Here is a 55,922-nt window from a genome sequence, read left to right as displayed (position 1 = left end):
CATCTGCACCATCTGTGATTTAAACCTATTCGTCGGTCCTCCGTCAAACTGGCCATGACGACGACGACGAACACAACCGCGCAACGACAGCTCCAGCACCTGTACTGGCGGGCAGGTTTCGGCCCGACGCCGGAGCAGCTGGCGGCCGGCCTGAGCCCCCGGCAGGCGCTGCAGAAGCTGCTGCAGGACTCCCGCCGGTTCGAGCCGCTCGACAGCCCGGCCATGCGCTACACCGAGCCGCTGCCCACGCCTTCGGGCGAGATGATGCGGGCGGCCGGCGCGCCCCAAGCAGCCATGGTGACCACGCCCGACCAGACCGCCCGGCCTGCCGGCGCAGCTCCGGGCAAACTAACGCCTGAGCAGCGTAAACAGCAGAACCGGAATCTTCGGAGTGCTTTTTATGCTATGAACACCGGCTGGCTGACGCGCATGGCCACGTCGGAGGCGCAGTTGCGCGAGAAGCTCACGTTTTTCTGGCACGGCCACTTTGCCTGCCGGGTGCGCCGGCCCGATGCGGCGTTGCAGCTCAACAACACCATCCGGCGGCTGGCGCTGGGCAAATTCCCGGAGCTGCTGCTGGCCGTGAGCCGCGAGCCAGCTATGCTGCAGTTTCTCAACAACCAGCAAAACCGCAAGCAGCGCCCCAACGAGAACTTCGCCCGCGAGGTAATGGAGCTGTTCACGCTGGGCCGCGGCAACTACTCGGAAGCCGATGTGAAGGAAGCGGCCCGGGCCTTTACCGGCTGGGGCTACAATGCCCAGAACAAGTTCGTGTTCCGCGACAAGCAGCACGACGACGGCCCGAAAACCCTGCTGGGCCGCACCGGCAACTTCGGGGGCGAAGAGGTGCTGCGCATCATCCTGGAGCAGCCCGCCTGCGCCGAGTTCATTACCACCAAGCTCTACTGCTTCTTCGTGAACGAGGTGCCCAACCCGGCGCATATCAAGCCGCTGGCCCAGGCGTTTTTCAAGAACGGCTATGATATTTCGGTGCTGCTGGAGCAGCTGTTTTCGGCCGACTGGTTTTACGCCGCCGCCAACGTGGGCACCCGCATCAAGTCGCCCATCGAGCTGCTGGCGGGCATGAAGCGCACCCTGGGGCTGGAGCTGGCCAACGAGCGGCCGCTTATTGTGTTTCAGAAGGCCTTGGGGCAGACGTTGTTTGAGCCGCCGAACGTGGCCGGCTGGCCCGGCGGCCGCGCCTGGATCGACTCTTCGTCGCTGCTCTACCGGCTGCAGCTGCCGGCCGTGCTGCTGCGCAACGCCGCCTTCGACGTGCAGCTCAAGCAGGACGAAAACGACCTCGACCCCAACCTGCCCCGCGCCGCCCGCACCTTCGACCAGGCCGTGAAAACTACCGTACGGCTGGCCCCGCTGCAGCGGCTGCTGGCCGCCACGCCCGCCGCCCAGCAGCCCGCCCGCCTCAGCGAAATCCTGCTGCAAGTACCCATCCGCCCCGAAAACCTACCGCTGGTGCGCGGCGAGCTGCGCGACATGACCACCGCCCTGCTGAGCCTGCCTGAGTATCAACTCATGTAGCTAACTCGAGGTATGAGCACGACGTAGGGGCGGGGCTTGTCCCCGCCCGCCATTGCAACGGGCTGTGCGGTAAATAGGATAGCCGTTCGATATGTTGTTCTGACAGCGGTCGGGGACAAGCCCCGCCCCTACATCGTGCTCACACCTGGAGTTAGTTACGAAGCGTGTGCCTTCGCTCAGCATGACGGCCAATTTACCCCACGATATCCGCTCCTTCAATCTCCCGCTAACCCCACGCTATGACTACCCGCCGCGACTTTCTGAAAGCTTCCACGCTGGCCAGCACGCTGCTGTTTGTGCCCAGCTTCCTGCACCGTCTCGATGCCCATGCCCTGCCCAGCCTGCGCGACGCTGCCGGCCGCCGCTTGGTGGTGGTGCAGCTCAGCGGGGGCAACGACGGCCTCAATACCGTAATTCCCTTCGAAGATGACCTGTATTTCAAGGCCCGGCCCACGCTCGGCATCCGGCCCCAAAGCGGGATTCACACCCTCGACAAGGGCCTCGGGTTCAACCCCGCTATGCGCCGCCTCAAAGGTCTCTACGACCAGGGCCACGTGGCCGTGCTCAACTCGGTGGGCTACCCCAACCCCGACCGCAGCCACTTCCGCTCCATGGACATCTGGCAGAGTGGCTCGGGAGCCGATGAGAGCCTGACCACCGGCTGGCTCGGCCGCTACCTCGACTCGAACTGCGCCCCCTGCACCCTGCCCTACAACGGTGTGGAGGTCGATGACACGCTTAGCTTAGCCATGAAGGGACTGCAGCGCAAAGGGCTGGCACTCAAAAGCCCCGAGAAATTCCATCAGCTGACCCAGGGCCGCCTGCTGGCCAAAATAGGCCGTGAGCAGCCGGGTAGCAGTATTTCGGAAGTGGACTATCTGTACAAGACGCTGGCCGAAACGGCCTCATCGGCCGACTATCTGTACCAGAAAAGCAAGGTGTACAAGTCGGCCGTAACCTACCCGAACAGCGAGTTTGGCAAGAGCCTCAAAACCACCGCCGAACTGATAAATTCGGGCGTCGAGTCGCGGGTGTTCTACGTGTCGCTCAGCGGCTTCGATACCCATGTGCGCCAGCAGGAGCAACAGGCCCGGCTGCTCGGCGACCTGTCGGAGGGCCTGGGCTCGTTTGCTGAGGACCTGCAGAAGGCCGGCAACTTCGATGACACGCTGGTGCTGGTGTTCTCGGAGTTCGGTCGCCGCGTGAGCCAGAACGCCAGCAACGGCACCGACCACGGCACGGCCAACAACGTGCTGCTGCTCGGCGGCGGCCTGCGTCGCCAGGGCATCCTCAACAATGCCCCCAACCTGCAAAACCTCGACGCCGGCGACCTAAAGTACCAGCTGGACTTCCGCTCCGTGTACGCCACCGTGCTGCACGACTGGCTTCAGGCCGACGACCAGGCTATTCTGGGCAGCAGCTTCGAGCGGCTGAAGGGGCTGGTTTAAGCTAGCGTAGCGGCGCCTTGGATACGTACAAAAACCCGCGCTGGCTGCCGCAGACCTTGGAATCCTGCCAGCGCCCGCATAGCGGGGCCGAAGCCGTAATGTATAGGCGCGAGTTAGCATCGAAGTACAGGCTTGTCATCTGGTGCTGCTGGGGCAACGTCAGGCGCTGGCCGGTAGAGGTCTGAATGGCCACCGACTCGACGTATCTGCTGGAAGAGTTGGGATAGGTAGGCTTCTCCTCATACTCGATGCGGTATTCGGTACCCGAGGAGGCCAGCACCCGATCGAGCCCCACGCGCAACTGATGGGAAGGCCGCCAGTCACGGTAGTGCTGCCAGGTCAGGCCCTGGTCGAGGCTGAAGGCGGAGGGGTGAGCGGCGTACTTAGTGCCGGTGTTGGAAGAAGCTCCAAGGCCGGTAGTAAGCACTAGAAGCGAATCCTGGCGCTTATAGAAACCGAATATTCCTATTTTGTCCGCGTAGTTACCCGTCTGCCAGGTTCGGCCGCGGTCCTTGGTTTGGTACACTATGAACCGGGTCGTGATGGTCAGCGTGCCATCAAGGTCGCCGGTTACGGCTTCAATGGGCCGGTCGTCGGGAGACTGCAACGCATACCAGTCGGCGTACTCTATAACGGCAGGAGTTGCCTGCTCCTCTTTTTGGCAGGCCCCTAAAGCGAGGCTCAGGCAGGCAGCAAATAATAATCGTTTCATAAGGTGTCAGGCTATAGATGAGGAGGACGCTAAGGTAAGCGGCGGCGCAGCCGTAAAGCAAGGCGGCGACGCACGAAATTCCTGTTGCCGCATCACCCAAATCAACGCTGAATCACGAAGCCTACGAAATACTCGCGGTCGGCTTGGCGGGTAAGGGCGAACTGGCGGCCGATATCGAACTGCATATTTTTGCCCACACTGAAAACGGCCCCGGCGTTTAGGGCCTCATCCCAGCGGCGGGCGCGGAAATCGTGCTGGGCCACCAGTTCGGCGAAGCCCATAAGCCAGGGCCGAAAAGCATGGTCGAGGTTGAGGGAGGGACTCGTTTGCAGGTAGTGCTGAGTTTCGTCGCGGTCGAAATTCAGGCTCAGCGGCAGCTGGGCGCTGATGTTCCAGGTATCGGCCAGGGTGTAGGTGGCGGGCAGCAGCAGGCCGTACTCGTAGCCGCCCGCGCCCTGCCGGCCCCCGGTGGGCAGGCGTACAAACCCGATGGCAGCCACGGCCAGCGGGCTTTCGGTAGAGTCGTTGCCGAGCAGGTTGCGCTTGAAACGCACCGTGATGTCGCCGAAGCCCTGACTGCGGGTGCGGGGCGCGTCGGCGGTGGCAGAAGTCCGGTCCCATTCGTAGGCGTCAATGAACAGCTGCACATCGGTGCGGTTGTCGAGGCCCATTTTCAGCACAAAGGCATTGGCCCGGAAGGTGTACTGTTTGGGTTGCCGGCTGGGGTGGCTGCTGATAAGGTTTACCAGGGCGGTTTCAAATTGAAAGTGCCCCGCATCGACTGTGAACGGGCTTTCGGTGACGCCGGGCCGGTCGGGGGCCAGGTCGCGCAGCAGCTCCCGCGGCACCGGCCGAAACAGCGAGTAACGGCTTTTTGCGGCCGTTAGCGGGTCGGTAGGCGCTTGAGCGGTGGCCAGCAATGGCAGCAGGGTCGCTAAAACGGAAAGGAGGAGCAGGCGCATCATAGTATTAAGAGGGGAGAACAATCAACCCGCGGCCGACTGTGGGCACCACCGGCAGGCAGAAACTACTATGCACCCACATGAGGGAAGCGGCCGGCCGCCAGCTAGGCCGGGTGGCTAACGTGCCTTCAGCCACTCTACCAGCCCATTCCAGTACTCGGTAGCTGGCTGGGGCCACTGCCACTGCCCATCGGGGCCGGTGCGGCCGGGCCGCCGGAAATCGGGGGTTACGCCCGCCAGTACCTGCACCTGCGTGCCCCGGCGGTAGCCCAACGCGGGCCGCAGGCGCCGGGCGCTGGCGGCCGCCTGTACTGTGGTATCGAGCCCGGCGTAGTAGGCCAGCACCGGAATTCGCTGCCGGCTGAACACCTGATATGGGGCAGCTTCGGCACGGGTAGCGGCGGCAACGGCTTCCAGTACCGCAAACCCGGGCTGGGGCTGCTGCCCGGCGGCCTCGGCCACCCGCGGGGCGGCCGGGCCCCGGCCCCAGTAACCTACCCGCCCCGAGTCGATGGCAACTTGCCGCCGTAGGGCGGCCAGCGCCGCTACCGGCAGCACCGCGCCCGAATCGGCGGCGGCCGGGGGCAACAGCAGCGCTGCAATGCCGCGGCGGGCCAAGTGCGTCGCGCGGCGGGCGGCGGCGGAGCCATCGGCGGCCGAGGCCAGCAGCACCAGTGCCGGGTGGCGGGGCAGCGTATCGTCGGGCAGCAGCAGGCGCAGGCGTTGCGCGGGTTGGCCGGGCACGGTTACCGTCAGGGTAGTGTCGCGGAAGCCGGGAGCCGGGACTTCGCCGCGCCGCACCCACACAAAATCGGCCCGCACGCTGTCCCAGTTGAGTACGCCGCGCAGAAAATCGCCCTCGCGCACGGCCTGCACCACTATACCGCCGGGGGCCTCCTCCAGCCGCAGCTGCGGGGCCTGGTAGCTGGCCGTAGCCGCCTCAAATTCCAGTCCCGGCAGTTGCGGAAAGCTTAGCGTGGCCGTCAGCTGACCGGGCCTGACTTCGCGCAGGTCGAGGGCCGTGCGCAGCTCGCTGCCCTGGTAGCTGATGGCGCCTTCGTAGTGGCCGGTGGGCGGGGCCGCATTGGCTGCCTCGCTCTCGCCCGGGTTGCCCGAGCAGGCGCTCAGCAGCACCCCCAGCAAGGGGGCCAGACCGGTAATACGAAGAAAGGGAGGGCGTTGCAACGGCACAGAGTGATGGGACAGGCGGGCAAAGGTAGCGCATGCGTACGGAACGGGTAAACGGCCCCGACCGGCGCCTACAGGCCCTTTCGCAGAATCAAATCGGTCTGGGTTTCGGTGCCGAGCTGGAACGCCTGCTGCCCGATGGGCCGGAAGCCGAAGCGCTGATAGAACTCCCGGGCCCGCTCGTTCTTCTCCCACACGCCCAGCACCACGGCCCGGCACTGCTGCTGGCGGGCCTCCTCGATGGCCCGGCGCATAAGAGCCGCGCCCAGACCGGTGCCAATCCAGTCTTCGGCCACGTACAGGCGCTCCACCTCCAGCCGCTTCTCGGGCGTTTTGGTAGGGTCGAGGCCCAGGCTGGAGCGGGTGTTAAGCTTGGCGTAGCCCACCACCTGCTGCACCATCTGGGCCAGCAGAAATATGGTATCGGGGTTCTGCAGCTCGGCCAGCTGCAGCTCGGGGCCGAAGGTAGCCGCCTCGTAGGCAGCCATATCGGCGGCATCGTTCTGGGCGGCGTAGGTTTCGTGGAACAGCTGCCGGCCCAGCTCGGCGAGCTGGGCGGCGGCGGCCGGTGTGCGTTTGGCAACGCTAATGCGCAGAGGATGGCTCATAACTAAACTGGGCCCGGAAAGGCAGGCTCCGGCAAAGGTAAATAGCTGAAGCTGCCCAGAAAACCGCTACCCTTTATTAAAGAGGCAGTTCAGCCAGCCCAGACCTCGGAGGGCGCTGTAGGGGCGGGGCTTGTCCCCGCCCCGCCGTTCAACGATTCAGACCCACGCTGTTCAACGACTTAAGCCCGCACCGTTCAACGGCAGGCGGGGACAAGCCCCGCCCCTACGTCGCCCTTTCATGGCTAATGGGGTATAGGCAGACGCCAGAAGATGCATTACAGGCTTGCAACTTTCGGAACCGTCAACTACTAATCTATTGTGTCGTTGCCGCGGATTTCGCGCCAGCCGTAGCGCAGCATCATCACGGCCGCTACCAGCATCATCAGGCGCAGCACCAGGGCCGTAGAGTTGAGGTTCCCGGGACCCAGGCGCTGGTACTCGGCATAGATGATCCAGAGCTGCATGCTCACGCCCAGCACCAGCAGGATACCGGCCGTCAGGAACAGCCAGGCGATAATGCGGCGGGTAGCGGGGGTGGGAGGCCAGGCCATAGCAAGCGAGGGTGAAGGTGGACAGATACCGGTCGGCCGCAGCGCCGGCCCGGCGGCCGCAACCGGCCGCCTACAAAAAGAAGCAATTTTTCGCGTTCGGGCAACGCTGTGTCGCACTTCGGGGCCGCATCCGGTTGGATTTCGGTTTTAGCCGTGTATTTTTGCCTGCACCAAGCCCCACAAGCGAGAGTAGCTCAGTTGGTAGAGCATCAGCTTCCCAAGCTGAGGGTCGCGAGTTCGAACCTCGTTTCTCGCTCATTGTGAATCAGCCACTTAGCCGCAAGGCTGGGTGGCTGATTTGGTTTTGGGGCATACCGGGGTGTATACATATACTCCTTATCCATCCAGCCGCCGCTGCAGCTCCTGTAGGAACAGGCCTACATGGTAGCCGTCGGCCAGGCCGTGGTGGACGTTGACGGATACGGGCATCAGCAGGCGGCTACCCTCGGGGCGCAGGCGGCCCACCGATATTTTGGGGATGCTGTCGGGGTGGCTGAAGCTGCGGGCGTGGGTAAGGCCGCTGAACGACACCCAGGGCAGGGCCGAAAAGTGGATGACATCGGGGCGGCCCGTTTCGGGGCCCAGGCGCAGGCCGCTGCTCTGGCGCACGGCCTCGGCTTCGGCCGCCAGCCCGTGGCCGAACGCGTGCAGATCGGGGCTGAAAGGAATGAAGCTGAACGCAAACGTATGGTCGGGCCGCGAGAGGGTGGCCGAGGCGTTGATCTGGTCGTAGCAGTCTACTTGGGCTTGCGCGTTGATGCGGTAGCGCAGGTTTTCTACGGTTTGCACGGCCGCCAGTGTAGCGTGCAGGTACAGCTGGAAGAACGAGACGCCCAACTCGCGGGCGCGGGCCTGGGCCCGGGTGGCGTCCACATCAGCCACGAGGCCAAAAAAAGGCTCTTCAAACTGCGAAAAGAAAGCAAAATGCTCCTGCCGGTTCCAACCAGCCTGCTCGATGCGGTGTTTCATGGGTGAGTACTGAGTAGGGAGTATTGGATAGTGAGATTTCGAAAATCGGGTTCCGGTACTGCCAAATGAGAGGTGCAAAGGTACCTTTGCGCCCCGTGCTGCTTCTAGCCCGGTACTGCACTTATTTTCAGTCTAACTACTCAATACCAACTACACAATACTTGCCTTCTATGCCCGCTCTCCGCCTTATTGCCTTCGACGCCGACGATACGCTCTGGCCCAACCAGCCCCACTTCGATGCCGCCGAGGCCCGCCTGCACGAGCTGCTGGAGCACTACGGCACCCCACAGCAGTTCACCGACCAGTTTTTTGCCGTGCAGCGCCAGAACCTGCCGCTGTTCGGCTACGGGGCCAAGCCCTTCATGCTCTCGATGATTGAAACCGTGCTCCAGCTCACCGACGGGCAGATTACGGGCCAGGAAATCCAGCATATCCTCGACCTGGGCAAACGTCTGCTCGACTTCCCCATCGAGCTGCTACCCGACGTAGCCGACACGCTGGCCGCCGTAAAAGCCCAGGGCCTGCCCCTGATGCTGCTCACCAAGGGCGACCTGTTCGACCAGGAAAGCAAGCTGGCCCGCTCCGGCCTCGGCGACCTGTTCGACCACGTCGAAATTGTGAGTGAGAAGAACGAAAGCACCTACCAGCGCATCCTCGACCGCCACAACGTGCGGCCCGAGGAGTTCGTGATGGTGGGCAATTCGCTGAAGTCCGACGTGTTGCCGGTGGCCCGGCTGGGCGGGCACGCGGCCTACGTACCCTACTATACCACCTGGGCGATGGAGCGGGTATCGGAAGCCGAGCAGGCCGGCGTGGCGTTCCGCCAGATGCAGTCGGTGGCCGAAGTGCCGGCGTGGCTGCGGGAACTGGCGGGGTAGTGAAGGCTAGCGGGCCAGGGCCCGCCGCAGTAGGTAGCGCGTCTGTAACTCCGAGTCGTAGGTGGTTTTAGTGTCGTACTGCGGGCGGTTCGGATCGTTGAACGTGAGCGAGGTTTCCACCGTCTGCCTGGCCCCGACCGGCCGCTCGCTCGTGCGGATTTCCAGCAGCTCCCAACCCTCGGCCGACAGGGCGTTGAGTGCGTTTAACAGCAGCACCTCCGCGGCCCCCGGGCGCATCTCCCTGGCCAGACTCCGAAAATCGGGTTCCAGTACCGTGCGGCCCTCCCAGGCCGGTGCGAAAAATATCCGCGCATCGTTGTCGAGCCGCACCAGCTGGTACTCGTAGCGCACCCCGTTGGCCGGCGCGACGGTGGTAACGGTGGTTGTGGGCGGCGGGCTGGCGGCCGGCAGCTCGGCCAGCAGCGCGGGTTGGGCTTTTTGGGCCGAGGCGGCGCCGGAAACCAGCAGGGTCAGCAGGAGCAGGGTAGATTTCAGCATAATTCGAAAAGGCTTCAAAACGCGGAATATGTCGCGTTTCGAAGCCTTTTCGAATTATGTGCCAGAAAGCAGTTGTGCAGTCTCTGTTCCCTCCGGAGAGATAGAGTAACCGGGTCGATTATTAATACAACTCCAAAACCCCTATGTCATCCGAAGTCAGTAATGCGGTAATTTCTTCCAGATGCTTCGTCAATAGCTGCGCGATAAAGGAATTGCCTGATTGCCGGTCCGCAGCAACACTACTTTTGGCGGGTGGCCGTGCACGGCTGCTAATCGGTAAAAGTCCTCGTCATTAGTAACGATAAGTGCTGCATTTACTTTCGCCCACGCCCACTCCCATATTTCCTCGTCCGATGCCGGTGCCGTCAGGCCACACCGGCTGACGTGTACAACCTCCACCGGCACATCTGCCAACTGCCGGACCAGCCGATACGATAGGTTGGCATCAAGCAGCTACTTCATGCCGCCAACTGCCGGACCAGCCGATACGATAGGTTGGCATCAAGCCGCCACTTCATGCCGCCACCTGCCGGGTGCGCCGCTCGATATCAGCCGCGAAAGCCAGCGCCGCCCGGATATGTACCTGAGTCAACTCCGGAAAGTCTTCCTCGATTTCCGCAAAGCTCATTCCGGAGGCCAGCCAGGATAAAATATCCTGCACGGCAATGCGGGTGCCTACGATGCACGGCTTGCCAAACCGGATGGCAGGATTGAATTGGACGAGCGGCTGCTTGGGTTCCATACTTGAAGATACGACTTAATCCCGCTTGGTTTTCAGCACCTGCTTGAGGGCGGCCAGCTCGTCGCGGAGCTTGGCGGCGGTGAGGAAGTCGAGGTCTTTGGCGGCGGCTTCCATCTGCTTTTCGGTTTGCTTGATGAGCTTCTCCAAATCCACCTTATTCATCGTAGACACCACCGGCTCGGCGGCAATGGACAGGGCCACATCAGCGTCGGGGCCGGCATAGCCCTGGGTTTCCTGGATGCGGTAGTCGGAAAGCGAGGTTTGGCCCATAATTTCGGCGTGGCTCTTGCGCACCGTGCGGGGCGTGATGCCGTGCTCCTGGTTGTAGGCCAGCTGGGTGGCGCGGCGGCGGTTGGTTTCGTCGATGGCGCGCTGCATCGAGCCGGTCATGCGGTCGGCGTACATAATTACCTTACCCCGGTCGTTTCGGGCGGCCCGGCCCATGGTCTGGATCAGGCTGCGCTGGTCGCGTAGGAAGCCTTCCTTGTCGGCATCCAGAATGGCTACCAAGCTTACTTCGGGCAAATCGAGGCCCTCGCGGAGCAGGTTGACGCCAATGAGCACGTCGATTTCACCCAGCCGCAGCTGGCGCAGGATTTCCACCCGGTCGAGCGTTTTTACGTCGGAGTGCACGTAGCTGCTCTTGATGCCCAGGCGCTCCATGTACTTCTGCAGCTCCTCGGCCATGCGCTTGGTGAGGGTCGTTACCAGCACCCGGTCGCCCATTTTCACGCGGTTGTCCACCTCGTCCAGCAAGTCGTCGATCTGGTTGGTGCTGGGGCGCAGGTCGATTTCGGGGTCGAGCAGACCGGTGGGCCGGATGATTTGCTCCACAATGATGCCGTTGGCCTGGGTCAGTTCGTAGTCGGCGGGGGTGGCACTCACGAACACGGCCTGGCGGTACATGCTCTCGAACTCGTTGAACGTGAGCGGGCGGTTATCAAAGGCCGAGGGCAGCCGGAAACCGTACTCAATCAGCGCGGTTTTGCGGCTCCGGTCGCCGCCCCACATGGCCCGAATCTGCGGCATGGTGGCGTGGCTTTCGTCTACCACCAACAGGTAGTCGTCGGGGAAGTAGTCGAGCAAACAGAACGGGCGGGTGCCGGGCTGGCGGCCGTCGAAGTAGCGCGAGTAGTTCTCGATGCCCGAGCAGTAGCCCAGCTCCCGAATCATCTCCAAATCAAACTCCGTACGCTCCATGATGCGCTTGGCCTCCGAGTCGCGGCCCTCCTTCTCGAAGTAAGCGTGCTGCTGCACCAAATCGTGCTGGATTTCCTTAATGGCCTGGTTGAGCGTGTCCTTGCCGGTCACGAACAGCTGGGCCGGGTACAGCGTCACCGATTTCTCGTCGGCCAGTTTCTTGCCGCTGGTCGGGTCGATGCGGTGGATGGCCTCAATCTCATCACCAAAGAAAAACAGCCGGTAAGCGTAGTCGGCATAGGCCGGAAACACGTCCACGGTGTCGCCCTTCACTCGAAACGTGCCGCGGGTAAACTCCACCTCGGTGCGCGAATACAGAATCTGCACAAACTGGTAGAGCAGGTTGTTGCGCGAATACCGCAGGCCGGGGGCCATGTAAATCACGTTTTTGCTGAACTCCTCGGGGTTGCCAATGCCATAAATGCACGATACCGAGGCAATGACAATCACGTCGCGCCGGCCCGAGAGCAGCGTGGAGGTGGTGTGCAGCCGCAGCTTCTCGATTTCCTGGTTAATGGCCAGGTCTTTCTCGATAAATACATCCGACGAAGCAATGTAGGCCTCGGGCTGGTAGTAGTCGTAGTAGCTGATGTAGTACTCGACGGCGTTGTTGGGGAAGAACTGCTTGAACTCGCCGTAGAGCTGGGCCGCGAGGGTTTTGTTGTGGCAGAGCACCAGCGCGGGCTTGCCGGTTTCGGCAATTACGTTGGCCATGGTAAAGGTTTTGCCCGTGCCGGTGGCCCCAAGCAGTACCTGAGCCGGCTCGCCGTTGTTTACGCCTTCCACGAGCTGTTTGATGGCCTTGGGCTGGTCGCCGGTGGGCTGGAATTCCGAGGTAAGCTGGTAGTTCATGCAGGCAAGTTAGGTAGCCTCTGATAACTGCAATTCGGGGGCGTTGGTTCGGGTGATGACCAAATAGCATTTCTCGCAGAGACGCGCAGAGGTTTACGCAGAGGGCGCAGTGCCGTGCAAGGAAACCGAAAGCCCGCTTCCTGGTGGAGAAAGCGGGCTTTTAAGCGAAAAACCAACAATGAAAAACGAGGTTCTACCGCGGGTCGCGCCAGATGAGCGTGGGGTTGGTGGCCGTGGTAGCAAAATCGGAGCAGGCACCGTCGCCCTTGCCGCTGGGGCCACCGGCCGCGGCGCACACCACGTTGCCGCAGTTATCGAACAGGTAGGCGTAGGCAGCCGGGCTGCCGCCGGTTACCAGATACACCGTGCGGCCCTGGTAGGTGTACTGGGTTACTTCGGCGGCCGGGGTTTGCTTGGGTTTCTGCTTGAGCTGCTCGATGAGGGTGAGCGAGAAATTACCGGGGCAATTGTCAAAGGGCGACACATCGTCGGAGGTAACCGAGCAGCCCGCCACGCTCAGGGCCAGACCGATTGTCGTCAGAAGAAGGATAAAACGATTCATGGTGGATTTCGTGCTGAGTGGCAGGTAGCGGCCGGCAGAAGGGCAGAACGATAAGCGGCGCGAAGAACCCTGTGCGGCAGGCCGGTAGTTGCGGCTTGCCTACGAAGCTACCCTCGATTCTTCACTCTGCCTAATGTTCTATCTGCCTATCTCCTATCCAATTCCTTGCCACTCGAAAATTTACTGCACCACCGACATCACCTTGGTGCTGCCGAACTCTACCGTGGCTTCTACTCCCACGCTGTAGGGGCGGGTTTGCTGCACGGCGCGCTGGCTGGGGTTGGCATTGAGCGGCGTGATAAACACCTCGGCGCTGGGGCCTACCGTTACGTTCCAGGTTGAAAGCGCTGGCTGGTAACGCACGCCCCCGCCGAGGCGGCCCGAGGCAAATAGCGTCCGGTAGGGCGACTCCGACGAGCGGATATCGTAGCTGCGGGTAGCATCGGGCGAGCCCTCCAGCTCCGAGCGGCTGTTGAGCAACAGGCTGACCACCGCACCGGCTTTGGCATAAAGCGAAAGGCCGGCCTTCTGCGAGCCATAGGTTAGGCTTACCGGTACAGCCGCCGTGCGGTAGCGGTACGAGGTAGGCCGGGCCGAAGCGCCCGTGCTGCCGGTCGTAAAACCGGACCCGGCGTTGCGGTAGGTCTGCTGGGTGAAAATATCGGGTGCCTCGCTGCCCACCTGCTTGCCATCCAAAAAGCCAAACGACGTAGCGGAGGAAGCCCGGCTTTCGGCCCACTCGGCTCCGGTTGATACCGTCCAGCGGGGGCTAAGCCGGTAAGAGGCTGTGAGGGCAACGCGCTGGCTGGGGCCCGAACGTAGGTTGCGGCGGTACTCCTGCTCGGCGTCCTCCTGGTAGTAGCTGCGTAGGGCGCTCGTTACGGGGTCGGCCTGCGTACGGCCATCGGCTCGCGAGAAGTTGATATTAGGATTGAACACGCTCAGGGCGTAGCCGCCGCCCACGCGCAGACGCTTCCAGAGCTTGCCGGTGGCTTTAGGCTCGGGCTCGGGCGTAAACGTGGCTTTCGCCACCGATATAGGCGGTACCTCGGCCGGGAGCAGCTGCCGGCGCTGGCCAGGGCGGCCCAGGCCCAGTTCGTCGCGCAGGTTCAAATCGTCGAACGACACGGCGAGGTTGCCGGGCTGGCCCCAGGCAGCGGCCACGCCCTGGCTCCAGCCCGGCAGGGCCACTGCGGCGTAGGCTCCCCGGAAAGTGTTGGCGTTGGCTGCCAGGGTAGCAGTCCGCTCGTTTTGGCTGCTGTAGCTGGCAGCCAGTCCGTTTCCGGTGCTCGGAGCGCGGCCCGGCCCATAGGCTCCGGCCAGTTGCGCGGCCTCCGCGGCGGCAAGGGCAGCAGCCAAGTCGGCGGCTGGTCCGGCAGGGTAGTCGTAGCGGCCGCGAGGGTCTTCGGGCAGCGTCAGGCCCAACGACGACAACGATGAGGATGATAATTCGGTGGGTCCGGTGGCGGTGGCCAGCACGGGGCTGTCTGGCCGGCCCAACTGGGCCAGGTAGGCCCAGCTAGCCACGCCCAACGCCAGCACCAGGCAGGCGGCGGCGGCCCAGCGGTATACGGCGGCCCGCTGACGGTACATGGCGTTCTGGCGCAGCATGTCGGCGTGCTGCTGCGCTACCAGCTCGTGGTCGAGCTGATCCCAGAAATTGGCCCGCGGGCGTACCTCCGCCTCGGCCAGCTTCTGCCGGAAAAGGTGCTCCAGGTCGCCGCTTGGGCGCTCGGGCTGGTGGTTGTCAAAGGGAGGTTTAGCGGAAGCCATGAGGACGTTGCGCGTCGAGGCGCTCTATTTTGTTTTTCAGAATGGCGCGGGCCCGCGAGTACTGCGACTTGCTGGTACCCTCGGAGATGCCCAGTAGCTCCCCGATTTCCTTGTGCCCGTAGCCTTCAATGGCAAACAGGTTGAATACCATCTGGTAGCGCGGGGCCAGATCCTGAACCATGCCGAGCAGCTCTTCGAAGTTGTAGTTGGAAAGGGTAAACTCCTCGCCGGCCAGATCCTGCGGGTAGTCGCCCCCGTCGCTTACCGCTACCAGCGGGGCGTTGCGGCGGTGCTGACGCAGGGCCGCATTCACCATGATACGCCGAATCCAGAATTCCAGCGGGCATTCGCGGCGGAAGCTGGCCAGGTTCTTAAACACGGTCAGAAATCCTTCCTGCAATACATCTTCTGCCTCGAAGGTAGTTTGGGCATAACGCAGGCACACGGCCATCATACGGCCCGCAAACCGCTCATACAGGTATTTCTGCATGAGGCGGCTGCCGGCCAGACAGCCGTCAAGCAGCTCGCCATCGGAGAGCTGGGCGGGCGGCGTGAGGGTGCGGCCGGCCGTGGGGGCCGTAGCCGCCGCCGACCCGGTAGCGGCATGGGCTCCCGGCAGCAGGCTACGCAGGCTGCCGACCCCACTCAGGGCTGCCGACAGGGCGCTCATTGGGCTTGCCGGCCAGTGCGGAGGCCGGTTCCGGAGTAGAAGGCGTGCTGCATACGCAGGTAAGATAATAGAGGGGAAACAGATTCCGGCTAGCGGCCGGCTAAGTGCCCATAAGAGGACAAACTGCCCGGCGAAGGTTGCATAGCCGCCGGACTATTTCCGAACCTGTAAGGTAAGTCTTTCGTCTTCATATAGTTTAACCAACAGCAAGGGCAGCACAACCTTTTGTTTAATTGAATGTATATACATTGAATTGTTGGCTGCCAACCGGATTTTTCGTCTTCATACCCTTCATTCCCCCCTGCCCATGAAAACCCTGATTCTGTTCTATTCCACTTATGGCCATGTATATAAGCTGGCCGAGGCAGTAGCCGAAGGCGCCCGCGAAGTTGAGGGCAATGAAGTTGTAATTAAGCGCGTGCCCGAAACACTGCCCAAAGATCTGCTCGACAAAATCGGGGCCACCGAGGCCCAGAAGGCGTTCGGCCATATTCCGGTAGCCACGCCCCAAGAGTTGGAGCAGTACGATGCCATCATCATCGGCACCCCCACGCGCTACGGCAACGTGTGCGGCCAGATTCAGGCCTACCTCGACAGCACCGGCGCCTTATGGGCCGAGGGTAAGTTGGTAGGTAAAGTGGGAGGGGGCTTCGTGAGCACGGCCACTCAGCACGGCGGCCAGGAAACTACCCTGCGGGCCCTACAAACCGAGTTGATGCACCACGGCATGGTGATAGTGGGCCTGCCCTACGCCTGGCAGGGCCAGATGGGCCACCACGAAGTAACGGGCGGCACACCCTACGGTGCCAGCACCGTAGCCGGTGGCCAGGGCGAGCGGCAACCCAGCGCCAACGAGTTGGAAGGTGCCCGTTTCCAGGGCCGCCACTCGGCCGAAATAGCCAAGAAGCTGGCTTCGTAAGAGTTAAAGAGAAAAGGCAAAAGCCATTGAACGAGCCAAGTGGCAACGTTCAACGGCTTTTGCCTTTTCTCTTTAACCTATTTTACAACTGATTATAGGCCTTGATGAGGGCGTTAAAGGATTCGCGGTAGGTGTCGCCGATGGGCAGCAGGCGGCCCGCTACCTGCACTTTGCCCCGCTCGACGTGCTCGATGCGACTCAGGGCCACCAGAAACGACTTGTGGATGCGGGCAAACCGCTCGGGCGGCAGCACTTCCTCCAGCCGCCGAAACGACTGTAGCGTGAGCACCTTGCCAGTGGTAGTATAGAGCATCAGGTACTCCTTCATGCCCTCGATGTAGAGCAAATCATCGAAGGCCACGCGCTGCAGACGGTGCTCGTTTTTCACGAACATAGCATCGTCGGGTGTTGCCGCAGCGGGGGCAGAGGCCGCTTCGGGTGCGGCGGGGGCAGGTGGTGTGGTGGCGGGCGCGGTGGCCGTCAGCTGCTGGCGTACCCGCTGCACGGCCTGCACAAACCGCTCGAAGGCAATGGGCTTGAGCAGGTAATCGGCCGCGCTGAGCTCGTAGCTGCGTACCGCGTACTGGTCGTAGGCGGTGGTGAACACAATGCGCGGGCCGGGCTGGGGCAGCAGCTGGGCCAGCTGCACGCCCGTTAGTCGGGGCATATGAATGTCAAGAAACACGACATCCGCGGGGTTGTCCTGCAGAAACGCCAGGGCCGCCAGCGCGTCATCAAACTGCCCCACCAGCTCCAGCCCCGGCACCTGAGCGCAGTAGTCGGCCAGCAGGTCGAGGGCCAGGGGCTCATCATCAAGTATTACGCAGGTCATAGGTGAAGGCGCGAATCGGTGAAGGGGTGGTTCTGCTGCTACTGCTTTCTGCTACGGCAGCAGCACTAAGGTAACGCGGTGCTGCTCCGGGGTGGTTTGCACATCGAGGGTATGGCGGTGCGGATACAGCAGCTCCAGGCGGCGCTGCAGGTTGGCCAGGCCCACCCCGCCGGGCTGCCGGGGCAGGGGGCGCTCGGCATCGGCGGGGGTTACGTAGTTGAGCACCGAGAAGCGCAGGAGGCCATCGGCGGCCAGGTGCAGGGCAATGTGCACGGCCACGGGGCGGGCCGTCAGGTCGCCGTGCTTGAAGGCGTTTTCGACCAGCGGCAGCAGCAGCAGCGGCGCAATGGGGTGTACACAGTCGGGGTTGGTGCCAGCTACTTCCAGCACTATCGCCTCCTGGGCCGAGGCTGGCAGCCGCAGTCGCTGCAAATCCAGAAAGCTGCGCAGGTGGGCCAGTTCGCGGCTCAGCGGCACGGTGTCGGTGCTGCTCTCGTAGAGCAGGTAGCGCATAATTTCGGCCAGCCGCAGCACTGCCTCCGGTGCTTTGTCCGATTTGCGGCTCGTGAGCGAGTAGATGTTGTTGAGCGTGTTGAACAGGAAGTGCGGGTTGATCTGGGTTTTGAGCATGGCCAGTTCGGTGAGCAGTTGCTGGCGCTCCAGTTCGCGGCGGTTGCGCTGCCCGCGCAGGTAGTCGTCGGTGATGCGCATGGCTGAGGCGCTGCCGATGATGAACGAGCCCAGTATAGCTGCCGCAAACAAGCGCATAACCATATCGGGTGGCGTGGGCTTCTTGAGCTTCGTAACGTCGATTTTTAGCGTGGTTGAGTTGCCCTGTTTGCTGGGTGACGGGGGTACTTCCTGGGTTGATACATGCACTCCGGATGGGAAAAGCTGGGGCATCAGCCAGCCGTTCAGGCCCAGGTAGGGCAGCAGCAGCAGGGCGGCCATCGGGATGTACTGCACCACCCGGCCGCGGCCCAGCGTGGAGGGTATCAGCCAGCGCCAGGTCAGGTAAAACAGCAGGGCGGCGCCTAAGTCTTCGAGTAGCAGGCGGCCCAGCTGCGGCAGCAAAGGCGCCCACTCGGCTGCCGTGAGCGGAAACTGCGGCAGCTTCGAAAGGATGTTGCTGAGCTTCAGCCCGTCAATCGTCAGTAGCCACAGCCACAGCAGAATATGCACCCAGCGCGGTACCCGGGTGGCCTCCGGGTCGTGGACCGACCACTCGGTGGGCCGCAGCCATTCGCGTAACCGCACCCGCCAGCTACGCCAGCGCGGCGGCCGGAGCGAAGCAGGAGCGGCGGGAGCAGGCGGGGGCAGAACTTCCATCCTCGAAAATAGTGCAACTGTGGGTTGCCGGCCAGCCTTCTTCAATCAACCCCGCCACCGGCTCCCCCAACGCCCCGGGCCGGCGCACCAACCCGGCCAACCAAAATAAGTGGCATTTTTTTAGGGTTGAGGAGAAGAAAAAAGGGTTGCGGGGTGTAAACGGAAGGTTGGTTGAATTGTGAGAGAAAGATATAGTGCTGCCGCTAGGTTTGCAGCAGTTCTTTCGGTTTCGTCCTTTTCATTCCTCCCTCATGCGCTCTGTTTCTACTGCCGCCCCGCTGCTCGAAAGCCACGACCTGAGTTTCCGTTTCGGGGCCCGGCCTGTTTTGCACGCGCTGAACCTGCAGGTGGAGGCCGGCAGCATCTACGGGTTTCTGGGGCCGAACGGGGCCGGCAAAAGCACCACCATGCGCCTGCTGCTGGGGCTGCTGCGGCCTGCCAGCGGCACGGTGCGGCTGTTTGGGCACGAGCTGGCCCGCCACCGGGTGGCGCTGCTGGGCCGGGTGGGCGCGCTCATCGAAAGTCCCTCGCTCTACGACCACCTCACGGGCCGCGAAAACGTGGAGGCCACCCGCCGCCTGCGGGGCGTGCCGGCTCACCGTACAGCCGAAGTACTGGCGCTGGTAGGCCTCAGCGCCGATGCCCATCGGCCCGCACGCGAGTACTCGCTCGGCATGCGCCAGCGCCTCGGGCTGGCCCTGGCCCTGCTGCCCGACCCCGACCTGCTGCTACTCGACGAGCCCACCAACGGCCTCGACCCCACTGGCATCATCGAAATGCGCGCCCTGCTGCGGAGCCTGTGCCACGAGTACGGCAAAACCATCCTCGTCAGCAGCCACCTCATCAGCGAAATCGAGAAAACGGTAACCCATGTGGGCGTAATTCAGCGGGGCCGACTAGCGTTTCAGGGCAGCCTGCCCGACTTGCAGCGCCTGCAAACCGGTCGTGCGCAGCTGGTGCTCGAAACCGAAAACGCCGCCACCTGCCGCCAATTGCTGCCGCACCTGCTGGCCGGCGCCACGGTGGCCGGCTCCGGCACCCTACAGCTGCCCTGGCTGAGCCGCGAACATACCGCCGAGCTGGCCGCCGGGCTGGCATCGGTTGGCCAGCCCATCTATGGGCTGCGCCAGGAGCAGCCAACTCTGGAAGATACTTTTCTGCACCTCACGGAAGCGGGAAGGAGTGAATGAACGGTCATGTTGAGCGCAGCCGAAGCATCTCTACCGCAATGCTAATCATGTCGGCTGATTACTGTTCAACGAAGCGGTAGAGATGCTTCGGCTGCGCTCAGCATGACCGTTCTTTTACTCCCTCACACATCATCACATCACTCATGGAATACGCCCTGCCCACTGCCCCCGGCCCGTTTATCCAGCTCGGTCGCACTTTGGTTGCCGATGCGCTGAAGATGCGCCGCACCGCTGCGCTGTGGCTGGCGCTGGGCGGCGGGGCGTTACCGGTGCTGCTCAACCTGCTCATCTTCTACTTTAAAGGGCATTTGCTGGTGAAACCCGGCCAGAACCCCTGGCCGCAGTACGTGGGCATGAGCTGGCAAACGGCTTCGGTGCTGCTGCTGCCCCTGTTTGTAGTGCTGCTGAGCGGGCTGGTGGTGAACCTGGAAAACCGGGGTGGCTGGCGGCAGCTGCTGGCCCAGCCGGTGGGGCGCGGCGCCGTATTTGGCAGCAAACTGCTGCTGCTGCTGGTCCTGAATGCCGTGGCCCAGGCGCTGTATGTGCTGCTGCTGCTGGGGGCGGGTGTGCTGCTGGGCTGGCTGAAGCCCGCTATAGGCTTTCAGCAGCACAGCATCAGCCTCCTGCCGGTGCTGCGGATGCTAGGCCATACCTACGTGGCCACGCTGGGCATTCTGGGCGTGCAGTACGCGTTGGCGCTGGCATTCAGGGGCTTCGTGGGGCCGCTGGCGGCGGGTATAGCCAGTATCGTGTCGGCCCTCACGCTGCTGCGCTGGGAGTACATCGACCTGGTGCCCTACGCGGCCCCCACCCGGGTACTGCGCCTGCTTGAGGGCGACACGCAGCTACACGTGGCCGCCGCGCTTACACCGGTCGAGTGGTACTCGCTGGGCTGGTTTGCGCTGGCGGTGCTGGTGGGCTACCTGCTGCTGCTCCGCCGCCCAATTACCGACTGACCGCACCCGGTAGATTCTCTGCTTTCTCTGCCACTACTAAGGCAACCTTTGCCTGCTGTTCTCCTCTATTAGCGCCTTATCGCCCGTACCCATGAAATACACTACTCCGCTGGCCCTGCTCACGGCTACGCTACTGGCCGCTCCGGCCCTGGCTCAAACCGGCCCGCCCACCGGCCCCCGACCCGCTGGAGTGCCTGCCGGAGCCGCCCTGGCCAAACCCATTTTGCCCGCCGCCAAGGGTACCGGCCGCCTCGAAGGCACCGTGCTCGACGCCGACACCAAAAAGCCCGTCGAGTTTGCCACGGTGGCTTTGCTGCCGGCCAGCGGTACCACGCCCATTGATGGCGCGGTGTGCGACGAGAAAGGGCGTTTTTCGCTGAAAGGGCTGGCTGAGGGTCAGTTTCGGCTGCAGATCAGCTTTATTGGCTACGCGCCCCAAACAGTGCCCGTAACCGTGGGCGGAGGCCTGACGACCGTGGCCACGGTGCGGCTGGAATCGACGGCCCAAAAGCTGGGCGAAGTAACGGTGACCGGCGAGCGGGATATCATCGAAACCAAGCCCGACCGCATTGTATACAACGCCGAGAAGGACATTACAAACAGCGGCGGCACGGCGGCCGATGTGCTGCGCAAAGTGCCCCTGCTGAGCGTAGACCCCGAAGGCGGCCTGCAGCTACGCGGCTCCAGCAACATCCGGGTGCTCATCGACAACAAGCCCTCCTCGGTAGTAGCTACCAGCGTAGCCGACGCGCTCAAGCAGATTCCGGCCGACCAGATTAAGAGTGTGGAGGTGATTACGACGCCCTCGGCCAAGTATGACGCCGAAGGCACGGGTGGCATCATCAACATCATCCTCAAGAAAAACAACCTGCAAGGCGCCAACGGCTCGGTGGGCTTGGCCGGCGGCAACCGCAGCTCCAACGCCAACGGCTCGCTCAACTACCGCAAGGGCAAAATCGGCATCACCAGTTCCATGAGCGGCTTTGTGTTCTATAGCCCCAACCGCAACGACCTCACCCGCACCCTGAAGGCTGGTGGCCAGGAGTTGCCGGCCGTGCGCCAGCAGGGCGACGGCAACACGGTGGGCGGCGGCGGTTTTGGCCGGCTGGGGCTCGATTACGACCCGGCTCCGTTTCATAACCTGCTACTGAACGTGCAGGGTAGCGTGTTCCGCAACGGCGGCAACTACCAGCAGTACAACAATACCCTATTGCCGTTTGCCAGCGAGTTTACCCGCGACACAGACCGCAAGTTCCGCACCCAGAGCTACGACGTGAACGGGGGCTACACCCGTACGTTTGATGGACAGAAGGGCCGCGAGTGGAGCATACTTGGCCAGCACACCCGCAACCGCAACCAGCAGGATTACACCCTCGACCAGTTTGCGGGTAATACCACGGCCAACGAGGCTAAAAACTACCGCGAGGACGGCAACAACCTGTCGCGCAACCTCGAAACCACCCTGCAAACTGATTACGTCCAGCCGTTTTCGGCCACTACTTCGTTCGAAGCCGGCGCCAAGGCCATCCTGCGCCGTGTGAGCAGCGTGTACGACGTGCTGAACAGCCCCAGCCTCACGGCCCTCGACCCGGTATTCAACCCGGCCCGCTCCAACCAGTTCGACTACGACCAGGATGTGCTGGCCGGCTACGCCAGCTACGGCTTCTCGGCTTCCGAAAAGCTGAGCTTCAAGCTGGGCACCCGCATAGAAAACACCCGTGTGCGCGGCAGCTTCCAGGAGCAGCAGGGAAGCGTGGATGAGCTGCCGAGCGTGCGCCAGAATTATACCGACCTGCTGCCCAACCTGAGCCTCAACTTCCAGCCCAAAAACGAAAAGAAGCCCGGCGAATCGGTGCGCTTGGCGTATTCGCGCCGCATTCAGCGTCCCCAAATCTTTTACCTCAACCCCTTCCGCAACACTTCCGATACGCTCAACGTGAGCTTCGGCAACCCCGACCTGCGGCCCGAGCTGACCGACAGCTACGAGCTGAATTACACGACCTTCGTGAAGGGCTCGGTGCTGAACCTGAGCGCATATGTGCGCCGCACAGGCAACGCCATTGAAAGCTTCCGTGAGGTGAAAGACGGCGTTAACCTTCAGACGTTCCGCAACATTGGCCGCAACGCTACTTATGGCGGTAGCGTGTTTGGGTCGGTTAAGCCCCTAAAAGACTGGAGCGTGAGTGGCAACCTGAACGTGTACTATGTGTCGCTCAAGAGCCCCGGCCTGGGCTTCAGCAACAGCGGCGTGCAGTACAATCTCAATCTGAATTCGAGCTACAAATTCGAGAAGGGCCTGAGCCTACAGTTCTTCGGGGGCCTCAACTCGCCGCGGGTGCAACTGCAGGGCAAGCAGGCTGCCTGGACCTACTACTCGATGGGCCTGCGCAAAAACCTGCTCAACGACAAAGCCGACCTCACGCTGAACGCCGACAACTTCTTCTCGGCCACCCGCAACCTGCGCAGCACCCTCGAAACCGACCAATTCCGCCAGGAAAGCAACAACTACCTCTACCTGCGCGGCGTGCGCCTGGCCTTCAACTACCGCTTCGGTAAAGTAACCAACCAGCCCCCCAAGCGCCGCCGTGGCATCCAGAACGACGACACCAAAAGCGGTGGCGACGGCCAGCAAGGCGGTCAGCAGTAGAAAAGTCGGAGGGTATGGAAAAGTTGGCCTTGCCGAACCGTAGGTGGTGCTACATTTACCGCATGAAACTATCTATCCGGCCGCTGCTATTTGCCACTGTTATTTTACTAGGTGCCTGTGCGCCGTCCCGCCCTACTGCCGTTTCGGCGCCTTCTTATCCGTGGTTTCCGTTTGAATGGTACACCACCAACATAAAAGGCAAAGAATACAAGGCAGCCATCTTCGTACCTATTAAAATTCAGGGTCTACCGGCCAATTTCGCTGCGCAGTTCGATTTGGGTAGTGATGCGACTGTACTGTACGGCGACGCCCTGAAGAACTATTTTGCCACTCGTGCCCAGCTATATGCCCTGCTCGATACCACCCGCGGCGGGATGAATGACTCGGGTATTCGCAACTACCCCACCACAGGGCTGCCAGTATCGTTCGGCACCACCCAAGTTCCTCAGCCACTGCTGATGGCGGGCTACGGAGATGAGGTGCCGGCTGATTCGTTGTATACCAAGTCGAGAAAGTTGGTGGGCACTATCGGGGGTGATTTTGTGGCCGACAAAGTGCTCGTCATCGATTACCCGCAGCAGCGCATGTGCGTGCTCGATTCGGTTGATGCCCACTGGCAGGCGAAAACCACGTTCGTGACAAGCCAAGTGCGCAATAACCGCATGCACATTCCCCTCACCATTGGGCCCCGTACCTATTGGGTATTATTCGACACGGGTTCCAGCCTGTTCACGCTGACCACCGATGAGCAGACCTGGCGGGGAATAACCCGGCCTGGCGGCGTCACCGACACGCTGGCTGTAAACTCATGGGGTAAGCAGGTGGCATTTTACGCCGCGCCAACACAGTCGGCCGTGTATCTGGGGGCCCACCAGTTGCCACCTGCTAGCGCCTGGTTTACCCGCGACCAACGCCAACTCGAATTCCTGAAAGCAGCTAAGATTGATGGACTCACTGGCAACGCTTTCTTTCAGAACGATGTCATCGTGCTCGACTTCAAGCGCAAAAGGTTTGGCGTAGTAAGGTAGGTTGCTTAGGGTTTAAAAGTGCCACCTGGCCACTGACCGGTTCCTGGCGAGGCATTCAGCGGCCAGGTGGCACTTCTAATGTATGCAAAGCAGCAACGACGCGCGAAGCTCCAACTTCGCGCGTCGTTGCTGACTGCCAACCGATTCCGTTCAACGATGCGCGAAGTTGGAGCTTCGCGCTACACGCTCACGGCCGGCTTTTGTGTAAGTCCTATCTCAATTGAATTTCCCGTGGTAGCGCAGCACTTCCAGTAATCCTTCGCGGTAGGTTTCACCTATGGGTAGCGGCGTACCATGCACCTGCACACGGTGGCGCTCCACGAATTCGAGGTGGCGCAGGTTGATGAGGTAGGACTTGTGGATGCGCACGAAGCGGCCGGCCGGCAGCTGCTCCTCCAGCTTGCGGAACGACTGCAGCACGAGCAGCTTGCCGGTGGCCGTGTAGTACATCAGGTACTCCTTCTGGCCCTCCGCGTAGTAAATATCATCTACCAACACCCGGCGCAGGCGGTTGTCGTGGCGCACAAACAGCGCTTCGTCGGCGGCGACCGGGTCGGGGACGGTGGCTTCGGGGGCAGCGGCGGCCGGGGCGGCCGGGGCCAGTGGCGGCAGCAGGGCGGCGCGGGCGCGGTGGGCAGCCTGCACAAACCGCTCGAAGGAGATGGGCTTGAGCAGATAATCCAGAGCCGGCAGCTCGTAGCTCTGCACGGCATAATCGGGGTGGGCAGTGGTGAAGATGATGCGCGGACCAGGCGCGGGCAGCAGCTGCGCCAGCTGCAGGCCCGTCAGGCGGGGCATCTGGATATCGAGAAACACGACATCCACCGGGTTGTCCTGCAGGAAGGCCGCCGCCGCCAGCGCATCGCCAAACTGCCCCTGCAATTCCAGAAACGGCACCTGTCCGCAAAAATCCACCAGCACCTTCCGGGCCAGCGGCTCATCATCTACCACGATGCAATTCAATGGGCGGCGACTACCAAAATCAGGAACAGGTATCATACAGATAATGAAATGAATACATGCGTTTCGAATTGCACTGCGTTTGCTTGAAATAAGAACCGTTTACTTATTTCCTAACCAAAAAGGCGTGTATGGCTGCCGCGTACAAGTCGCCGTATTGTTCAGGCTTTGATGAGAGGGCCATCAGCCCTTCTCCATGCGCTCCTTCAAAACTTATCAACTTACGCCGCCGATGGTGAGCGGCCTGCACGATGCGCCGGGAATCAGCCAGCGGCGTGTTCGTATCCTTCGTTCCGGCTACGAGCAGCATAGGACACTGTATTTGCGCCAGTAGCGCAGAGTACATAGCTGCTTCGGAAGGCAGGGTCACGGTTTTGTTTTTCACCTGTTTGATGGCGGCTACCAGCGCAACCGGATCAGCCACGTAGCCTTCCCCTATCAAGAAGTCTGGCTGCTCGGTGGCGGCTACGTGGGTAGCCATTATGGTACCCATCGAGAAACCAAAAATACCAGTGCGGGATTGTGGAAACTGTTGACGCGAATACAAAAGCGCCGCCCGCAAATCAACCGCAAATTCAGTGTAGTACAGCCGCTGCTGATCAATGGCAAAATCGGAACTGTGCCCAAAGCCCCGATAATCGAAAAGCACTACTCGGTAACCTACATCAGCCAGCATTTTCGCATGGAAAAGCAGCTGTCCCATATTACCGGCGTCACCTTCGGCTATTACTATCGTAACGTGCTGGTCGCGGCTGCCTTGAGGCTCAATGATCCAACTAGCGAGTTGGAAATGGTCAGGCGTTTCGATGCGCACGGCACGGTACGCCAGCCCCAGCGAGTCGGGTGTGTAAGTATAGATACGACTAGGGCGTAACGCATATACCGGCAATGACAATACAAGCGACAGGACGATAAGCAAACACTGTTTCATGAGGCAGACAATGAATTTAGGGTACAATAGCAGGGAAGGCGCCAAGATTTTATTGATTCACTATCTCCTTATTTCACGGCTACCGGTACGGTTAGCCGCACAGCGTATTCCTGCTGGTTGGCCGTTACTACCAGCGCGTGCCGCCCAGGATACAGCAGCTCCAGGCGGCGGCGCAGGTTGGCCAGGCCCATGCCACCAGGCACCGCCGCATCGGGCGAGATGCGGTTGCGCACCGTGAAATGCAGCTGCCCGTCGGCGGTAGCCGCCTGCAACACGATGCGCACGACATGGGGCCGGGCCGTCAGGTCGCCGTGCTTGAAGGCGTTTTCGACCAGCGGCAGCAGCAACATGGGAGGCAGCAGCAGTTGGTGGCTGGCGTCGGGCGGGAGCAGAATCCGGAAGTCGATGGCCTCGTCGGCGTCGTTGGAGGCGGTGGTGGGCAGGCGCAGCTGCTGAAGCGTGAGGAAGCTTTGCAGGTGGCCTATTTCGCGGTCCAGTGGCACAAGGTCGTCGGCGCTTTCGTAGAGCTGGTAGCGCATCAGCTCGGCCAGGCGCAACACGGCTTCGGGGGCCTGGGGCGAGGCGTGTAGCGTGAGCGAGTAGATGTTGTTGAGCGTGTTGAACAGGAAATGTGGGTGGAGCTGGCTCCGCAACAGGGCCAGCTCGGTACGTAGCTGCTGCTGCTCCAGGGCGCGTCGGTGGCGCAGCTCGCGCCAATAGTCGCCGGCCAGCCCCGCAAAAAAGCTCAGTAGCAAAATAGCTCCCCCCAGTTGCAGGTAGTAGGCCTGCAGCACCTGCACGTGGTAGCCCAGCGGCTGCGGCTCGCCCCGCACCCGCACCTCATCAAACGCGTAACCTACGCCAATGCGCAGGGCGCAGAACGCCAGCAGCGCCAGCCCCAGCAGCCCTAGGTAGGCACCCAGCCGCCCGCGCCGGAATAGGCGGGGCATCAGCAGCCAGTTGCAATAGAACAGGGCCGAGTCGAGCAGGTTGGCCAGCAGCGCCAGGGGCCAGAAGTTGTCCTGCTGCTGCGGCACCAGTACGCCTTGCCGCAGCAGCCAGTTCTGCCAGTCGATGTAAAACAGCAGCGCAACCCACCCCAGATGCACCCAGGGCAGGCGCTGCGCCCAGGCGGGCAGGCGTGGGCGCGCACGAACGAGGGCAGGGGCAGAGGGCGGCAGCAGAGGGCAGGGACTTGATGAGCCGGCAAAATAGCCAACTCCAGACGCTTCGGGCTAGGTTTTCAACCAGCACCTACCTCCGCATCAACCAACCCGGTGTCGGCTGCTACCAGCCCTAGCCCGCAGCTAGTTGTTGATGTACACCCGAATGAGCTTGGTCAGAATCAAATCCATTTTGCTGCCCAGCGTTTCCAGCTGGCTTCCCATCGCGTCGAGCCGGGTTTCCAGCTCTTCCAGTCGCTGGGCCGGGTCGGGGGTATAATCAACGAGCGAAAACAGGGTGGGGGCGCTGGCTTCCGCTGGCTGGGGTAGCGGACTGTTCAGCAGGGCCAGTTGCTCCAGGCAGCCGGCCTGCCCGGCCAGCAGCTGTTGCATAAGCTGGGTATTGCTCTCCGTGGCCTGTACAAGCTGCCGAAGCAGGTTGGCGTGCTGGCGTAGCTGGGCCGTATGACGGTCCAGAATAGCGGTGGTTTCAGAAAGCAAAGGCTCCAACTGGTCCAGGCGTTCTTCAGGAGTCATAGACAGGACTTGATAGTAAGATTGTAAGGCAATCTACTACTATTCCCTTAGTTTTCGCATATAATAAGGAAATTTCACTATATAATTGTACTAATACTTACTTAGCGACGGTTCTGCTTTTGTGATAGTAGCCGCCGGTAAAGAGTGCCTTATTCCGGCCTGTAAACAGGGTTTTTAGGCTGGCTGATGCCAGATGCTCCAAGCTGCTTCGGCTTGGCGGCAGAGCATGTCGAATCCGTTTTTTATTTGCGCTCCGGCTGCCAGACCGCGGCGCATAAACTCGGTTTCGGCTGGGTTGTACACCAAATCGTGCAGGTAGTGTTGCGGGGTTAAGGCTTCGTAGGGTAGCGGCGGGCACCCGGCTACATCGGGGAAGGTTCCGAGGGGCGTGGCATTGATGATGAGCAGGTGCTCCCGGATAAGTTGGGGTGTCAGGTCGTCGTAGGTGAGGCCCGGCCCCAGCGGATTGCGCGAAACGGTCCAAAAACCAATTGCCAGTTCGCGCAACGCTACTTCTACGGCCTTCGAGGCTCCGCCGCTACCGAGTACCAGCGCCCGCGTTCCGGCCGGCACCGGGTGGGGCAACAGCGCGCGTAGCGAGTCGCGGAAACCGATGTAATCGGTGTTGTGGCCTACCAGCCGGCCATCTTGCCTGAACTCGACGACGTTTACGGCCCCCACCCGCGCCGCCGAAGCGGCCACCTCGTTCAGGAAGGGCCAGATTTGCTCCTTGTACGGAATCGTGACGTTTAGGCCGCGCAGTTGCGGGTGGGCCGCCAGCAGCGCCGGCAGCTCGTGTATCTCGGCCAGTTCGAAGAGCTCGTAGCGGTGGTCGGATAAGCCCAGGCTATGAAACTTCTGGCTGAAATAGGTTTGGGAGAACGAGTGCTTCAGGGAGCGGCCAAGCAATCCGAATTCGGGCATAACACAGAGACAGGTTGGGGCAGTAAGCAACAAAAAAACCGCCGGCTTTCCTTGCGGGGCCGGCGGCTGTGCAGTTTTATTTTGGGTAAATTGGATGAGGCGCTGATGCGAGGCAACGCTTAGGCTACCGGCTTCCGGCGGCTGATGCGCGTTTTGCTGAACTCCCAGACTACCGGCAGCACCGACAGCACAATAATGGCCAGCACTACCAGCGAAAAGTTCTTCTGCACAACCGGAATCAGGCCGAAGAAGTAGCCGGCACTTGTAAGTGAAACCACCCAGACGACTGCGCCCACCACGTTGTAGGACAAAAACTTGGTGTAGTGCATGGTGCCTACACCCGCCACAAACGGCGCAAACGTGCGCACAATGGGAATAAACCGGGCCAGGATGATGGTTTTAGCGCCGTGCTTCTCGTAAAAAGCCTGCGTACGCTCCAGGTGGGTACGCTTCAGAAAACGAGAGTTTTCGCGGAACACCCGCGGCCCCAGATAGTCGCCGATGTGGTAGTTAAGCGTGTCGCCGAGTACGGCAGCTACAATCAGCAGTCCCATTAGCAGCCACACATTAAGGGGCGAGCCGGGCAACGCGGCCGTGGCCCCGGCGGCGAACAGCAGCGAGTCGCCGGGCAAAAAGGGTAGCACCACCACTCCAGTTTCCACGAAAATGATCAGAAACAGGATGGCGTATGTCCAGGTGCCGTAGTCCCGCACAATTTCACCCAGGTGCTTATCGAGGTGAAGAATAAAGTCGATTATCTGCTGCAGGATTTCCATAAGAGGGGGTTGAACCTGCAAAGTAAGCGAGTTGGCAGCAAACGGCCGCCCTTCGCCTCAGTACAATGGCACCAATCAGGCCAGCCGCTGTAAAATGAGCAGGCGGTTGAGCTGCTCCACCTCCATATCCTTCACCGCGAAGCCCAGCCCCTCCAGAAACTCCGGTAGCGGCTGCCCATCGGGCCACAGCTCAGCCGTTACTAATAAGTTGCACAGCGCCCGGCCACCGGGCTGCAACACCCGCCGCAGCTGCTGCCAGAAAGCGGCCTCGCCCAACTCGGGCGGTAGCGTCAGGTCCAGAAACAGATCTACTACAACCAACTCGTAGGTATTGGACGCGGCACCGGGCAGCCAGGCAAACGCATCGGCACACACCAAGTGCAGGTTAGGGCCGGGTTCTACGCCAAACTCCGTAGCGGCTACTTGCAGTACGGCCGGGTCGAGTTCGATGGCCGTAACAGGGCCGGTGCGGCCCTGCTCGTGGCGGAGCAGCGGCAGCACCGAGCCACCGCCCAGACCCAGCACGAGTACCGGCGCGGCCGTGTTGGTTACCGGTACAAAACGCAGCCCATAGCGCAGCACCTGCTGCAGCAGGCCGTAGCTGTAGTTGGCCGTGGCCGTATTCAGCGTTTTGTGTCCGCGCCAGGTGGTAATTTCCAGCCAGCCAGTATGCGCCGAAGGTACCCGACGCGTAAGTGGCATCAGGTAGCTGAGCAGGTGGCGGAAGGTAGCGGGCAGCAGGCGCATCGAAGCTGTGTAGAAAACCGAAAGAACTTCCTGCGTCAGCGGGCATCTGCGGGGCCAAAGCAAGGCGTCTGCGGTGGTAACAACTGCTTTCTGCGCTACTTACTGAGCAGCAATGCGCCAGATTTTACCACCCGCGTCGTCGGCCACCAGCAAAATGCCATTGGGAAGCACCGTTACGCCCACCGGCCGGCCATATACCTCGTTCTTCTCGGCATTGGCAATAAAGCCAGTCAGGAAATCCTCGGGCTTGCCGGTTGGTTTGCCATTCTGGAACGGTACAAATACCACCTTATAGCCCGAAAACTCGGTGCGGTTCCAGGAGCCATGCTGCCCGATAAACGCACCGTTGCGGTAGCGCTCCGGAAACTGCTCGGCCGTATAAAAGGCCAGGCCCAGCGAAGCCGTATGGGCGCCCAGCGGCACGTCGGGCACAAGGGCCTTTTTTACCAGCTCGGGCTTTTCGCCCTTGCGCCGCGGATCAACTTTCTGGCCGAAATAGGAGTAGGGCCAGCCGTAAAAGCCGCCTTCCTGCACGCTGGTCAGGTAGTCGGGTACCAGTTCATCGCCCAACTCGTCGCGCTCATTTACGGCCGTCCAGAGTACGTTGGTGCCCGGAGCCCAGTCCATGCCCACCGGGTTGCGCAGGCCGCTGGCATATATCCGCTCGCCGCTGCCGTCGGGGTTTATTTCGATGATGTTGGCCCGGCGCTCCTCTTCCTTCATGCCGTGCTCACCCACGTTCGAAGCCGAACCCACCGACACATATATTTTACGGCCATCGGGGCTGGCCAGCAGGTTGCGGGTCCAGTGGTTGTTATAGCCGCCGGCCGGCAGGTCCAGTATCTTCGCACCCTGGGCCGTAATCGACGTCTGGCCCTCCTTGTAAGGGTAGCGCCACACGGCATCGGTGTTGGCTACGTAGAAATAGCCGTCGAGCAGCAGCATACCGAAGGGCTGATTGAGGCCTTCCAGAAAGACGGTGCGCACCTCGGGCCGGCCGTTGCTGCGCTCATCGCGCAGCAGCGTAATACGGTTGGCGCTGGTAGGCCGCAACGATTTCGAGGGGTCGAGTTTGAGGGCGGCGGCAACTTCCTCCTTAGGGCCGGTGGGCACCGTGTTAGCCTCGGCCACCAGCACATCGCCATTGGGCAGCACATACATATTGCGCGGGCTTTCGAGGCCGGCCGCGTACTGTGTTACCAGAAACCCGACGGGCACGGTGGGCATGGTTGCCTGAGGCCACTCCACAATCCGGCTGCGCTTGGTAACCGATTTGGTAGCGTAAGGCTCGGGCAGCTCCAGTATATCAGTTTCAGTGGCAACAGTATCAGCCGGTGTAAGAGCAGCGGCTTCGGTTTTTTCCTGTTGGGTAGGGCCACCGCAGGAAGCGGCGAGCAGCAGCGCCGCGGCTGCCAAGAAAGAAGAAATACGCGTCATAGAGGGGTAAGATGGCTGAATAATAGGCGTGCAGGCACGAGTGCGGCCGGTAACAGGCACTTTAACTGAATTGAAGCTTCGGGAGTTGAGCCTGGCATTGGCACCTGCCGCAAGGTTCGGGCCAGCCTGCCATAACCACCAACTCCGTTTCGCGTTGTGCAGAGCAAATGCCCGCATGAACAGCTGTTCAGGCAAGGGCGTTTGCTTTGTACGACGCGAAACGGAGCCGGGTGGTTTCAACCAAACCAATAATTAGCCGCGTGGCATAGAGGTGCCGGGCCGGCCGGGGGCTTTGGGCTCGGGCCGGAACATCTCATCTACCTGGCTCATATCAATGAAGTCGGAGAAGGTGTCGCCGCGCAGCCCCAACCGGATGGTTTCGAGGCTGATAATTTCGTTGGGTGCAATGTTACCCAGGTTTACGTTGGCGCCGAGTAGCTTGATAAACCACACCTGCTGCGCCTTCTGGGGCGCCTCCCAAATAATTTTTTCGAACGGAATCTGGGTCAGAATTTCCTCCACGAGGCCCGAGCGTACCTCGCCGGTGCTGCGGAACAGCCCTACGTTGCCCGCCTCGCGGGCCTCGCCAATTACCTTCACGGCGCCGGCTTCCAGCTCCGTTTTCATCTGCGAAATCCACTTGTAGGGCGGGATAATCTTTTCGGCGTCCTTCGAGCCCACTTCGCTCAGTACCTGCACCTGGCCCGAAAGTGTGCGGATAAATTCCAGCTTTTTGTCGTGGTTGAGGTCGAGCGAACCGTCGGAGACTTCGGCGTACTCCATGCCAAACGTATCGAGCAGGCGCTGGTAGTCGGCGAACTGGTTGCGGATGATGAAGGCCTCAAACAGCGTGCCGCCGAAGTACACCGGAATGCCGGCTTCTTTGTACACGGCCAGCTTGCGCTTGAGGTTGGGCGTAGCATACGAGGTGGCCCAGCCCAGCTTCACAATGTCGGTGTAGCCGGCTCCTACCTCCAGGAAATCCTCCACCTCCCGCACGCTCAGGCCCTTGTCCATTACCATCGTAAAACCTTGTTCGCGGGGCTTGCTGGTGCGCTCGGGCAGCTGGCTGAGGGAGTAGTTCATGTAGTAGGGGCTTTAGCTAGTTGCTGGATGTCAGCGGGGCAAAAGTACGGTTGGATTGGCAAAAGTGAAGGCTGACCTGAAAAGGCAAAGCCGTTGAACGAGGCGGGTAGCTGCGTTCAACGGCTTTATCGGCTGGCTTTTTTTGCCGGGCGCTTATTTCCGGTACTGATCAATCAGGCGGGCTAGCGCCTGTTGCGACTCTAGCTCAGGGAAGTAGTCGAACAGCAACCGGTGCTTGTCGAAATCGAGCGTAAGCGCACTTTCCAGGGTCTGGTAAGCCTCGCGGTAGCGGCCGGCCGCCAGCAGGTAGGCGCATAGCCGGTAGTGCAATTCCGCCTCCACGGGGCTAATTTCAAGGGCCGTGCGCATCAGGTCGATGGCCCCGTCGAAATTGCCCTGCTCATAAAGCAGAATGCTCCAGTTCAGCCAGCCATCCTTGTTGTCGGGGCCGGTTTCGGTGGCTTTCTCGTAGGCCTCCACGGCCGACGTAAGGTTGCCAATCTGGTATTCGGCCGCGGCCAGCGCCAGCCAGTATTCCACGCTCTCATCATACAGCTCCACGGCCTTCCGGAAGAAGTGGATGGCCTCGAAGTATTTCTCCTGTGCCTGCATGATAATGCCGATGCCAAACCACGCCTCGTCCATGGTACCATCAAGGTCGATGGCTTTCTGGTAGAAGCGGCGGGCCAAATCCCACTCGGCCAGCTTCTCGTGGCACTCGCCAATGTTGCACAGTGCTTCGGGCGTAGGCATACCCTCGGCGTGGCTCAGCTCGAACTCGGCAATGGCTGCCCGGTAGCGCTCGATGCTTACGTAGCAACTGGCCAGAAAACCGTGGGCATCATAGTACTGCGCATCAATAAGGATGGCGTATTCGAAGGCGCTGATAGCGGCATCAAAGTGACCGGCCCGGTATTCGGCTTGTCCCAGGTTAAACCAGGCCAGTGCCGAATACGGGTCGTCGTCGGTGAAGCGCCGGAAAAAGTCCAGGTTGCTTTCCAGCCGGCCACTCACTTCCAGGCAGTACAGCAATTCCTGCACGGCCACCTCGTTGTCGGGGCTGAGGCGCAGGCTTTGCTTGTAGTACTTGGCGGCGCTTTTGTATTTCTGCCAGCTTTGGTAGGCCAGGCCGAGGTTAAAGAAAATATCGTCGCGGTCCTCCGTGCTTTCCAACGCTTTCAGAAAGAAAGCCACCGCTTCGGCAAATTCACCTTTCTGGGTGGCGATAATGCCGCGGGTAACGGCCACATCAGGGTTAGTAGGGTCGAGGTGGGCCACGTCCTCAATCTGGGTGCTGGCGGCGGCGTACTCGCCCTTCATGGCCAGCACCTGCGAGCGGTCAATCAGCAGTTCGGTGCTGAACGGGTACTGGGTTATAGCGGCCTCGCAGGCCTGTAGGGCGCGGTCGTACTGGGTGTTGGAGGTATAGTGGTCGATGATGTTCTCAAAATCGGCCAGGTCGAAAAATACGGGCTCGTTGCGGTCTACCATGTCCTCAAAACGGCGCACGGTAGCCAGCACTTCCTCCCGGTCTTCAAAGTTTTCGTTCATTCTCATGCGTCAGCTAACAACACGAACCCGCCAAAAAGGCAGGTTTCGCGGGGTGGGCAGGGGCTATTTCAAACCTGAAACATCCTTACCCTGAATATACAACAACCGCACCACTGGGCAGCAGCAACCAAAGCAGTGCTGCTGTTCTGCCGCTTCGCTATTTCAGCAGTTGCTGGCAGCACCAGCGGATGGTTTCCGGCAAAGGTCGGAAGCCGCGGCCCAACTCCTGGCAGATTTTATCGGCTTGATAGGACAGCGGCCGCCGGCCGGCGCGGGCCGTGTCTTTGGTGATGAGCGGGCGCGCCCCGGTAAGCAGGGAACGAACATGCTCGAGCCGCCAGATAGTTTCGGCGGCCCAGCCTGGTACGGCCACGCTGGGCGGGCGCTTATCGAAGCCGGCCGCCATCAGGCCCAGTACCTCGGCCAGCGGCCAGCGCCCGGCGTTCAGTATATACCGTTCGCCGCTGCGGTTGGTATCGAGGGTGAGCTGCGTCAGCATCTGGGCCACGTCGCGCACATCCACCAGGTTGAGGCTGGAAGGTGTGTAGAAGCGGTGCTCGTTGTAGGCGTAGCGAAAGAGGCGGGTACTGCTGCGGTGCCAGTCGGCGGGGCCCAGTACCACCGAGGGGTTCACCACTACCGCCCGCAACCCCTCCGACACTCCCCGCCACACCTCCAGCTCGGCTAAGTACTTGGACGTGGCGTAGGCGCTGTGCTCGGCTCCTAAATCCCATTGGCCCTGCTCATCGATGCGCAGCGGCTCGGTGGTAGCCAACTCGCGCTGGGCTGCCGCCGCCCCGCCGCCCAGCGCCGCCACCGACGATACGTAGCCCAGCCGGATGCCGGGGCACTCTAAGCAGGCATCCACTACATTAGCCGTCCCCTCCACGTTCACCCGCAGCAGATCCTCTTCATCCTGCGGGGCATACGATACCAGCCCGGCACAGTGAAAGACATGTGTTATCCCCTCTAGTGCTGTTCGCAGACCCAGACCGTCGCGCAGGTCGCCTGGCACCCACTCTACCGCCTGTGCACCAGCTACTATTGGCGGCGTCTGGCCCCGGTAAATCGCGCGTACCGGTAAGCCCCGCCGCCCCAGTTCTGCCAGCAGAAAGCTGCCTATCAACCCTGTTCCGCCGGTTACCAGAATCATGTTACGATTTGTGAGTTGCCGTATGGTTATCAGCGTACTGTTTGGGTTAGATACAACCTACCCTACAATAGCTTACAGCGTGTTGTTCAGCAGCGGCAGGGCCAGGGCTTTGGCCAGATAAGGTGCGGCCAGCGTTTTAGCTCGCAGCGTGTCCAAGTGCTTGGTATGGTGGGTGTCAGTGCCCAGCAAGTCCACTAAGCCACCGTCAATCAGCTTCTCCGCTACGCGCTTGGCCCCACCCGAATAATAGCCGGCCAATGAGTTGAGGTTGACCTGAAGCATAACCCCCTGTTCGCGCAGGCGCTCCAACTCCTCAAAGCGGCCATACAGGTAGGTGTAGCGTTCCGGATGTGCCAGCACTGGTTGGTAGCCAGCTGCCTGCATATTGAAAATGCTTTCGTGCAGGTTGAAAGGCTCGTTGATATACGATGTTTCAAATAGCAGCAGCCGCCGCGCGCCTCCAAACGTCAGCAGCGGCTCCGCCTGCTCCAGCCGCCGCCCAAAATGCTCATCGAGGTAGTACTCGGCGGCGCAGTCCAATTCCAGGCCTGTGATACCCACCTTAGCGGCCGCCACTTGCAGCGCCGCCAAGGCTCCGCGGATACCTTCCGGCGTGTTGCGGTAAAAGTCCCCCATGACATGGGGCGTCATAATCAGCTTGCGGTAGCCGAAGGCCTGCAGTTGGCGTAACAATTCGAGTGACTGTTCCGGCGTCTCAGCTCCGTCATCGAGACCCGGTAGAAGGTGCGAGTGCATGTCGACCTCCAACGTGGCTAACGACGCAACCTCGGCAGGCCGTACCGACTCCCTAAACAGCTTACTGAAAAATGACATAAGCGGCGACTTAATCAGGATACCCGCTTCCGCAGCCGGTTTAGCAGGCCGCCTTTAGGCGTATTATCCTCATCATAGTATCCCTGCCCATAGCCATAGCCATAACCATAGCCATAACCGCTAGTGGTTTTAGCGTCGTTTAGAATGGTCGTTAGCTTCGTAAAGCCATTGGTCCGAATGAGTTTGTTGATATTTTTAAGGAAGGATTTCTTGGAATAGTTAGCCCGGACAACATAAATCGGTACGTCGGCTTTTCGCATGATCAGAATACCATCTGTTACAAGCCCTACAGGGGGAGTGTCAATGATGATAACATCATAATGTTGCTGTAAATCAGCAATCAGAGGGTCAAACATGTCGCTCAGAATCAGTTCTGAGGGGTTAGGCGGGGTAGGTCCGGCCGATATAAAGTCTAGGGTCGGGATATTGGTGTGCTGCACACATTCCTGCCATGTGTGTTTCTCGATAAGAATTGTGCTGATGCCCTTCACATTCTCCGCATCGAAGGCCAGATTCACTTTCGGTTTGCGCATGTCGAGGTCGAGAACGACGACCCGCTGGTCAGAGGCGGCAATAATGCCGGCCAAGTTAACGGCCACAAACGTCTTACCCTCACCACTAATAGTTGAAGTCACTGAAATAAGGCGCTTCTTTCTGGAAGAAGCAACGAATTCCAAATTGGTTCGGATGGAACGGATAGCCTCCGATATTGCTGACTTCGGGTTGCGGTCGACTACCAGCTTCGACACAGCCATCTTCTCTTTATCGTAGGTCGGAATCACGCCCAGTACTGGGGCGTGCGTATTGCGCTCCAGCTCACGGATGTTGGTAACGGTGTTGTGCAACAGGTAGCGAACAGCAATTAGCCCTATTCCCAGCACAATACCCGCCGCCAGGCCAATGGCATATATCATCACCTTGACGGGTGAAATAGGAACGGCAGGAGAAGCAGGAGAAAGGATCTGAAAGTCAGCGGTAGCGCCCGCCATGGAAATGCCAAACTCGATCCGCTTATCCAGCATCATCAAGTTGTACTTTTCATACAGTTCTAGAGGGCGTTGCAGACGGGCCTGCTCTGTGTACTTATCTGGCAAGCTGCGTAGTTCAGACTCCAGTTCGGCTCTTTTGCCTAATAGCTTAGCTTCCTGCGTCTTGAGTATTTGCTGGTTTTTGCGCAGAAGTTGCCGCACTATCTTTTTGATATTGGCAATGTTCTGCTCTTTCGTCTGCATAGCTAATGTAGCACCCGGCTGATAGGATAGCAACGCCCGCTTGAGGTCTAGTTGAGCATCACTCAGTTCGGTGATACGCTGCACTAGTTGGCCATCCTTTACGTCGGCTAAAGCCGGAATACTTTGCATTACGTCTCCATCGGCACGGGTCGTTAATTGCTCCCGATCCAGTAGCTGGCCTACTTCACTCATCATCTCGCTTTGCTCCTGCAATTTGGCTCGCTCCTCTTCCAACGTTTGGAGAAGACCCGTCAACTGCCCTACTTCCCCCTTCACGTCGTAGGAGCCCGTGCGCTTCACAAAGGCTTCCATATTCTCCTCAGCTTGGCTGAGGCTTTGGTTGTTGCTACCCAGTTGCTCGTTAATATAGCGTAATGCCCGGGCAGCCTGCTCACGTTTCTGAGTCAGTTTCTCCTCCAGATATACTGCATCCACGGCATTCACAATGTCGCGGGCTTTTGCAGGGTTATGATCAGTAAATGAGATGCTTATAGTGTTGGCATCTAAGTTTACAATATCAACCAGCAGGTTAGTGTTGAAGTAGGCGCTTAGAGCGCCGGGGCTATTAATAAGGAACGAATATTCTCCATCAAGCGCCGCCGAGCTATATTCTTTTGTTTGACGTATTGTCAACCGAAAGCCAGCCGCTGTAAAAGGTTGGCCAAACGTGTGCTGTTGCTCGGTGCCTCCCAGGTTTTCAGGCAGGATTAGCTCAAATGTGGTAGGGGAGAGAAACCGCAAAGCAATCTTCTGATCGAAAGCAGCATTATCTGTCGCCTCATAACTCACTTCAAAGGGCGAAGACCCATAGATTTCGGTTTCCAAGACCGTGCCTTGGACGTAATAATTAACATCGAGGGCCAGCGAGTCGTTGAGCCGACTGTAAATAATGTCAGATTTAATGAGCTCAACTTCACCTGATAGCTTAGTCAAGCTTTGCTTCTGCTCTACGGCCCCTCCCAAACCACCAAGACCTAATACGCCGGCCTCAGTTTTCTCATCAATCTTCAGCGTGGAAGAGGATTTATAGAGCGGGGGCGTGTAGCGCAAAAACAACCAGGCCGCCGTGAGTCCCAGCGCAATAAGTAATAGTATCCAAGGCAGGCTTCTACGAGCTACAGTTAGTAAAGTGGTCAGGTCCAACCCACCACCATCGTCTTGCTCTTCCGTGGATTCGCCGCCGCCGGCCTGACGGATGAGCTCTTCCAGTTCCGCGTCTTCTTTTACTGCCATTCAGGTAATCAATGAGAAAGCGTTCGGCTAGTTGCCGTTGCTGCCAAGTCGCGAAATAAGGTAAATGGTGCTAACAACCCCTGCAATGCTTGCAATCAAGCTAAACAAAGGTGTTGCATCCTGCAATCCTTCGTAAAAGGGTCGCCGGATAGGCTCAACATATATAATATCATTGGGTTCCACTTGCAGATTCGCCCGACGCATGCCGTCAATCGTTGTCAGATCAATAACTTGCACCTGTGGGTTTTTCAAGCTGCCTCGAATCAGACGAATGTTGTCGGCGCGACCAGCGCGGCCGGAAGCAGTAGTACCTACAAAAGCGCCATCGATACCCCCAGCCATAGCTAGCACTTCCAGCAGGTTCATGTTGTCGTTGAACATCTGGATAACCTGCCCGGAGCCACCTGAAGCGGCACCGAGTACGACGATACGGTTGTTGGATACCCGGGTCGTTACAAACACTCCTTTATAGAACTCAGTGTATTTAGTTTGCAACAGGCTGTCGGCCTGTAATAAAGTCAGGCCTTCTAGGCGCTGATAGCCTACCATTGGCAAGCGTACAACACCGTCATGCTGTACTAAAAATTGGTTGCTATTCTGGTTCTGCTGGTTCTGCTGCTGCTGTTGCCCTCCCTGCCGGCCTCCAAAAGCAGATTGTGGTCGGCTAGAGCCAGTACTACCTATACCTCCTATACCGCCTGCACCCATCATGTTGCCAAATTGCAACTCCCCGTTAGGATCGAGGATTCGTTCGCCTTCGTTGGTATACACCCGAACTTCTAGGTAGTCGTTGGGTTGGATAATGTAGTTGCGCTCGGCCCTGTTTACCACATCACGCAACTTCGCCGTATCAAGACGCCCCTCCCCATCGGCTCGAAATAAAATATTCTGTTGATGTACACGGGCAGCGGAGCAGGAGCCCAGTAGTAGTACTGCCGGGGAGCACAGCAGCCACAGGCCGAAGAAGCGGCGAAGGAACAATTTAGGCATGCAGACCGACTCAGGCCGGATTCAGATGGAAAAAACTAAAGCGAAGTACGCTAGTCCCAGTTGGAAGGTAGTTGCTTAAGAACCATCAAAGAAACCGAATAAACTGGGCCTATCAAAATTGGAAGCTCCGCCGGCCTGAATCCTGCACTGGTAGAGCCGGGTGTAAAATCGTACTTTTGCGAACCCAAAGTTGGACTTCGCTGGTTGTAGCATTCCCGTCCAACTACTTTCAACTATCCCACCACCACCCCACCCTTACGTATGGAACTGGTAGCTACCGAAAACCAAACCATGATTGCCCAGATGGTGCGCGACTTTGGCGCCCAGCACATCAAGCCCCGCATGATGGAGTGGGATGAGTCGCAGGAGTTTCCAAAAGAAGTATTTCATAAACTCGGTGAATTGGGCTTGATGGGCGTACTCGTGCCCCAGGAGTACGGTGGGGCCGGATTCGGTTATGTGGAGTACGTGACGGCCATTGCTGAACTATCGAAGATTGACGGTAGCATTGGTCTGAGCATGGCCGCGCACAACTCGCTTTGCACTGGCCACATTCTGCAGCATGCCTCCGAGGAGCAAAAGCATAAGTATTTGCCTAAGCTGGCTTCTGGCGAGTGGATTGGTGCTTGGGGCTTGACTGAGCCCAACACTGGTTCCGACGCCGGCAATATGCGCACCGTGGCCATTGAGGATGGCGACCATTACGTGCTCAACGGAGCCAAAAACTTTATTACCCACGGCAAAACCGGCAACGTAGCCGTGGTAATTGCCCGCACCGGCGAAGTGGGAGACTCCCGGGCCATGACAGCTTTTATTATCGAGCGTGGTACGCCCGGTTTTGCAGCGGGCCGCAAGGAGGACAAGCTCGGCATGCGGGCTTCGGAAACCACTGAGTTGATCTTCACGGATTGCCGGGTGCCTAAAGAAAACGTGATTGGCAAAGTGGGCGACGGCTTCGTGCAGGCACTGAAAGTGCTCGACGGCGGCCGCATCAGCATTGCCGCTCTGAGCCTGGGTATTGCCCAAGGAGCTTATGAGGCCGCACTGCAATACTCCAAGGAACGCCATCAGTTCAACCAGCCCATCAGCAACTTCCAAGGTATCAGCTTCAAATTGGCTGATATGGCCACCGAAATTGAAGCGGCTTCGCTGCTAACCTACCGGGCGGCTGATATGAAGGACCGTGGCCTGAACGTAAATCTGGAGTCGGCTATGGCTAAGCTTTATGCTTCTGAGGTGAGCGTGCGCGTGGCCAACGAAGGCGTGCAGATTTTCGGCGGCTACGGCTATACCAAGGACTACCCGGCCGAGAAGTACTACCGCGACGCTAAGCTTTGCACCATCGGCGAAGGCACTTCCGAGATTCAGAAGCTCGTTATCGCCCGGGCCATCCTCAAATAAAGCATAGATGTTGCAGATGAAACGGATACCGCAGATTCGTTTTGGATGCTGTGAACCAGATTTCTGCTGAATATTCAGAACGAATCTGCGGTATCCTTTTCATCTGTAAAATCTGTGATGTATCTTTGCGGCCCTTCATAGTTGATTTTTCAAGTTCACTGCTGATATGCTCATCGTCCAAATCAAAGAAAACGAGTCGGTTGACCGCGCGCTCAAGCGCTTCAAGAAGAAATTCGAGCGCACCGGCGTTCTGAAAGAACTGCGTCGTCGCACTTTTTTCCAGAAGCCCTCCATCACCAACCGCAAGCAGAAGCAGAAGGCCATCTACAAGCTTTCTACTTACGGTCCTGATGCAGACCCCAAATAAAGATTTGGTTGCAGCCTAGCTGCTGACTTAGTTGAGAAACCCGTCTGATTCGCGCTTTGAGCGAATCAGACGGGTTTCTTGCGTTTTGGCCGGTAGGTTTGTTTGCTTGGTTGAATTGCCTACATTGGCTGTCCAGCCATTAGTTGCTGCTTAATTATGGAGTTGTTTTTTGATTATCTGCGCTTCGAGAAGCGGTACAGCCCGCATACGGTTGTGTCGTACCAAACGGACCTGCGGCAGTTCAGCGAATTCCTTGCGGCCACTTACGAGCTTCATAACCCAGCACAAGCCGACCACACCTTGATCCGCTCCTGGGTGGTGCAACTCATGCAGCAGCAACTCGACGCGCGTACCGTGAATCGTAAAATTGCCTGCCTGCGCTCCTACTACAGCTATTTGTTGCGTACCGGAGCGGTGGTCAAAAATCCGATGCTACGCATCACCTCGCCCAAAACAGCCAAGAAGCTGCCCGACTTTGTGCCCGAGGAGAGCCTTAACAACCTTCTGAACTCCTTCGAGTTTCCAGATACCTTCGCCGGGGCCCGCGACCAGTTGATTCTGGAACTACTGTATGGCACCGGTATGCGCCTTTCAGAGCTACTGGGCATTCGGCTGGCCGACTTGAGCTTGGCTGGCAGCACCGTGCGCGTAACGGGTAAGGGCAATAAGCAGCGTATTGTGCCGCTCAACCCCGGTTTGGTGCGGGTGTTGGAACAATATATAGCCCGGCAACGGCGCGAGTTCGACAGTAGCGGCAACGCCACGGGGCCACTTCTCGTTACAGACAAAGGCGAGCCGCTGTACGAAAAGTTGGTTTATCGCACCGTGAAGCATTATCTGAGTCAGATAACTACGGCTTCGGGCCAGCAGCATCCGCATGTGCTCCGCCACTCCTTTGCCACGCATCTGCTGGGCAAAGGAGCTGATTTGAATGCCATTAAAGAATTGCTTGGGCACGCCAACCTGGCCGCTACGCAGGTATACACCCACCTGAGTATCGACCGGTTGAAGTCCGTTTTCGAAAAGGCCCATCCCAAGGCCTGATTGCTTTATTGTTTACCCTTAACCCCCTAGTCGATGAAAGTACAGATCAACTCGGTGCATTTTGACGCCGGCCAGCCCCTGCTCGATTTCATCCAGCAACGCCTCAACAAGCTCGAAACCTTCTTCGACCGTATAACCGAGGGTGAGGTTATCCTCAAAGTGAATAACAAAGACGGCATTGCCAACAAAACGGTAGAATTCAAACTGATGGTGCCCGGCAATACTCTGTTCTGCGAAGAAGACGCGCCTACTTTTGAGGCGGCTACCGACGCCTGCTACGAGGCCATGCGCCGCCAGTTGGTAAAGCACAAAGAGAAGCTGGTGAATTACTAGGTTTTTAAGCTGCAAGCGTTCAGCTATAAGCGACAAGATTTTCGTTCACAGAAAAGCCCCGTCTGACTATTCAGACGGGGCTTTTCTGTAAGGTTACAAGGAGGTCAACTACTGCTTACCTACACGAAAGCTTGCTACTTGTAGCTGGAGGCTTGCAGTTCTTATAAAGAAAACTCCGCCTTAATCCGGTCCACGTAGTCGAGCTTCTCCCAGGTAAAGGTTTCGACGGTTTTGGTGCTGCCATCGGGCATGCTCACCTGCTTGGTGCCGGCGTCGCGGCCCATGTGGCCATAGGCGGCCGACTCAGCAAAGATGGGGTTCTGTAGGCCCAGGCGCTGTACAATGGAATAGGGGCGCAGGTCGAAAATGTTCTGCACTTTCCGGGCAATCTGGCCGTCGGTGAGCTTTTCGCCGTTGCCGTTGCTGGCCTGGGTGGTGCCGTAGGTGGTTACAAACACACCCACCGGCTCGGCTACGCCAATGGCGTAGGCTACCTGCACCAACACCTGGTCGGCCACGCCGGCCGCCACCAGGTTTTTGGCAATGTGGCGGGCTGCGTAAGCTGCCGAACGGTCGACTTTGCTCGAATCTTTGCCCGAGAAGGCACCACCGCCGTGGGCTCCTTTGCCGCCGTAGGTGTCCACAATAATCTTGCGGCCCGTCAGGCCCGAGTCGCCGTGGGGGCCACCGATGACGAACTTGCCCGTGGGGTTGATGTGGTAGGTGATACCGTCAGTAAACAGGGCCTGGGTGTTGGCGTCGAGTTGGGCCTTCACGCGGGGAATAAGGATGGTTTTGATATCCTGCTCGATGCGGCGCAACATGGTGGCCTCGTCGGCGTCGAACTCATCGTGCTGGGTGCTGACGACGATGGTTTCGATGGCTTCGGGCGTGTTGTCGTCGGCGTAGCGAATGGTGACCTGGCTTTTGGCATCGGGGCGCAGGTAAGTCATTTCGCGGCCTTCCTTGCGCAGTGCCGATAGCTCGCGCAGCAGCCGGTGCGACAGGTCGAGGCCCAGCGGCATGTAGTTAGCCGTTTCGTTGGTCGCGTAGCCGAACATCATGCCCTGGTCGCCGGCACCCTGCTCTTCGGCCGTAGCGCGTACCACGCCCTGGTTGATGTCGGGCGACTGCTCATGCAGGCGGTTCATCACCTCGCAGGTATCGGCATTGAACAGGTACTCGGGCTTATGGTAGCCGATGCGGCGGATAACCTCGCGGATAATAGGCTCGGCATCCACATGGGCAGTCGACTTTATTTCGCCGGCCACGAGGGCAAAATCAGTGGTTACGAGCGTTTCGCAGGCCACTTTGGCGGTGGGGTCCTGGCGCAGGTATTCGTCGAGGATAGCGTCGGAAATCTGGTCGGCTACTTTATCCGGGTGGCCTTCCGAAACGGACTCGGAAGTGAACAGGTAGGGCATCAGCTAAGAAGGGTAGAAGTACGCGAGAGGCCGGTAGCCCCTGCCCCGTACTGGCAAAGGGCCAGGCAGGGCCGCAAAGCTACAAGATTTCCGGCGGTTGGCTTACTCAGAAACATGCTGGGAGCAGTCTGCGTAGCGCCAACATAAACCGTAAGGCTGCATTTGCGTTTCAAGCCCTTAACAGTCCGTCCCTTTTTTGGTTTTCCCATCTCTCCGATGAAAAAGTACTTTACCCCACTGCTGCTTTTGCCGCTACTGCCCCTGTCTGAAGTGCAGGCCCAGCGCGCCCCTTCGCCCTACCGCACCCGCTTTGCCGTCGATGCGCCTGTTACGGCGGGCTTGGGGGCACTGAGCGGCGTGGGACTGCTGCTGATTTCTAAAAAGGACGGACTGAACAACTCGCAGCTGGCGGCCCTCAATAAGCAGGATGTACCGAAGTTTGACCGGTTTGCGGCCGGAAATTTCAGCACCAGCGCTCAAACAGCCAGCGACTTGATCGTGTATCCGTCGTTGCTGCTGGCACCCGGGCTATTGGCCCTCGACAGCGACGTGCGGGGCCGCTACGGGCAGGTATTGGGATTGTATCTGCAAACTATGCTGGCCTCCAACGCCACTTTCACGCTTACTGCCGGCAATGTGTACCGCTACCGTCCGTTCCTGTATGGCTCCGAAGGGGGCGGCAAGCGTAACAGTCATATCTCCACCAACTCGTTTTTTGCCGGCCATACAGCCAACACGGCGGCAGCTACGTTCTTCGCCGCCAAAGTATACCACGATTTCAACCCCGGCTCGGCAGCCCGCCCTTTTGTGTGGGGCACGGCGGCACTGCTGCCTGCGGCTACGGGCTACTTCCGACTCAAGGCCGGCAAGCACTTCCTCTCCGACAACATTTTGGGCTACACGGTAGGCGCGGCGGTGGGCATTTTGGTGCCACAACTGCACAAAACCACCAGCCGTACCGGCCTCTCAGTGTATCCGGTGCAGGGCGTTAACATAAACGGCTACGCTTACTCGGGGCTGGGTTTCATAAAGCAGCTGTAGCCCCGCAGCGGTTCGGCTGATTGATGAAGTGATAAAGCCAGAACCGGCGACAGGCTTAGCCTGCCGCCGGTTCTGGCTTTATAAAGTGTGCGTGCCGCCGACGCTACTGCCCACCGGCTCCGCTACCGGCGGCTGGGGCAGGCTTCAGGTTTGCCTCGAACAGCTTGAGGATGCGGCGGTACTCATCCGTCCACGACGAAGGCTCGGTGAAGCCGTGGTTTTCGACCGGGTACACGGCCAGCTCCCAGTTCTCCTTTTTCAACTCGATGAGGCGCTGGGTGAGGCGCACGATGTCCTGGAAGTGCACGTTGGTATCGACCATGCCGTGGCACATGAGCAGGTGGCCTTTGAGGCCGGCGGCGTAGTTGATGGGCGAGGAGCGGGCGTAGGCGATGGAGTCGTTGAAAGGCTCGTTGAGGATGTTGCCGGTGTAGCCGTGGTTGTAGTGGGCCCAGTCGGTAACCGAGCGCAGAGCCGCGCCGGCCTGGAATACCTCGGGCTGGGTGAACATAGCCATCAGCGTAATAAAACCGCCATAGGAGCCACCGTAGATGCCGATGCGCTGGGGGCTGACGCCGTATTTTTCGGCTAGCAGCTTGGCCCCGTCTACCTGGTCGGTGAGGTCCTTGCCGCCCATGTAGCGGTAGATGCCCGTGCGCACGTCGCGGCCGTAGCCGGCCGAGCCCCGGTAGTCGATGTCGAGCACCGTGTAGCCTTTATCCACCAGCAAATTGTGGAACATGTACTCGCGGGAGTAGCTGCTCCACCACTTGTGCGCGTTCTGGAGGTAGCCGGCACCATGCACGAAAATTACGGCCGGACCCTGCGCCTGCGGATTGGCGGGGCGGTAGAGACGGGCGTACACGCCGGCTCCGTCGCGGGCCTTGTACTCGATTACCTCGGGCTGGCGCCAAGCGTAGCTCTCGAACTCGGGCGTGGTGGAGTGGGTAAGGGCGCGCATGTTGGCCCCCGGCTTGTTGGGCATCGTGTACAGTTCCCAGGGTTTGTTGCTGGTGCTGTAGCGTAGGGCCCAGGTTTTCTCATCGGGCGAAAGCGAGGCTTCGTCGTAGCCGCCGGGCTGGGTGGTGAGCTGCACGAGCGCGCCGCCGCTTACCGGCATGCGGTAGAGGTGCTGCTCGCCGGGGTGGTTCTTGTTGGCCAGCAGGTACCACGTTTTGCCGTCGCGGCTGAGCTGGGTTTTCTGGATTTCAAATTTTCCGCTGGTCAGGGCTTTCTTCTGGCCGCTTGCCATGTCGTAGGTGTAGAGGTGCGAGTAGCCGGTGGCTTCGCTCTGGAACCAGAGCTGGTGCGAGCCGGGCAGCCAGCCCACGTTGCCTTCGCCGTAGCCAATGCCAGGTCCGTTAATCCAGGCGTCGTCGTGCTGGCGGTCAAGCAGCGTTATTTTTTGGGTGGCCGGGTCGAGGCCCACCAGCCAACGGTCCTTGTTATCGGCGCTCCGGATGACGAGGAAGGCGTGGCGGCCATCATCCGACCAGAACGGGCCGTAGGGAGCCACCCGCCGCAATTCGGCGGCCGACTTAGCGGTTTTGGCTGTTTTAGCCGCCTTCGCCGAATCGGCGGGCATGGGGGCTTTGGCTTTCAGCTGGTACTCCTTGCGGTAGGCGGGCTGCTCGTCGAGGCCCTGCAGCTCGGTGTAGCCCAGTACAAAGGTGGTGTCGCGGCCCACGTCGTAGAGACCCAGCTGCAACGCCGTTTGCGCCGCGCCTACTTTGGTGCGGGTATTAATGTCCTCGGTGAAGCCCGAAGCGGTTACGAAATCGGGTACCAGGGCCACCTTGGCAGTTGGCGGCTCCTGGGCCAACGTGTAGGTTACATAACGGCCGTCGGGCGAGAGGCGCAGGTTGCGCACCGTTTGGGTACCGAGCCAGATGGCCTTGGGCCGGAGCTTGGCCAGCGCCTTCTGCTGCCGTTGCCGGGCCTTGGCGTCCTGCTCCTTCTCGCGCAACACATCAAACAGTGCCAACTGCTGGGCCTTCAGGTACTGTTCGCTTTTGTCGGTGGAGGCGCCGGCAGGGCGGTTGCCCTTGCGGAAGTCGGTGCGCTGCACGGTTTCGCCGGTAGCGGGGTCCCAGGTGAACAGGTTGCCGCCGCGGCTGTAGCTGATGGCCTGGTCCTGCAGGGCGAAGTGCGGGTCAGTTTCCTGCTCGGCGGTGTTGGTTACGCGCCGGATGCGCTGGGTTTTGAGGTCGAGCAGGTAAATGTCGCCGGCCTTTTCGTAGAGCTTGCGCTGGTAGCGCCGGTCATACTCACCCTCGGCTGCCGGTAGTCCTACCTGCTCGCGCAGGCTCACCTTGCGAGCCGTGCCGCCACCCGGCGCAATGCGGTAGAGCGAATCGCGGCGGGCCTTCTCGGGGTTCCAGTTGAAATAGATGGATTTGCCGTCGTCGGCCCAGGAAACGTTGCTGGGCGAAGTGCCCAGCCACTGGGCCTGGTCGCGCATTATTTTTTCGACGGTGAGTGGGGCCAGCTGTTGGGCCTGGGCCGGGCCGGCCAGCAGCAGCGCCGCCAGGGGCAGCAGGTAACGGTGGGTCATGGGCAGGAATTTCGTTTCGGAAGATAAGGGACGCGGCCGGTACGCGGGGCGTTGCGCCGTAGAACAGCTGTAAAGCGAAGCTTCCGCTTCGCGGGGCGTTGAACGATGTCGTTTGGCAGTCAGCAACGATGCGCGAAGCTGGGGCTTCGCGCTACAAGCCGTTCAGCTCTGCCTGCAGGTTGCGCCGCGCCGCCACCCCGAACCGCTGCTCAAACGCGGTGGTGCGGTACAGAACCGGGGCGGCCAGCAGCTGCTCCAGCACCTTGCGGCGGCCCCGGCGGTACAGCACGGCAGGCACCAGGCGGTATTCCTGCCGAATCTGGCGGGCGTATTCGGCGTAATCGGCTGGCTCGGCACCGAGTACCCGCAGGTCGGCATCGAGGAAGAAATCCAGGTCGGGGGCCGGGGCGTGGGCGGCGGTGTGGCGGGCGGTGCACTCGATGAGATAGGCCACCCGCGCCTGCCGCTCAGCGCTGAGCCTGGAGTGCGCCAGAAACTGCCGGGCCAGTTCGGCGCTACGGGCCTCGTTCTCGGCCGACAGATAGTTGTACACCGCATCGTGAAACCAGACGGCCAGCTCCACTACCGGCCGGTCTTCCACCTGCCCGGCGTACTCCTCCACGGTGTTCAGTAGGGTTTGCACGTGGCGCAGGGTATGGTAGTGGCGGCCGGAGCCGGAGTAGGCGGCCACAAGTTGCGCGTACATCTGGGCGCTTCGGGCCGCGTCGGGCATTAGCGGACTTACCAGGGAGTTCCAGCGGGTTTGCATGAGGAAGTAGCATGTAGCGCGATGCTCCAGCTTCGCGCATCGTCGAACAGAATCGTAGCAACGTCAGCAACGACCCGCGAAGCTGGAGCTTCGCGTTACAGCCTAATTCCCGGTGGGCACGCCGTAGGGGTTGGCTTTCTTGATTTCCAGGAACCGCTCGGGAGTAGGCAAATCCTGAAAGCCGAAGCGGCGGTAGAGGCTGTGCGCGTCGAGGGTAGCCAGCATGAAGCGGCGCACGCCCTGCAAATCGGGGTGGGCCATGATGGTTTCCACGAGCTGCTTGCCCAGGCCCTGGCCCTGGTATTCGGGCAGCACGAATACGTCGCAGAGCCAGGCAAATGTGGCCCGGTCGGTAATTACCCGGGCGAAGGCTGCCTGACGGCCATCGGGGGCGTAGAGGCCGAAGTTCAGCGAGTTGGCAATGGCCCGCTCCAGGGTTTCGAGCGGCATACCCAGCCCCCAGTACGAGTGCTGGCTGAGATACTGGTGAATCAGGGGCACATCAAGGCGGGCGGGGTCGGGGCTGACAGTGAACATGGACGGCGGGAGTTGAAGAGCAGCGGCAAGAACGGCAGCTTACGGCAGACGCGAAAGTCGGGACCCGCGAGTCGGTCGTTTTTGCTACCTTATGCATCTTCTCTCCGACCACCCAACAGCCTCGCTATGAATCGTTTTTGCACCTCGTTATCGGCCCTGCTACTGGCCACCGCGCCTCTGGCGGCCCAAACGCCGCTGCCGGCCCTCACCACCTTCCCGGTCGGTGCCACCACCATTACTGTTTCGGCCCTGGCCACCGGCCTGACGGTGCCGTGGGAGCTGGTCTGGGGGCCCGATAATTTCATCTGGATGACCGAGCGCGGCGGCCGCATCAGCCGGGTAAACCCCGCCACCGGCACAGTTTCGCCGCTCATTACGCTTTCCGATGTGTCCACGTCGTCGGAGGGCGGGCTGCTGGGCATGGCGCTGCATCCCGATTTTGCCACGGCGCCTTTCGTGTACGTGGTGTACAATTACACTGAAAACGGGGTCTACCTCGAAAAGCTGGTGCGCCTGACGTACGCCAACGGCACACTAAGCGCCCCGCTGGTGCTGCTGGGCAACATTCCGGCCACCAGCACCCACAGCGGCTCGCGCCTGCTCATTCTGCCCGACCGCACGCTGCTCATGAGCACCGGCGACGCCCAGCAGCTACCCCAGGCCCAGAATTCGGCCTCGCTCAACGGCAAAATTCTGCGCCTCAACCTCGATGGCAGCGTGCCCGCCAACAACCCCATTTCCGGGAGCCTTACCTACACGCTGGGCCACCGCAACCCCCAGGGCCTGGCGCTGGGGCCCGGTAACCGCATTTACAGCTCGGAGCATGGGGCCAACAGCGACGACGAGCTGAACCTGATTGAGCCCGGCCGCAACTACGGCTGGCCCACCGTGGAAGGCTTTTGCGACCAAACCACCGAGCTGGCCTTCTGCACCCAGAACAACGTGCGCGAACCCCTCACGGCCTGGACGCCCACGCTGGCCGTGGCGGGCCTTGCGTACTACACGTCGCCCGCCATTCCGGGCTGGCAGAACCGTTTGCTGCTGGTTTCGCTCAAAGCTGCCCGCCTCACCGACCTGGTCCTTAACGCTACCGGCAACGCCATCACTACCCGCACCGACTACCTCACTGGCTTCGGCCGGCTGCGGGCCATCTGCGTGTCTCCGCAGGGGAAAGTGTACGTGGCCACCAGCAACCGCGACGGACGTGGCAACCCCGCCGCCACCGACGACCGGATACTGGTGCTCGAAAACCGCGACTTCGTGGTAACAACCACTACGGCTCCTGCAGCCGCCCGCCTGCGCCTCTGGCCCAACCCCGCCCGCCACACTTTCACGCTGGAGCGCCCCGCGCTGGCTACCGGCGCCATCAGCATCAGCGACGCGCTAGGCCGCCAAGTGCAAACCGCACGTTTTGCGGCCGGCCAAAGTCAGCTCACACTTTCGGTTGAGGGTCTGAAGCCGGGCGTGTATCTAGTGCAGAACGGCGGCCGTACGCAGCGGCTGGTAGTGGAATAAGGTAGTAGTATCTCGCCTCACTCCATCTCCTTTTTCGGAGAAGGTGGCTGTGGGGGAGACATAGCGCCAATGGGCGGGGCTGCCTCCAGGTGGTGCCGCTCGTTTTTGGCCACGTTGGCCAGCGTCCAGGTAATTTCCTGCGTGAAAGGGTGGCGGCGCACGGGGCAGTCGGCTACGTGGCAGTGCCAGCAGGCGGCAAAGGTGCAGGGGTCGGCGTGCACGAACATTTCGACGGGTACACCAAACTCCTGGGCCACCAGCGCCTCGATGCCGTGCACGTGCTCGTGGGTTTGCTCCAGGCTCAGGTAGTAGGGCATCGTTACGTGGCAGTCGATGTGCAGGCTGGCGCCGTAGCGCTGCACGCGCAGGTTGTGCACGTCGATCCAGGCCGGTTCGCGGTGCTCCTGCAACTCGGCCACCACCTGCTGCACAGTGGCCACATCGGCCTCGTCCATCAGCCCCGACACCGAGCGGCGCACCATCCGGAACCCGTTCACCACGATGAACACGCCCAGCCCCAGGGCCGCCAGCGCATCATACAGCACGTTATCGGTGAGCATGACCAGACCCAGCGCGGCGCACGAAACGAAGGTGCTCACGGCATCGAGGTAGAGGTGCTGGCCGTCGCCGACCAGGGCTGGCGAGTGGTGCTGGCGGCCGGCGCGCACCAGCAGCCAGCCGGTGCCCAGGTTTACGAAGGCGGTGGCCGCCAGCAGCGCCATGCCCCAGTCGGGCCGGGCCACGCTGTGGGGCTCCCAGAGGGCCAGTAGCGCCGCATAAAAAATGTAGCCGCCCGCCATCAGAATCAGCCCGCCCTCGAACCCTACCGACAGGTACTCGATTTTGCCGTGGCCGTAGGGGTGGTTTTCGTCTTTGGGCAGCCCGGCCAGGTAGATGCTGTAGAGCGCAAAAGCGCTGGCCACAATATTGATGATGGACTCCAGCGCGTCGGTGAGCACGACCTGCGAGTCGGTGAGGGCCCAGGCGTAGAACTTCACGCCCACCAGCACCACGCTCACAACCAGTGAGAGCAGGGCGTATCGGGTTTTGAGCGGCAGCTTCATGGCGGGCAAAGAAGGCGAAAATGAACGGATTCCGGACAAAGCTAGCATTTGGCCCGGCCCCATCCGACGCGAGCCGGGCCGCTAAAATTCCGCTTTTGCTAAAAGCACAAAACTTTTCCGGCACATCTGAGTAAACTAGATGCTTTAAAAATTAAATTTAGGGTAATCTAAAAATCAGGCGGCATCGTATCTTTGCTACGCATCTAGCCCGCTTACCTTCCGGCATCTATGTCTCAACCCATACCTGTTTCTTCTTCGACCACTACCTCATTCGACCAGAATGCCGGCTGGCGTTATCCCCGGCGCGCCAACTCGCTGTCGGAGGTGTACGCCTCCATTATGGTGCCGCCCGAAGGGGCTACATTCTGGCGTAAGCTGTGGGCCTTTACCGGGCCGGGCCTGATGGTAGCCGTGGGCTACATGGACCCCGGCAACTGGGCCACCGACCTGGAGGGCGGGGCCAAGTATGGCTACATGCTGCTGTCGGTGATTCTGATTTCCAACTTCTTCGCCATGCTGCTGCAGCACCTGGCCGTGAAGCTGGGCATCGTAACGGGCCGCGACCTGGCCCAGGCCTGCCGCGACCATTACTCCAAGCCCGTTTCGTTCGTGCTCTGGCTGCTGTGCGAAATTGCCATTGCCGCCTGCGACTTGGCCGAAGTTATCGGCTCGGCCATTGCCATCAACCTGCTCTTTGGCATCCCGCTCACCTGGGGCGTCGTGCTCACCATCCTCGATGTGCTGGTGGTGCTCTACTTCCAGAGCAAGGGCTTCCGCATCATCGAGAGCATCGTGGCCGGCTTGGTTTTCGTGATTTTCGGCTGCTTTATCTACGAGATTATAGCCTCCAACCCCGACTACTTTGCCATGGCCCAGGGCCTGATTCCGAAGCCGGAAATCGTAACTGACCCGAGCGCGCTGTACCTGGCCATTGGTATTCTGGGGGCCACCGTAATGCCCCACAACCTGTACCTGCACTCCAGCATTGTGCAAACTAGGGCCGTCGAGCCCACCGAGCCCGCCCGGCGCTCGGCCATCAAGTTTGCCACCATTGATAGCACGGCGGCGCTGTTTCTGGCCTTCTTCGTGAACGGGGCCATTCTGGTGGTGTCGGCTGCGGCATTCCACAGCAACAACCTGCGCGAGGTAGCCGACATCTACGACGCCCATAAGCTGCTGACGCCGGTGCTGGGCGCGGGAGCAGCCTCGGTGGTATTTGCCATTGCGCTGCTGGCTTCGGGCCAGAATTCGACCCTGACCGGCACGCTGGCCGGGCAAATCGTGATGGAAGGCTTCCTCGATATCAAGCTCAGGCCCTGGATGCGCCGCCTGATAACCCGCGCCATTGCGGTGGTGCCGGCCCTTATTGTTACGATTCTGTATGGCGAGAAGGGCACGAGCGACTTGCTGGTGCTAAGCCAGGTTATTCTGTCGATGCAGCTCAGCTTCGCCGTTATTCCGCTGGTGTTGTTCACGGGCAACAAGCTCAAAATGGGCGTGTTCGTAAACAAGCCGTGGCTGCAGGCTGTCTGCTGGACAGTGTCGGCCATCATCCTGAGCCTGAACGGCTACCTGCTGTTCCAGTTCTTCACGGGAGCCTAATACCGGCTTCGTTGAAACCGCTACAAACCAATGTAGCGGTTTTTAACTGACCTCTGATTTAGATAGATCTAAAAATTTAATTCGCCTTTGTTAAATGAAAATTCTATCTACCCTGATTCTTTGCTTGCTGACTTTACCAGTGCTGGCTCAAACCACCAGCCTGCGCGGCCGGGTGCTCGACCAACGGGGCCAGCCGGTGCCGTATGCCAACGTGGCTTTACTTGCCCTGCAGCAAGGTGCCGCCGCCGACGAAAGTGGCCGCTTTGCGCTGTCAGATCTGCCGGCCGGGCCACAGCAAATACAGGTGAGTGCAGTGGGCTATACCACGGCTACCCAAAATCTAATGCTCCCGCTGGCCCAGGCCCTGATAGTGCGGCTGCAGTCGACTGAGAGTACGCTGGGCGAAGTGGTGGTTACCGGTGTGAGCCGCAGCACCGAGATTCGTCGCTCACCGGTGCCCATTGCGGCCATAACGGGCCGCGAAATCCGCCTTAATGCCAACGGCAACGCCATTGACGCGGCCGTGCGCGGCGTGCCCGGCCTCTCAGCCGTAACCACCGGCCCCAACATCAGCAAGCCCTTTATCCGGGGGCTGGGCTACAACCGGGTGCTCACGATGTTCAACGGGCTGCGCCAGGAAGGCCAGCAGTGGGGCGACGAGCACGGCATTGAGGTAGACGGCTACGGCCTCGATAGGGTGGAAGTGGTGAAGGGCCCCGCCAGCCTGCTGTATGGCTCCGATGCCGTGGCCGGCGTAGTGAACCTGCTGCCCGCCCTGCCTATGGGCCCTGAGGGCGAGCTGCACGGTGAGGCGCTGGCCGAGTACCAGTCGGTGAACGGCTTGGTGGGCAAGTCGCTGGCCTTCGACTACCAGAAAAATGGCTTCCAGACCAGCCTGCGGGGCAGCCACCGCTGGGCCCGCGACTACAGCAACCCCGTGGATGACCGGGTATACAACACGGGTTTCCGCGAGCTGAACCTGACGGGCATGGTGGGCGTGCAGCGAGCGTGGGGCAACGTGCGCCTGTGGCTGACGACCTACGACAACCGGCAGGAAATACCCGACGGCAGCCGCGACTCACTGAGTCGCGCCTTTACTAAACAGCTATTTGATGGCAACCAGGACGACTTTAATAACCGGCCCATAGTGAGCAATTCGGAGCTGAAAAGCTACGGCATCAGCCCCCTGTATCAGCACATTCAGCACTACCGGGCCTTTGTTACGAGCGAGTTGAAAACCGGCCCCGGCGAGCTGCGCCTGCTGCTGGGCATGCAGCAGAACCACCGCCAGGAGTTCAACCACCCTACCGCCCCCACCCAGCCCGGCCTCGACCTGCGCCTGACCACGCTCAACTACCAGGCCCGCTACCTTTTCCAGGATTTCAGTGGCTATGAATTGACGGTGGGCGTGAACGGCATGGGCCAGGACAACCAGCACCTGAACGCCACCGATTTCGCCATTCCGCCCTACCGGCTGTTTGATATTGGGGGCTTCGGAGTGGTGAAAAAGGCCTTTGGCGCTCTGGAGCTGACCGGCGGCCTGCGCTACGATACCCGCGTGGTAGACTGGAACGACTTTTATACCGGCATCGACCCGGCTACCGGCTTTGGTACTAAGGCCGATGCCGGTACGCCCGGTGCCGACCGGCAGTTTTCGGCTTTCCATAAGGTGTACCGGGGGGTGTCGGCCAGTGTAGGCGGCTCGTACGCGGTGGGTCCCGGCCTGGTGCTGCGCGCCAACGTGGCCCGCGGTTACCGCGCCCCCAACATCCCCGAAATCGGCTCGAACGGTCTCGACCCCGGCGCCCACATCATCTACCTGGGCAACCCCGATTTCGAGCCCGAATTCAACTGGCAGCAGGATGTGGGCGTGCTCTGGAAGTCAGCGGGCTTCGAGGCCAGCGCCGAGGCGTTCTACAACCACGTCGAAAACTTCATCTACCAGGCCAAGCAGTTCGATGCCAACGGCCAGGCCCTGAGCGACCAGTTTGGCAACTCGACCTACAAGTTTGAGCAGGCGGCGGCCAACCTCTTCGGGGGCGAAGTAGCTTTCAATGTGCAGCCCGCCGCGCTGCCGGGGCTGAGCTGGCGTACCGGCGCGGCCCTGGTTATCGGCATCAACAAAAATGCAGCCCTGCAGGACCGGGAAGGCACCGCGGCCCGTTACCTGCCCCTGATTCCGGCCCCTACTGCCCAGAGTGAGCTACGCTTTGCCCTGCCCGACCAACCCGGCCGCCGCCTAGCCGGCAGCTATGTGCGTCTGTCGGTGGCCGGCACCGCCCGCCAAAACCGCTTCTACGCCGTAGATGGGGCCGAAACCGCCACGCCCGGCTACCTGCTCACGGGCCTGGGGGCTGGCACCACCCTGCGCACCGCCTCCGGCCGCGACGCTCTGCAACTAGTGCTGCAGGCCGATAACCTGTTCGACGTCGCGTATCAGTCCCACCTCAACCGCCTCAAGTACTTCGAGTATTACCGTACCGCACCCACCGGTCGTCTGGGCATCTACAGCCCCGGCCGCAACCTGAGCGTGAAAGTCGTGGTGCCGTTTTAGAAGCTGGCAACGGATACGGCACTTCAGGTCTGATTCGGACAGCGTAAGTAGGGCATTAGGGCGCCAGGCTCAGGGCGCGTAGCATAATGGCCTGGCTCCCTACGCTTCCT

General features: G+C 60.4%; 50 protein-coding genes and 1 tRNA gene. 17 read left to right on the top strand and 34 right to left on the bottom strand.

What is annotated here, in order from left to right:
• The first annotated feature begins 54 nt into the window (after window positions 1–54).
• Window positions 55–1,539, top strand: coding sequence for a DUF1800 family protein (locus J7E24_RS00835; protein WP_215134153.1), 1,485 nt, complete (start codon window positions 55–57; stop codon window positions 1,537–1,539).
• A gap of 239 nt (window positions 1,540–1,778) precedes the next feature.
• Window positions 1,779–2,987 (top strand): DUF1501 domain-containing protein, encoded by a 1,209-nt coding sequence (locus tag J7E24_RS00830; protein WP_215134151.1) that lies wholly within the window; start codon window positions 1,779–1,781, stop codon window positions 2,985–2,987.
• A gap of 1 nt (window position 2,988) precedes the next feature.
• Here the strand turns inward: J7E24_RS00830 and J7E24_RS00825 are convergent, their stop codons facing one another.
• From J7E24_RS00825 to J7E24_RS00805, 5 genes are all read right to left on the bottom strand, one after another.
• Window positions 2,989–3,699, bottom strand: a complete 711-nt coding sequence (locus J7E24_RS00825; protein WP_215134149.1) for a hypothetical protein — start codon at window positions 3,697–3,699, stop codon at window positions 2,989–2,991.
• A gap of 101 nt (window positions 3,700–3,800) precedes the next feature.
• A complete protein-coding gene (locus tag J7E24_RS00820) occupies window positions 3,801–4,664 on the bottom strand; it encodes a transporter (RefSeq protein WP_215134147.1) in 864 nt (287 codons plus the stop codon).
• A 114-nt stretch (window positions 4,665–4,778) separates the two neighbouring features.
• Window positions 4,779–5,846, bottom strand: coding sequence for a hypothetical protein (locus J7E24_RS00815; RefSeq protein WP_215134146.1), 1,068 nt, complete (start codon window positions 5,844–5,846; stop codon window positions 4,779–4,781).
• 74 nt (window positions 5,847–5,920) lie between these two features.
• Window positions 5,921–6,457: a GNAT family N-acetyltransferase gene (locus tag J7E24_RS00810; protein WP_215134144.1), complete on the bottom strand. Its 537-nt coding sequence runs from the start codon at window positions 6,455–6,457 to the stop codon at window positions 5,921–5,923.
• Between the two features lie 308 nt (window positions 6,458–6,765).
• Entirely contained in the window at window positions 6,766–7,008 is a 243-nt protein-coding gene (locus J7E24_RS00805; RefSeq protein WP_215134142.1) for a hypothetical protein, read from the bottom strand.
• Window positions 7,009–7,191: 183 nt separating this feature from the next.
• Between J7E24_RS00805 and J7E24_RS00800 the strand changes: the two genes are divergently transcribed.
• Window positions 7,192–7,264 (top strand) — tRNA-Gly (locus tag J7E24_RS00800).
• A gap of 80 nt (window positions 7,265–7,344) precedes the next feature.
• Here the strand turns inward: J7E24_RS00800 and J7E24_RS00795 are convergent.
• On the bottom strand, window positions 7,345–7,977 hold the full coding sequence (locus J7E24_RS00795; protein ID WP_215134140.1) for a CatA-like O-acetyltransferase: 633 nt from the start codon (window positions 7,975–7,977) through the stop codon (window positions 7,345–7,347).
• A gap of 170 nt (window positions 7,978–8,147) precedes the next feature.
• Between J7E24_RS00795 and J7E24_RS00790 the strand changes: the two genes are divergently transcribed.
• On the top strand, window positions 8,148–8,855 hold the full coding sequence (locus tag J7E24_RS00790; protein WP_215134138.1) for an HAD family hydrolase: 708 nt from the start codon (window positions 8,148–8,150) through the stop codon (window positions 8,853–8,855).
• Between the two features lie 6 nt (window positions 8,856–8,861).
• Here the strand turns inward: J7E24_RS00790 and J7E24_RS00785 are convergent, their stop codons facing one another.
• The 7 genes from J7E24_RS00785 to J7E24_RS00755 form a co-directional block, all read right to left on the bottom strand.
• Window positions 8,862–9,353 carry a hypothetical protein gene (locus J7E24_RS00785; RefSeq protein ID WP_215134136.1) on the bottom strand — a complete coding sequence of 164 codons (492 nt, stop codon included), beginning with the start codon at window positions 9,351–9,353 and terminating at the stop codon, window positions 8,862–8,864.
• Window positions 9,354–9,542: 189 nt separating this feature from the next.
• Complete coding sequence (locus J7E24_RS00780) at window positions 9,543–9,752, bottom strand: DUF5615 family PIN-like protein (RefSeq protein WP_317195604.1); 210 nt, start codon at window positions 9,750–9,752, stop codon at window positions 9,543–9,545.
• A gap of 115 nt (window positions 9,753–9,867) precedes the next feature.
• On the bottom strand, window positions 9,868–10,095 hold the full coding sequence (locus tag J7E24_RS00775; RefSeq protein ID WP_215134134.1) for a DUF433 domain-containing protein: 228 nt from the start codon (window positions 10,093–10,095) through the stop codon (window positions 9,868–9,870).
• 15 nt (window positions 10,096–10,110) lie between these two features.
• Window positions 10,111–12,147 (bottom strand): excinuclease ABC subunit UvrB, encoded by a 2,037-nt coding sequence (gene uvrB / locus J7E24_RS00770; protein WP_215134132.1) that lies wholly within the window; start codon window positions 12,145–12,147, stop codon window positions 10,111–10,113.
• Window positions 12,148–12,340: 193 nt separating this feature from the next.
• Window positions 12,341–12,709 (bottom strand): DUF6970 domain-containing protein, encoded by a 369-nt coding sequence (locus J7E24_RS00765; protein WP_215134131.1) that lies wholly within the window; start codon window positions 12,707–12,709, stop codon window positions 12,341–12,343.
• 180 nt (window positions 12,710–12,889) lie between these two features.
• Window positions 12,890–14,482, bottom strand: coding sequence for a hypothetical protein (locus tag J7E24_RS00760; protein ID WP_215134129.1), 1,593 nt, complete (start codon window positions 14,480–14,482; stop codon window positions 12,890–12,892).
• Window positions 14,469–15,152, bottom strand: a complete 684-nt coding sequence (locus J7E24_RS00755) for an RNA polymerase sigma factor (RefSeq protein ID WP_215134127.1) — start codon at window positions 15,150–15,152, stop codon at window positions 14,469–14,471. Before J7E24_RS00755 ends, J7E24_RS00760 begins: the two co-directional genes overlap by 14 nt.
• A gap of 307 nt (window positions 15,153–15,459) precedes the next feature.
• Between J7E24_RS00755 and wrbA the strand changes: the two genes are divergently transcribed.
• Window positions 15,460–16,071: an NAD(P)H:quinone oxidoreductase gene (gene wrbA / locus J7E24_RS00750; RefSeq protein WP_215134125.1), complete on the top strand. Its 612-nt coding sequence runs from the start codon at window positions 15,460–15,462 to the stop codon at window positions 16,069–16,071.
• Window positions 16,072–16,153: 82 nt separating this feature from the next.
• Here wrbA and J7E24_RS00745 read toward each other — a convergent pair whose 3' ends face one another.
• Window positions 16,154–16,903 carry a LytR/AlgR family response regulator transcription factor gene (locus J7E24_RS00745; RefSeq protein WP_215134123.1) on the bottom strand — a complete coding sequence of 250 codons (750 nt, stop codon included), beginning with the start codon at window positions 16,901–16,903 and terminating at the stop codon, window positions 16,154–16,156.
• 51 nt (window positions 16,904–16,954) lie between these two features.
• Window positions 16,955–18,232 carry a sensor histidine kinase gene (locus J7E24_RS00740; RefSeq protein WP_215134122.1) on the bottom strand — a complete coding sequence of 426 codons (1,278 nt, stop codon included), beginning with the start codon at window positions 18,230–18,232 and terminating at the stop codon, window positions 16,955–16,957.
• 251 nt (window positions 18,233–18,483) lie between these two features.
• Between J7E24_RS00740 and J7E24_RS00735 the strand changes: the two genes are divergently transcribed.
• The 4 genes from J7E24_RS00735 to J7E24_RS00720 all read left to right on the top strand — a co-directional run bounded on the left by J7E24_RS00735 (window position 18,484) and on the right by J7E24_RS00720 (window position 24,053).
• Entirely contained in the window at window positions 18,484–19,422 is a 939-nt protein-coding gene (locus tag J7E24_RS00735) for an ABC transporter ATP-binding protein (RefSeq protein WP_251046950.1), read from the top strand.
• A 143-nt stretch (window positions 19,423–19,565) separates the two neighbouring features.
• On the top strand, window positions 19,566–20,378 hold the full coding sequence (locus J7E24_RS00730) for an ABC transporter permease (RefSeq protein WP_215134120.1): 813 nt from the start codon (window positions 19,566–19,568) through the stop codon (window positions 20,376–20,378).
• Between the two features lie 91 nt (window positions 20,379–20,469).
• A complete protein-coding gene (locus J7E24_RS00725; RefSeq protein WP_215134117.1) occupies window positions 20,470–23,025 on the top strand; it encodes a TonB-dependent receptor domain-containing protein in 2,556 nt (851 codons plus the stop codon).
• Between the two features lie 62 nt (window positions 23,026–23,087).
• Entirely contained in the window at window positions 23,088–24,053 is a 966-nt protein-coding gene (locus J7E24_RS00720; RefSeq protein ID WP_215134115.1) for a hypothetical protein, read from the top strand.
• 216 nt (window positions 24,054–24,269) lie between these two features.
• Here the strand turns inward: J7E24_RS00720 and J7E24_RS00715 are convergent, their stop codons facing one another.
• The 14 genes from J7E24_RS00715 to J7E24_RS00650 all read right to left on the bottom strand — a co-directional run bounded on the left by J7E24_RS00715 (window position 24,270) and on the right by J7E24_RS00650 (window position 39,607).
• Complete coding sequence (locus J7E24_RS00715; protein ID WP_215134113.1) at window positions 24,270–25,052, bottom strand: LytR/AlgR family response regulator transcription factor; 783 nt, start codon at window positions 25,050–25,052, stop codon at window positions 24,270–24,272.
• Window positions 25,053–25,119: 67 nt separating this feature from the next.
• Window positions 25,120–25,944: an alpha/beta hydrolase gene (locus J7E24_RS00710; protein WP_215134111.1), complete on the bottom strand. Its 825-nt coding sequence runs from the start codon at window positions 25,942–25,944 to the stop codon at window positions 25,120–25,122.
• A gap of 68 nt (window positions 25,945–26,012) precedes the next feature.
• Entirely contained in the window at window positions 26,013–27,053 is a 1,041-nt protein-coding gene (locus tag J7E24_RS00705; RefSeq protein WP_215134109.1) for a sensor histidine kinase, read from the bottom strand.
• A 198-nt stretch (window positions 27,054–27,251) separates the two neighbouring features.
• The gene (locus tag J7E24_RS00700; RefSeq protein ID WP_215134107.1) at window positions 27,252–27,644 is read right to left on the bottom strand and encodes a hypothetical protein; all 393 of its coding nucleotides are present in this window, start codon (window positions 27,642–27,644) and stop codon (window positions 27,252–27,254) included.
• 174 nt (window positions 27,645–27,818) lie between these two features.
• Window positions 27,819–28,568, bottom strand: a complete 750-nt coding sequence (locus J7E24_RS00695; RefSeq protein WP_215134105.1) for a shikimate dehydrogenase family protein — start codon at window positions 28,566–28,568, stop codon at window positions 27,819–27,821.
• A 119-nt stretch (window positions 28,569–28,687) separates the two neighbouring features.
• Window positions 28,688–29,344 (bottom strand): DedA family protein, encoded by a 657-nt coding sequence (locus J7E24_RS00690; RefSeq protein ID WP_215134103.1) that lies wholly within the window; start codon window positions 29,342–29,344, stop codon window positions 28,688–28,690.
• A gap of 75 nt (window positions 29,345–29,419) precedes the next feature.
• Window positions 29,420–30,091, bottom strand: a complete 672-nt coding sequence (locus J7E24_RS00685) for a spermidine synthase (RefSeq protein ID WP_215134101.1) — start codon at window positions 30,089–30,091, stop codon at window positions 29,420–29,422.
• 99 nt (window positions 30,092–30,190) lie between these two features.
• Complete coding sequence (locus J7E24_RS00680) at window positions 30,191–31,528, bottom strand: PQQ-dependent sugar dehydrogenase (RefSeq protein ID WP_215134098.1); 1,338 nt, start codon at window positions 31,526–31,528, stop codon at window positions 30,191–30,193.
• A gap of 252 nt (window positions 31,529–31,780) precedes the next feature.
• Window positions 31,781–32,614 (bottom strand): phosphosulfolactate synthase, encoded by an 834-nt coding sequence (locus tag J7E24_RS00675; protein WP_215134096.1) that lies wholly within the window; start codon window positions 32,612–32,614, stop codon window positions 31,781–31,783.
• 153 nt (window positions 32,615–32,767) lie between these two features.
• A complete protein-coding gene (locus J7E24_RS00670) occupies window positions 32,768–34,165 on the bottom strand; it encodes a tetratricopeptide repeat protein (protein ID WP_215134094.1) in 1,398 nt (465 codons plus the stop codon).
• 157 nt (window positions 34,166–34,322) lie between these two features.
• Window positions 34,323–35,318, bottom strand: coding sequence for an NAD-dependent epimerase/dehydratase family protein (locus J7E24_RS00665; protein ID WP_215134092.1), 996 nt, complete (start codon window positions 35,316–35,318; stop codon window positions 34,323–34,325).
• Window positions 35,319–35,390: 72 nt separating this feature from the next.
• Window positions 35,391–36,074: a tyrosine-protein phosphatase gene (locus J7E24_RS00660; RefSeq protein ID WP_251046949.1), complete on the bottom strand. Its 684-nt coding sequence runs from the start codon at window positions 36,072–36,074 to the stop codon at window positions 35,391–35,393.
• A 92-nt stretch (window positions 36,075–36,166) separates the two neighbouring features.
• Window positions 36,167–38,617 carry a GumC family protein gene (locus J7E24_RS00655; protein WP_215134088.1) on the bottom strand — a complete coding sequence of 817 codons (2,451 nt, stop codon included), beginning with the start codon at window positions 38,615–38,617 and terminating at the stop codon, window positions 36,167–36,169.
• A 27-nt stretch (window positions 38,618–38,644) separates the two neighbouring features.
• Window positions 38,645–39,607: a polysaccharide biosynthesis/export family protein gene (locus J7E24_RS00650; RefSeq protein WP_215134086.1), complete on the bottom strand. Its 963-nt coding sequence runs from the start codon at window positions 39,605–39,607 to the stop codon at window positions 38,645–38,647.
• Between the two features lie 261 nt (window positions 39,608–39,868).
• On the opposite strand from J7E24_RS00650, the gene J7E24_RS00645 reads away from it, so the two are divergent.
• The 4 genes from J7E24_RS00645 (at window position 39,869) to hpf (ending at window position 42,752) form a co-directional block, all read left to right on the top strand.
• On the top strand, window positions 39,869–41,008 hold the full coding sequence (locus J7E24_RS00645) for an acyl-CoA dehydrogenase (RefSeq protein ID WP_215134084.1): 1,140 nt from the start codon (window positions 39,869–39,871) through the stop codon (window positions 41,006–41,008).
• A 166-nt stretch (window positions 41,009–41,174) separates the two neighbouring features.
• Complete coding sequence (gene rpsU, locus J7E24_RS00640; RefSeq protein WP_019946232.1) at window positions 41,175–41,375, top strand: 30S ribosomal protein S21; 201 nt, start codon at window positions 41,175–41,177, stop codon at window positions 41,373–41,375.
• A 156-nt stretch (window positions 41,376–41,531) separates the two neighbouring features.
• On the top strand, window positions 41,532–42,419 hold the full coding sequence (locus J7E24_RS00635) for a tyrosine-type recombinase/integrase (RefSeq protein ID WP_215134082.1): 888 nt from the start codon (window positions 41,532–41,534) through the stop codon (window positions 42,417–42,419).
• Between the two features lie 33 nt (window positions 42,420–42,452).
• On the top strand, window positions 42,453–42,752 hold the full coding sequence (hpf, locus tag J7E24_RS00630) for a ribosome hibernation-promoting factor, HPF/YfiA family (protein ID WP_019946230.1): 300 nt from the start codon (window positions 42,453–42,455) through the stop codon (window positions 42,750–42,752).
• 161 nt (window positions 42,753–42,913) lie between these two features.
• Here hpf and metK read toward each other — a convergent pair whose 3' ends face one another.
• On the bottom strand, window positions 42,914–44,176 hold the full coding sequence (gene metK, locus J7E24_RS00625; RefSeq protein WP_215134080.1) for a methionine adenosyltransferase: 1,263 nt from the start codon (window positions 44,174–44,176) through the stop codon (window positions 42,914–42,916).
• Between the two features lie 216 nt (window positions 44,177–44,392).
• Between metK and J7E24_RS00620 the strand changes: the two genes are divergently transcribed.
• Complete coding sequence (locus J7E24_RS00620) at window positions 44,393–45,217, top strand: phosphatase PAP2 family protein (RefSeq protein WP_215134078.1); 825 nt, start codon at window positions 44,393–44,395, stop codon at window positions 45,215–45,217.
• A 103-nt stretch (window positions 45,218–45,320) separates the two neighbouring features.
• On the opposite strand, the gene J7E24_RS00615 is transcribed toward J7E24_RS00620, so the two are convergent.
• The 3 genes from J7E24_RS00615 to J7E24_RS00605 all read right to left on the bottom strand — a co-directional run bounded on the left by J7E24_RS00615 (window position 45,321) and on the right by J7E24_RS00605 (window position 49,077).
• Entirely contained in the window at window positions 45,321–47,771 is a 2,451-nt protein-coding gene (locus J7E24_RS00615; protein ID WP_215134076.1) for a S9 family peptidase, read from the bottom strand.
• 151 nt (window positions 47,772–47,922) lie between these two features.
• On the bottom strand, window positions 47,923–48,540 hold the full coding sequence (locus tag J7E24_RS00610; protein ID WP_215134074.1) for a hypothetical protein: 618 nt from the start codon (window positions 48,538–48,540) through the stop codon (window positions 47,923–47,925).
• 102 nt (window positions 48,541–48,642) lie between these two features.
• A complete protein-coding gene (locus tag J7E24_RS00605; protein ID WP_215134071.1) occupies window positions 48,643–49,077 on the bottom strand; it encodes a GNAT family N-acetyltransferase in 435 nt (144 codons plus the stop codon).
• Between the two features lie 126 nt (window positions 49,078–49,203).
• Between J7E24_RS00605 and J7E24_RS00600 the strand changes: the two genes are divergently transcribed.
• The gene (locus tag J7E24_RS00600) at window positions 49,204–50,592 is read left to right on the top strand and encodes a PQQ-dependent sugar dehydrogenase (protein ID WP_215134070.1); all 1,389 of its coding nucleotides are present in this window, start codon (window positions 49,204–49,206) and stop codon (window positions 50,590–50,592) included.
• Window positions 50,593–50,609: 17 nt separating this feature from the next.
• Here J7E24_RS00600 and J7E24_RS00595 read toward each other — a convergent pair whose 3' ends face one another.
• Window positions 50,610–51,656: a cation diffusion facilitator family transporter gene (locus J7E24_RS00595; RefSeq protein ID WP_215134068.1), complete on the bottom strand. Its 1,047-nt coding sequence runs from the start codon at window positions 51,654–51,656 to the stop codon at window positions 50,610–50,612.
• 228 nt (window positions 51,657–51,884) lie between these two features.
• Here J7E24_RS00595 and J7E24_RS00590 point away from each other — a divergent pair, with 228 nt between their 5' ends.
• Window positions 51,885–53,258: an Nramp family divalent metal transporter gene (locus J7E24_RS00590; protein WP_215134066.1), complete on the top strand. Its 1,374-nt coding sequence runs from the start codon at window positions 51,885–51,887 to the stop codon at window positions 53,256–53,258.
• A 94-nt stretch (window positions 53,259–53,352) separates the two neighbouring features.
• A complete protein-coding gene (locus tag J7E24_RS00585; protein ID WP_215134062.1) occupies window positions 53,353–55,812 on the top strand; it encodes a TonB-dependent receptor in 2,460 nt (819 codons plus the stop codon).
• Window positions 55,813–55,922 lie beyond the last annotated feature (110 nt).

The sequence above is a fragment of the Hymenobacter sp. ISL-91 genome (genome assembly GCF_018613725.1).
GTDB lineage: Bacteria > Bacteroidota > Bacteroidia > Cytophagales > Hymenobacteraceae > Hymenobacter.
The sequence above is the reverse complement of the archived record's forward strand: the minus strand, read 5'-3'. Positions and strand labels throughout refer to the sequence as shown.

Bases quoted from the DNA above. Each gene is read 5' to 3' on its own strand.
- J7E24_RS00810 (WP_215134144.1), bottom strand. From the start codon at position 6,457: ATGAGCCATCCTCTGCGCATTAGCGTTGCCAAACGCACACCGGCCGCC.
- J7E24_RS00665 (WP_215134092.1), bottom strand. From the start codon at position 35,318: ATGATTCTGGTAACCGGCGGAACAGGGTTGATAGGCAGCTTTCTGCTG.
- J7E24_RS00700 (WP_215134107.1), bottom strand. From the start codon at position 27,644: ATGACTCCTGAAGAACGCCTGGACCAGTTGGAGCCTTTGCTTTCTGAA.
- J7E24_RS00600 (WP_215134070.1), top strand. From the start codon at position 49,204: ATGAATCGTTTTTGCACCTCGTTATCGGCCCTGCTACTGGCCACCGCG.
- uvrB (WP_215134132.1), bottom strand. From the start codon at position 12,147: ATGAACTACCAGCTTACCTCGGAATTCCAGCCCACCGGCGACCAGCCC.
- J7E24_RS00680 (WP_215134098.1), bottom strand. From the start codon at position 31,528: ATGACGCGTATTTCTTCTTTCTTGGCAGCCGCGGCGCTGCTGCTCGCC.
- J7E24_RS00670 (WP_215134094.1), bottom strand. From the start codon at position 34,165: ATGAACGAAAACTTTGAAGACCGGGAGGAAGTGCTGGCTACCGTGCGC.
- J7E24_RS00690 (WP_215134103.1), bottom strand. From the start codon at position 29,344: ATGGAAATCCTGCAGCAGATAATCGACTTTATTCTTCACCTCGATAAG.
- J7E24_RS00635 (WP_215134082.1), top strand. From the start codon at position 41,532: ATGGAGTTGTTTTTTGATTATCTGCGCTTCGAGAAGCGGTACAGCCCG.
- J7E24_RS00645 (WP_215134084.1), top strand. From the start codon at position 39,869: ATGGAACTGGTAGCTACCGAAAACCAAACCATGATTGCCCAGATGGTG.
- J7E24_RS00610 (WP_215134074.1), bottom strand. From the start codon at position 48,540: ATGCAAACCCGCTGGAACTCCCTGGTAAGTCCGCTAATGCCCGACGCG.
- J7E24_RS00675 (WP_215134096.1), bottom strand. From the start codon at position 32,614: ATGAACTACTCCCTCAGCCAGCTGCCCGAGCGCACCAGCAAGCCCCGC.
- J7E24_RS00620 (WP_215134078.1), top strand. From the start codon at position 44,393: ATGAAAAAGTACTTTACCCCACTGCTGCTTTTGCCGCTACTGCCCCTG.
- J7E24_RS00755 (WP_215134127.1), bottom strand. From the start codon at position 15,152: ATGAGCGCCCTGTCGGCAGCCCTGAGTGGGGTCGGCAGCCTGCGTAGC.
- J7E24_RS00585 (WP_215134062.1), top strand. From the start codon at position 53,353: ATGAAAATTCTATCTACCCTGATTCTTTGCTTGCTGACTTTACCAGTG.
- J7E24_RS00660 (WP_251046949.1), bottom strand. From the start codon at position 36,074: ATGCACTCGCACCTTCTACCGGGTCTCGATGACGGAGCTGAGACGCCG.
- rpsU (WP_019946232.1), top strand. From the start codon at position 41,175: ATGCTCATCGTCCAAATCAAAGAAAACGAGTCGGTTGACCGCGCGCTC.
- J7E24_RS00650 (WP_215134086.1), bottom strand. From the start codon at position 39,607: ATGCCTAAATTGTTCCTTCGCCGCTTCTTCGGCCTGTGGCTGCTGTGC.
- J7E24_RS00760 (WP_215134129.1), bottom strand. From the start codon at position 14,482: ATGGCTTCCGCTAAACCTCCCTTTGACAACCACCAGCCCGAGCGCCCA.
- J7E24_RS00775 (WP_215134134.1), bottom strand. From the start codon at position 10,095: ATGGAACCCAAGCAGCCGCTCGTCCAATTCAATCCTGCCATCCGGTTT.
- hpf (WP_019946230.1), top strand. From the start codon at position 42,453: ATGAAAGTACAGATCAACTCGGTGCATTTTGACGCCGGCCAGCCCCTG.
- J7E24_RS00595 (WP_215134068.1), bottom strand. From the start codon at position 51,656: ATGAAGCTGCCGCTCAAAACCCGATACGCCCTGCTCTCACTGGTTGTG.
- J7E24_RS00695 (WP_215134105.1), bottom strand. From the start codon at position 28,568: ATGCCCGAATTCGGATTGCTTGGCCGCTCCCTGAAGCACTCGTTCTCC.
- J7E24_RS00720 (WP_215134115.1), top strand. From the start codon at position 23,088: ATGAAACTATCTATCCGGCCGCTGCTATTTGCCACTGTTATTTTACTA.
- J7E24_RS00785 (WP_215134136.1), bottom strand. From the start codon at position 9,353: ATGCTGAAATCTACCCTGCTCCTGCTGACCCTGCTGGTTTCCGGCGCC.
- J7E24_RS00820 (WP_215134147.1), bottom strand. From the start codon at position 4,664: ATGATGCGCCTGCTCCTCCTTTCCGTTTTAGCGACCCTGCTGCCATTG.
- J7E24_RS00730 (WP_215134120.1), top strand. From the start codon at position 19,566: ATGGAATACGCCCTGCCCACTGCCCCCGGCCCGTTTATCCAGCTCGGT.
- J7E24_RS00835 (WP_215134153.1), top strand. From the start codon at position 55: ATGACGACGACGACGAACACAACCGCGCAACGACAGCTCCAGCACCTG.
- J7E24_RS00605 (WP_215134071.1), bottom strand. From the start codon at position 49,077: ATGTTCACTGTCAGCCCCGACCCCGCCCGCCTTGATGTGCCCCTGATT.
- J7E24_RS00615 (WP_215134076.1), bottom strand. From the start codon at position 47,771: ATGACCCACCGTTACCTGCTGCCCCTGGCGGCGCTGCTGCTGGCCGGC.
- J7E24_RS00590 (WP_215134066.1), top strand. From the start codon at position 51,885: ATGTCTCAACCCATACCTGTTTCTTCTTCGACCACTACCTCATTCGAC.
- J7E24_RS00740 (WP_215134122.1), bottom strand. From the start codon at position 18,232: ATGGAAGTTCTGCCCCCGCCTGCTCCCGCCGCTCCTGCTTCGCTCCGG.
- J7E24_RS00805 (WP_215134142.1), bottom strand. From the start codon at position 7,008: ATGGCCTGGCCTCCCACCCCCGCTACCCGCCGCATTATCGCCTGGCTG.
- J7E24_RS00765 (WP_215134131.1), bottom strand. From the start codon at position 12,709: ATGAATCGTTTTATCCTTCTTCTGACGACAATCGGTCTGGCCCTGAGC.
- J7E24_RS00710 (WP_215134111.1), bottom strand. From the start codon at position 25,944: ATGAAACAGTGTTTGCTTATCGTCCTGTCGCTTGTATTGTCATTGCCG.
- J7E24_RS00715 (WP_215134113.1), bottom strand. From the start codon at position 25,052: ATGATACCTGTTCCTGATTTTGGTAGTCGCCGCCCATTGAATTGCATC.
- J7E24_RS00685 (WP_215134101.1), bottom strand. From the start codon at position 30,091: ATGCGCCTGCTGCCCGCTACCTTCCGCCACCTGCTCAGCTACCTGATG.
- J7E24_RS00790 (WP_215134138.1), top strand. From the start codon at position 8,148: ATGCCCGCTCTCCGCCTTATTGCCTTCGACGCCGACGATACGCTCTGG.
- wrbA (WP_215134125.1), top strand. From the start codon at position 15,460: ATGAAAACCCTGATTCTGTTCTATTCCACTTATGGCCATGTATATAAG.
- metK (WP_215134080.1), bottom strand. From the start codon at position 44,176: ATGCCCTACCTGTTCACTTCCGAGTCCGTTTCGGAAGGCCACCCGGAT.
- J7E24_RS00795 (WP_215134140.1), bottom strand. From the start codon at position 7,977: ATGAAACACCGCATCGAGCAGGCTGGTTGGAACCGGCAGGAGCATTTT.
- J7E24_RS00725 (WP_215134117.1), top strand. From the start codon at position 20,470: ATGAAATACACTACTCCGCTGGCCCTGCTCACGGCTACGCTACTGGCC.
- J7E24_RS00825 (WP_215134149.1), bottom strand. From the start codon at position 3,699: ATGAAACGATTATTATTTGCTGCCTGCCTGAGCCTCGCTTTAGGGGCC.
- J7E24_RS00655 (WP_215134088.1), bottom strand. From the start codon at position 38,617: ATGGCAGTAAAAGAAGACGCGGAACTGGAAGAGCTCATCCGTCAGGCC.
- J7E24_RS00745 (WP_215134123.1), bottom strand. From the start codon at position 16,903: ATGACCTGCGTAATACTTGATGATGAGCCCCTGGCCCTCGACCTGCTG.
- J7E24_RS00735 (WP_251046950.1), top strand. From the start codon at position 18,484: ATGCGCTCTGTTTCTACTGCCGCCCCGCTGCTCGAAAGCCACGACCTG.
- J7E24_RS00830 (WP_215134151.1), top strand. From the start codon at position 1,779: ATGACTACCCGCCGCGACTTTCTGAAAGCTTCCACGCTGGCCAGCACG.